Origin of the sequence: Niallia circulans, assembly GCF_007273535.1 — a bacterium.
Lineage (GTDB): Bacteria > Bacillota > Bacilli > Bacillales > Cytobacillaceae > Niallia > Niallia circulans_B.
On sequence record NZ_RIBP01000004.1, the window covers coordinates 575904 to 633574 of the forward strand.

The following is a 57671-nucleotide window of genomic DNA, read 5'->3' on the forward strand; positions in this document are numbered from 1 at the left end:
ACACCCAATAGGAGCAGCATCGTGCCAAGCCCGTTAAATTCTTTATTAACAATATAATTATCAATGGATACTCCTATTAAATATGGGCCAAGCAGTCCTAAAAAGCAGCTGGCAGCGACAAGGAAAAGCACAAGAATAAGCAGACCTTTCTGAACAGCTATGTATTGCCATAATCGGTACAATGTCTTGCCCATATTACGCGGTTTTGCTTTAACCTTTTTCTTTACTGTCTTTGTGTCTAAATCTGGCTTCGGATAATGAAAGGCTTCTGTTAATGTCTTAAACATGGCTTGCCTCCTCTTTACCTAGCTGTGATTCTACTATTTTCTGGTACAAGTTATTTTCCTTGAGCAGCTGGTCATGATGAGCATATGCAAGGATTTTCCCCTCCTCCATTAGCAGAATTCTATTTGCCTTTCGGGCAGTTGCGATTTTTTGCGTTATTAACAGTGCCGTCGTATTGTATGTGGATATTGCTTGAAGCAGCTCTTTTTCTGTTTGTAAATCTAAAGCACTAGTACTATCATCTAAAAGGAGGATTTTCGGTTTTCTTACAAGTGCCCTCGCAATGGATAGCCTTTGTCTTTGACCACCAGATAAATTAATTCCCTTTTGCCCGATTCTAGTATCATACTTCATTGGAAGCTTCATAATCGTTTCGTGTATTTGCGCGTCCTTAGCTGCCTTAACAATTTCATCATCTGTGGCAAAAGGATTTCCCCAGCGAATATTTTCTTTAATTGTTCCAGTAAACAACAAGGAAACCTGTGGAACATAACCAATTTGCTTTCTTATTGAATCAAGATTGTAATCCCTTATGTCTGTGCCATCAATATAAACTGCTCCCTTTGTCGGTTCATATAGTCTTGGAATAAGCTGAAATAAAGTTGTTTTCCCTGCTCCAGTTATTCCCATAACAGCAATCACTTCATTTGGCTCGACAGTAAAGCTGATACCAGCAAGCACACTTTGTTTTGTATTTGGATAAGAAAAAGCAACATCTTTGAATGCTAATTCCCCGTTTATTTCAAGCTGTTTTGAGGCATTTCCATGTCCGCTGCTATCCTTTCCTTCTATGTCGAATACTTCCTGCAGCCTGTCAGCAGATGCCTTGCAACGGGATACGACCATAATAAGCATGGTAATGACAGATAAAGAAGAGGTTATTCTTAACGAATAGTTTATGATTGCCACAACATCCCCAACCTGTGTTTGCCCTGCTGCAATTTGACCTGATCCTAACCAGAGAATGGCAATAATGCATAAGTTCATAATGAACAACAGGAGTGGAACGGTAATTTCCATTAACCTTAGTGCTTTCTCCGTATTTCTTCTTAAGTCATCGCTGGCAAAAATAAATCGGTCTGTTTCAAATCGTTTTCGAACATATGCCTTAATCAGCTTAACGGCTGTTAAGTTTTCAAGCATAACATTGTTCACAAAGTCTAATTTCCCTTGAACTTTTTTGAACAACCTTGCGCCTTTGCGAATAACCCAAACAAACATTAGGATAATAACTGGAATTGTCACTGCAAGCAAAAGAGCTAGTCTTGCATTAACAACGAAGGACATGATAATTCCTCCAATTATTAACAATGGTGACCTTAACAGAAAACGCAGACCCATAAATATCATATTTTGCAGCTGTGTAATATCATTTGTCAGCCTTGTTATTAAGGAAGAGCTGGCAAACTTGCTGCTGTTGGCAAATGTGAAGTATTGAATGATTGAGTATAGATCTTTTCGAAGGCTGTAGCCGAAATTTTGGCTGACATGAGCGGAATAAAAAGTATTAATAATTCCTGCTGCAAAAGCAAGCAGTGAAATGCCGACAAGGATACTTCCCCATAGGATAACTGTTTCTGTGTTTTCCTGTGCAAGTCCATCATCAATAATTTTTGCCATGATAAGTGGCTGGAACAGCTCTACTGCAAGTTCTGTCAGCATAAGAATTAGTGCAATGGCGATGCTGACTTGATATGTCCAAAGCCTTTTGAATATTTTTGTCATTATTCTCCTCCCGCCTTTTGCACATATAAATTAGCGTTTACGATTTCTTTAGGAAAACTAAATATTGATAATATCATACCTCTTTTTCCATAAATAGAAAACACGGTTTCATCCATTGTCACAGTATTTTTTCAAGAGGAGAAAACTATTCATACTAAAAAAGACTGTAGAAAGCATTCTACAGTCTTTTCCTTAACTCTTAATTAAATTTACAATCATTCTGCTCCTGTCATTGCCCAATTATACAGCTCGTTATGGAAGCCGAATACTTTTGGACCACCGACTGCAACGTCTTTAGAAATTGCTCCGAAATCAAAATCTGAATACAGGGTAAATACAGGCAATTCCTTGCTCCAAATTGCTTGAAGCTCGTTATATATCTCTTTACGCTTCTCTGTATCTGGCTCTTGTTTACCAGCTAGCAGAAGCTTATCAACCTCAGGATTGCTGTAGTTTGTATAGTTACTAGTAGCATTGCTACCATAAACCGTTGTTACGTCAGGATCGATTGTGTTTGTGAAGCCCATCAACAGCAAATCGAATTCGCCTGCTTTAGCTTTTGACATAATAGTTGGGAAATCATATGTTGTTGTATTCAGTTTCAAGCCAATTGCCTCTAGATTTTGAGCAATGATGTCTGCTGATTGCTCACGGACTTTATTTCCGATAGGTACAACAAAGTCGATTGTTTTGTCAAAGTCCCATCCAGCTTCCTCAAGCATTTGTTTTGCCTTTTCAGGATCATAAGTATATGTTGCTAAATCCTTATCCAAGTATGGACTGATGGATGTATATGGTCCGTCGACAATCTCGCCCTCGCCTTTCAATAGCTGATCAACAATTTTTTCACGGTCGATCGCATAAGCAATTGCCTGGCGGACTTTTTCATCCGTGATTTTTTCTGTGTTGAACATCATGTTTTGATAACCATATGTTTTTTCAGTTTTTGTCGTTACATTTTCAAAGCCTTTCACTGTATCAAAATCCTGTACAGCAATCTTACCGATACCACCGGCAGCATTCATTTGAATTTCGCCTGTTTGAAGCTGTGCAACAAGATTTGCTGCAGGCATGATTTTTACGAACATTTTATCAAGTTGTACTTCACCTAAATAGTAATTATCATTCTTTGCATACTCTACATATTGGTCTTTAGCATATTGTACGAACTTGAATGGTCCATTTGTGACAGTTGGCTTTTGCATGAATGGATCCTTTTGTAAGTCTTCTGGAGCTACATCCTTTAATACATGCTCTGGAAGAATCATAAACTTAGAGCCAAGCTGCTCTTTTACCATGTTTGGATCAACTGGCGTTTTTGTTTTAAATTGGATTGTTTTGTCGTCAACAATTGTCAAAGATGGTATTTCCGTAACGCCGTCTGGGAACTTACCACTTTCGTTCAAACCATCAATAATCGTTAAATATGTTCCTATTGCTGTTTCTGTTTTAGGGTTTGCAACAAGATTCATTGTAAATGCAACGTCATTTGCAGTTACTGGTGTGCCGTCAGACCATTCTGCTTTATCATTCAACTTAATTGTGAATGTTTGATTGTCTTCTGTTTCAAATGAATCTGCAAGCTTTGGAGTGAACTCCAGTGGTCCTGTCATCTCCAAAAACGTATCGAACATAAATTTTTCCAGCCATGAAGCCGCAATATCTGATGAGTTAATAGGGTTGAAGCTGACTGGAGCATTTACTAGTCCAATATACATTGTGTTGTCTTTAGAGCCCCCTGAGTTCGTTCCAGTGTTTGCCACACCAGAACAAGCTGTCAATAAAAGCAGGAGCGCAATTGTGAATAAGCCTAATCCTTTTCTGAATACATTCTTCATCTGTTTTCCCCCATTTATCTATAGAATGTGAATCATATATTCTCATCACTTACTTCAAGCTTTTTGGATCCATTGCATCACGCAGTCCGTCACCCATGAAGTTAATCGATAGAACGGAAAGTAAAATCATGATACCAGGAGGAATCCACAGCCATGGCTGTGATGCCAATACCGTAATTGATTGTGCTTCAGTCAACATATTGCCCCAACTTGCTGTTGGCGGCTGAACCCCCATGCCGAGAAAACTTAAGGAAGCCTCCATAATAATCGCAGAAGCAATACCGAATGTTGCATTTACTAGAATTGGAGCAATACAGTTTGGCAGTATGTGCTGGAACACGATTTTCGGTGTTGAGAATCCTAACGCGACTCCTGCCTTAACATAGTCCATTTCCTTAATGGAAAGAACACTCCCTCTCACAAGCCTTGCAATGGACGGCCAACCGAGCAGGCCTAAAACAAGGATAACGTTAATTAGCTTCGGTCCCATGATGCTAACCAAAACAAGGATAACCATCAAATATGGGAAAGACATGAATACATCTGTTAAGCGCATGATAACCATATCTACCCATTTCCCAAAGTATCCGGCAATTGCTCCTAACACTGTGCCAATGGCAACATAAATGGCAACAGCGCCAACACCTACGGATAAAGAGACTCTAGCAGCATATATAAGTCTGCTGAATAAATCTCTGCCTACCTCGTCTGTTCCAAGTAAATGCTCTGAAGAAGGTGCTGCAGCAAATTCCCCTTCGACAGCATATGGATTATGGGGAGCGATAAGCGGAGCAAATAGTGCCATCAGCACAATTAAACTGAAAATGATCATCCCGACAACTGCCAGCTTATGTTTAAAAAAACGTTTCGTTATTAGCTTTAAATAGCTTTCCTCATTGCCAAGCTCTTCTTTAACAGCAACAGGCATCTGATTAATCGGCAATTCTGTACCAAGTTTTGCGTTTGGTATACTCATTCTACTTCCTCCCCCCTAGCTATATTTGATGCGTGGATCGACAACAGAATAAAGAATATCTGTCAGCAAATTAGAGAACAGCACCGCGAATGCTGCCAAGAAGTTAATCGCCATCAATGTTGGATAGTCCCTTGAACTAATGGATTGTATGGTTAATTGACCTAAACCAGGCCATTGAAAAATCTGTTCTGTTACAACAGCACCGCCGATTAACACTGGTATTTCCATACCTATAATCGTAATAATGGGAATAAGAGCATTTTTCAAAGCATGCTTATTTGTGACAACAAACTCTTTTAACCCTTTCGCTCTTGCTGTCCGCAAATAATCCTGCCCAAGCACTTCTAGCATGCTGCTTCTTACATAACGGACCGTGCTTCCTGCTATCCCTGTTCCTAATATGGCTGCCGGGAGCAGCAAATGTATAAATGTATCCATAAATCCGCCCGTACTTCCTAATGTGAACATTCCACCAGTTGGGAGAATGCCCAGCACTAATGAAAATAAGTAGATTGCACCAAGACCAAGGAAAAAGCTTGGTATGGAAACACCTAAAAAGGAAAATGTTGTTGTCAGATAATCAATCCAAGAATACTGTTTTGAGGCACTGAGAATTCCAATCGGAATCGCAATAATATAAGCAATGACAAGCGCAGCCCCCATCAGGAGTAGTGTTGGCCCGACTCTGTTCATGATTAAGTCAAGAACAGGTTCATATGTTGTATAGGAAAAGCCAAAATCACCATGTAGCAGGTTGCCAAGCCAACGGATATATTGGACATAGATAGGATCGTTCAACCCGAGCGCTTCCTTTTTTGCTTCTGCATCCGCTTCTGTTGCATCCGGGTTTAGGTACATGTCAACAGGGTTACCGGGTGCCATATTAATGATGAAAAAATTAAAAATTGTAACCCCAAACAATACTGGAATGGCAATTAATACTCTTCGGATAATGTACTGTAGCATTTATGAGCTCCCTCCCTTAGTTATGATAGTGGAAAATGACAGGCTACCGTATGGCTGTTCCCGCTCAAAACCGGCTCCTTCTCTTTGCAAATACTTGCCGCAAATGGACATCTCGTATGGAATCTGCAGCCTTTAGGAGGATTTGCCGGACTTGGTACATCACCTTCAACTACAATGCGCTCTCTATTTCGTAAATGCGGGTTTGGAATTGGATAAGCGCTTAATAATGCTTGTGTATATGGATGCTTTGGTTTTGAGAATATATCTGCTGTTTTGCCAAGCTCGACGATCTTACCTAGATACATGACAGCGATTCTGTCACTGATATATTTGACTGCACCAAGACCGTGGGCAATGAACAGATACGTTAGATTGAATTCCTTTTGCAAATCCTTGAGAAGATTCAGCACTTGTGCTTGGATAGAAACGTCCAGTGCAGACACAGGCTCATCACAAACAATCAATTTCGGATTCAGCATAAGCGCTCGGGCAATTCCAATTCTTTGTCGCTGTCCACCTGAAAACTCATGCGGGTATCTGCCTTTATGGAATTTTGTTAATCCAACTGTCTCAAGCATTTGATCAACCTTTTTGTTCACCTCTTCTTTAGAGGCCAGCTTATGTGCCAAAAGCGGCTCTGCCAAAAGGTCCCCAATTCTTTTACGCGGATTGAGCGAGGAATAAGGATCTTGGAAAATGATTTGCATTTGTGTCCTGATTTTCCGCAATTCTCCTTTACTTAAGTCCGCCATATCTTTTCCTTCAAACAACACACTCCCATCAGTTGGAGGGTCCAGCTTAACAATTGCTCTGCCTGTCGTAGATTTGCCGCAGCCCGATTCCCCAACAAGTGAAATTGTTTCACCAGGATAGATAGAAAAATCTAGTCCGTCTACTGCTTTTACATGACCAACCGTTTTAGATAAAACTCCTTTTTTGATTGGATAATATTTTTTGAGATTTTTTATTTCCAAAAGCGGCTCGTTTAATTGTCCTAATATTCCGTCTTTTTCAGGTAAAGTTATCATGCTCATACGTTTACCTCGCTTCCACTAGTATGTGTACTTGTCTTGCTGCCTATTTCCTCATAAAGCCAGCATCTCACTTTATGATTACTGTTGTCATCAACAGCTAAATGGGGAGGTCTTTCAGTTACGCACTTTTCTGTTGCATACGGACATCTTGTATGAAAGCGACAGCCCTTTGGCATTTGCTGCAATGTCGGTACAGACCCTGGAATCGAATAAAGCTTTTGGTCTGAATCGGATTCCAAATGCGGGATAGAGTCAATCAAGCCCTTCGTATAAGGATGCTTCGGTTCATCAAATAATGTAAACACATCAGCCTCTTCTACAACCTGCCCTGCATACATGACGATTACCTTATCAGCCATTTCAGCGATAACGCCTAAGTCATGGGTGATCATCATAATAGATGTATTTGATTCCTTTTTTAAGCTTTTCATCAATTCAAGGATTTGAGCTTGGATTGTTACATCAAGGGCTGTTGTCGGCTCATCTGCAATCAGCAGCTTCGGCTTGCAAGACAACGCCATTGCAATCATAACCCTCTGTCTCATTCCCCCCGAAAGAGAATGGGGATATTCATCAATGATTACTTCTGCTCTTGGTATTCCCACCTTCTGAAGCATTTCAACCGCATACATCTTTGCTTCTTTTGCACTGTAATCCATATGCAGACGAATCAATTCAACCATTTGGTTTCCTATTGTGAAGACAGGATTTAAGGATGTCATCGGCTCCTGAAAGATCATGGAAATTTCATTGCCGCGGACCTTTCGCATTTCTGCCTCCGAGACCTGTGCCAAGTCCTTGCCATTTAGCTTAATAGAGCCTTTTTTTATAAAGCCATGTGTTCCTAGAAGTCTCATGATAGATAAAGAAGTGACACTTTTTCCACAGCCTGATTCACCGACAATACCGATTGTCTCACCAGGCTCCAGCTGGAAAGTCACTTCTTCGACAGAAATGACTTCCCCCTTATCTGTTTTAAAAGCCGTTTGCAGTTTATCTACTTCTAAGATATTGTTCCCCATTCTTCCCCCTCCAGTTTTAGTTCATTTAAATAGTAGTAGATTCTACTAATGCACCAGCCTTTTCTGGATTGATATAATAATCGACAAGACTCAAGAAAATCTTAGCAGTATCGAGCATCGCTCTCTCATCAAATGTAAACATTGGATGATGATGCGGATAAATAGCACCGATTTCTTCATTTCTTGCACCAACTGAAAAGAAGGTTCCTGGTCTATGCTGAAGATAATAGGCAAAATCCTCGCCGCCCATCCCTGGCTTAATTATTTCCACAAGTTTTTGTTCTGGTAAATTTGCTTTAACACATTCTACTAGAATATCAGTCTCTTCCTTCGTATTCACAGTCGAAGGGTAGCCCCTTGTATAGTTAAATTCATAGGTAGCATGAAATGCCTTGCAAACTCCACTAATTAGCTCATCCATTTCTTTTTCAATAAGATCACGAACATCCTCGTCAAAAGTTCGGACTGTACCTGTCAATTCTGCAGTGTCAGCAATAACATTTCCGGCATTTCCGGCATGGAAGGATCCGATTGAAATGACAGCTGGTTTTTGCGGATTAACACGGCGGCTGACAATATGCTTCAATTGGTTAGCAATTTGCGCCCCAATTGCAATCGAATCAATGGTTTGGTGTGGTGATGCCCCGTGACCACCCTTGCCTTGAATCTTCAATTCAAACGTATCACTTGCAGCAGATGTTGGACCAAATCCGTAAAGAACCTCTCCTAGAGCATTTCCTGAAGCAAGATGTGCTCCAAACACAACGTCTACTCCTTCCAAGCATCCGTCTTCAATCATTGCGATTGCGCCTCCTGGCGGAAGTTCCTCTGCATGCTGGTGGAGAAGGACAATATTGCCTGCAAGATGCTCCTTATTGTCATTTAGCACCTTAGCTACAGCTAGCAATGTTGCTGTATGGCCATCATGTCCACAAGCATGCATAACGCCATCGATTTTGGATTTGAAAGGCACTTCCTTCTCATCCTGGATTGGTAATGCATCAAAGTCTGCTCTTAATGCAATAGTTTTCCCCGGCTTTGACCCGTAGATTTTTCCAACAACTCCATTTCCTCCAACATTCCTTATTGCTTCAATTCCGAAGCTCTCCAGCAGATCACCAATCATCTTGCTCGTATTCACTTCTTGAAAGGAAAGCTCAGGATTTTCGTGCAAATGCCGTCTCCATTCCACCATAGAATCATACATTGCTTCTATTTCCTCGTACCATTTGCTTAACATTGCAGATCTCTCCCATCCATTATTTTTTAATCATTGCTTGATATTGATTATTTTATTGAACGGCTTCGGCCACCTCTTCTTCTGATTTAACAGCAATATAGTGATCAACAATACTTAAGAATGCTTTACCTGCATAAATCATTGCTTTTTCATCAAAATCAAACATTGGATGGTGGTGCGGATAGCTTTGTGCCCCTTCGACTCTTGCACCAGTGTGAAAGAACATGCCTGGCTTCTCTAAAAGATAGTAGGAGAAATCCTCTGCTCCCATAATTGGTGAAGACCTGACAACCATTTCTTTATCTAAGCTGTCTGCAATTGCCTTTTCGAAAACAGCCACTTCCTCTTCATGATTAAATACAGCAGGATACCCCTTTATGTAATTCACTTCACAAGTTGCCTGCATACTTTCGCAAATACTCTCTGCCATTAAGCGTATTTCTTCTTCCATAAATACACGCAGATCCTTATCAAGTGTTCTTACCGTTCCAGTTAGAGTTGCCTTTGATGCAATAACATTTTTGGCATTACCGCTGTGGAAGGAACCAACTGACAACACAACTGGATTTAATGGGTCGACTCTGCGGCTTGCAATAAATTGCAGCTGTGTGACAAGGGCAGTGCCAACAGCAATGGCATCGACTGTTTCATGTGGTGAAGAGCCATGTCCTCCTTTACCTGTTACCGTTATTTCAAATGCATCAGCCGCCGCTTGTGAATAGCCTGGTTTGCAATAATACTTGCCTAATTCACTCAAGCTGGAAAGATGTGTCCCGAATACTACATCGACTCCTTCAAGGCAGTCATCCTCAATCATTGCTTTTGCTCCTCCTGGCGAAAGCTCCTCTGCATGCTGGTGCAGCAGCACAATATTGCCTGCGATACTTTCCTTGTTATCCTGAAGGACCTTAGCTACAGCAAGCAATGTGGCAGTATGTCCATCATGTCCACAAGCATGCATGACTCCGTCTACTTTTGATTTATAGGAAACCTCCTTACCATCCTGAATTGGCAGTGCATCGAAATCTGCACGCAATGCGATTGTTTTGCCTGGTTTAGCACCATAAATCTTGCCTACTACACCTCTTCCACCAACATTGCGTCTCACTTCAATTCCAAATCCCTCCAAGATATCCGCAATCATCTTTGGGGTTTCTACCTCTTGAAACGAAAGTTCTGGATATTGGTGCATATGTCTTCTCCACTCCACCATCTGATCAAACATACCTTCTAGCTCTTCATGCCAACTTTGCAACATACGTTCCCTCCTAATTATAATGAAGAATTTTTACATCTTTTCCTAAAGGTTGTTATAACTTTTAACATTATTATATTTAATCGTAAAAAAAGTATAATTATGCCATTTTCACAGATGGAATGACTTATCAATTTCCCTTTAAATATTGATTTTCTCCTTTCTTACTTCCTATTAATTTTTCTATTTCTTATAAATTAACTTCAAAATTAGGATTAGTATACTAAGTTTTTTTAATTATCATAATTAACAGAATTAATAGTTAATTATGCTTTTTAGACATATTTTTTGCTTTTTCTTCTTTTATCAATGTTGTGTCCGCTTTCATTTTTAGGTGGTTAATCCGATTGTGTAAGATAATCTGACATTCAGAGGCTTTTAAATTTTTTTCCTGACAATTCTCTTGTCCGCCTGTAACCTGCTTCTATTTAAGAAAAAACAAAAAACTGCCGCTTTTAATAGCGGCAGCAATTTTTCACTGGAAAAATTCTTCATATAATGCTTTAACAGCTTTTTTCGCAAATTGTTCCTTTACACCAAACATCATGCTGACTTCTGATGAGCCTTGGTTAATCATCTCGATATTGACTCCAGCCTCTGCCAAAGCTTTGGCTGCGCGAGATGTTGTGCCAACATTATGGCGCATTCCTTCCCCAACAACCATAATTAATGAAAGGTCATGCTCTATGACAGCTTCTTCAGCATTAAGTTCTTCCTTTATCCTTGCAAGCAGTTCGCCTTCATCAATATGTTTTAATTGATCTTGGCGCAAGATGATTGTCAGGTCATCAATACCTGAAGGCATATGTTCATAAGAGATTCCATATTCCTCTAAAATAGAAAGAATTCTTCTTGCAAAACCAATTTCTTTATTCATTAAGTATTTACTTATATAAATGGAACAAAAACCTTTATCGTTTGCAATCCCAACAACTGGTCCATTATCATTAGTGCGTTGTGCTGCTATTTTTGTACCTGGTACAAAAGGATTATTAGTATTTTTCACATGGACTGGAATGCCAGCACGATACGCAGGAATCAATGCTTCTGCATGGAAAACGGAAAACCCTGCATAGGATAACTCGCGCATTTCCCGGTATGTGAGCATGCTAATCGCTTTTGGCTTGGAGACAATCGCTGGATTAACAGTATAGACTGCATCAACATCCGTGAAATTCTCATAAACAGACGCCTTTACACCGTTTGCCAATATCGCACCAGTAATATCAGAACCGCTTCTGGAAAAAGTGACAACATCACCTGATTTGCTATAACCAAAAAAGCCTGGAAACACAACGATGTCCTCATATTCTCTTAAAAGCTGCAAACGGTCATAAGACTCAGGAAGCACCTGAGCATTACCAGGTTCATCTGTCACAATCAACCCGGCCTCCCGCGGATTAACATACACTGCTTTTAAGCCTCTGTCAGTTAAAAATGCTGCGACCAATTTAGCATTATTGTCTTCCCCGCTCGCCTTGACTGCCTCCATAAAGGAATGAATATTGTCTTTCTTTCCATCCAACAGTTCAAGAAAATCCTGTTTAATTTTCGTAATAATATCACTGGAAAGGTCAAGTTCTCTGGCAATATCCGCATATCTTTCAATCACTTGCGCCACTTCTTCTCCAGGGTCCTTGCCTGCTAATACCTTTTCCCCGCAGCTAATAAGCAGGTCTGTCACTTTTGTATCGTGCTCATTCCTTTTTCCTGGAGCAGAAACTACTACCACTCTCCGCTCCCTGTCATCCTTTAAGATTTGCAATACCTTTTCTAATTGCTGTCCTGATGCTAAAGAACTTCCACCAAACTTTACTACCTTCATGCCGCCATCTCCCATTACGTCAATTAATATTAATGCTTGTATTATTTCCATTGCTAACATTCCCATAAACTGCAGAACATTTCCGATAATATGTTTTTTAAATTTTCCATTATTTTATGCTAAACATATTATTACTTTTTTGCATGTAAGATGCAAGATATTTCTTCATTGGAAATACATTTGTACATTAAGAGAGGACAAAAAGTACTTTTTTTTAAAAAGGTACTGATGGACTAGCACATTTCCATTATTTTTGTAAAGCAAAAGGCTTTCCACTTTGGAAGAATTGCGTTAAGATAATATTTAGAAAAACGAAATGTTTTCGGAAAGAAGTGTTATTTTTGGACGATTATCAACAGTATTCAAAACGCAACTTGTCAATCATGTGGTTCGCAAATTTTTTTATAAGCGGAAGCATGACAATGGTTTTACCCTTCCTATCCCTTTATATTGAGTCAATGGGAAACTTTTCAGAGAAGTATGTTCAGCATTGGTCTGGCCTCTGTTTTTCTGTCACATTCATTGCAGCCTTTTTGTTTTCTCCGATTTGGGGAAAGATTGGGGATAAGTTTGGAAGAAAAAAAATCTTAATCGCATTAGGCTTCGGTCTCGGTCTCTCTATCTTCTTAATGAGCTTTGTCACTTCTGTATGGCAACTGTTTGCACTCCGCTTTTTTACAGGCTTCTTTACAGGCTTTATTCCTATGTCACAGGCATTTATCGCTACACAAACTCCTAAAAAAACGGCTGGAAAAGTACTCGGTACCCTGCAGACTGGCAGCATTACAGGTTCCCTTATCGGTCCTTTACTTGGAGGAGCAATAGCTGACAGCATTGGTTACTCTGATACATTCCGCTATACTTCATTTGCGATACTTCTGTCAGTAATATTGGTGTTCACAACGAAGGAATTTATGCTCCCTGTCGCCAAAGGCATTAAAAACCACTATTCTACAAAAGAGGTACTTGCGTACATCTTAAAAAACCCTATATTTATTACGGTATTACTTATTTCGGCAGTTATCCAAATTGCCCATTTCAGCATCCAGCCAATTCTGTCTTTATATGTAAGTGAACTGCATGGGACAGAAAGCATTGCTTTATTTTCTGGCATTGCCTTTTCAGCAGCAGGATTAGGCAACTTACTGATGGCACGGAAGTGGGGAGAGCTTGGCGATCGAAAAGGCTATCTTAAGCTATTGGTGATCTTGCTATTTATTGCAGGCATTGTCTATTTCCCCGGCGGGTTCGTTACGGACTATTGGCAGCTGTTAATTATCCGTTTTCTGCTCGGTGTGTCCATTGGCGGACTTATTCCAGTTAGAATTGCCTATATAAGACAGGAAGTTCCGATTACTATGCAAGGCGAAGTAATGGGATACGAAACAAGTCTCCGCTTTCTCGGAAATATAATTGGTCCAACCTTTGGCGGATTAATTGCAGGTCATTATGGCTTTTCAGCTGTGTTCTTCACGACAAGCAGCCTTTTACTTATATGCGGTATATTTTTAGTAACGATGATGCATCGACACCCGAAATATGTAAAACATTCCATGTCTTAATAAACTGAAAGGCTCTTCTTTCATTAAGTTATGTTATATAATAAAGGTATACTTTAGTGCATTTAGTGAATGCTGCTTTTAGTATACCTTTATTATATTTCTTAGGAGGAATCAGACGATGGCAAAATCTACAGCAAAGAAAAAACGCGAAAAACAGCTGCGGGAAACTGGATTTAATGTTGCTATTAAAAGAGGCAACTGGGGAACGATTAACCCGATGACAAAAACGACAAAAACGAAGCTTGAGCTGCTTAACAGCAGAGCCAAGAAGCATAAAAAGAACCATTCATCCGGCGATTTGGAGAATGGTTCTTTTTTATTCTGGATAATAAATCAGGACAAAAATTGTTGCTAGTTCATCTCCTGTATTAATGTACATATGATCCCGATTGGATGTGAAGGATAATGCGTCTCCTTTTTCCAAATGATACTTATCTTCACCGATAACGATTGCAACATTTCCCTCTCCGACAAAAACATACTCCTCCCCAGCATGCTTTTCAGAGAAATGCTCTGTTTTTGCATCCAGTTCTACCGTATACACCTCAAATTTCTTTTCAGGATGATAAGGAAAAAGAGAAAACAGCCGATAATGATTGGAATCATCCTTAAATGGCTCTATGTCTTTGAAACGAACTTTTTTAACTGTTGTAGCATTTTCTGTCATGAAATAGGAAAAGGAAACCTGCAGTCCCATTGCTATTTTCCATAATGTTGAAACGGTCGGATTTGATTTTCCCTTTTCTATTTGAGCAAGCATTGCTTTACTAACCCCTGTCAGCTCAGCAGCTTTATCAAGACTATATCCTCTACTTTTACGAAGACTTTCAAGATTTTTTCCTATTACATTTGAAATTGAATCCATTTTCCACTCCTTAAAATTATCATTGATTAATTATACAGGCTTTTATATACTGTACATTATAACATACATATATATAATATATTAAACATTTAGGAGGTTATCATCCTGGAAACTTCAAAGGTTTATGTACGGAAAGAAGATGATTCCTTCACCTTTTTGGACGGAGTCAAAGATTGCATCCCAACATTGTTAGGCTATATCAGCATTGGTTTGGCAATGGGAGTTGTTGGTGTATCTTCTGGCCTAGACATTTTTGCCGTGTTTTTAATGTCGCTCCTTGTTTATGCTGGATCTGCACAATTTATCATTTGTGCAATGATAGCTGCTGGGAGTCCTATTGGAGCAATTGTGCTGACAACCTTTATCGTTAACTTAAGACATTTACTTCTCAGCTCCGCTTTAGCACCGAGGTTTACGCAATATTCTTTATTAAAAAACATCGGTATCGGCAGCTTAGTAACAGATGAATCTTTTGGAGTTGCCATAACAAAAATCTCCAAAAATATTCCTGTAACAGATCGCTGGATGAATGGTCTCAATATTACAGCCTATACTGTCTGGATTATCTCCTGCACGGTCGGAGCATATGCAGGAAAATGGTTTCCAGATCCAAAAACATTCGGCCTTGATTATGCATTAACAGCCATGTTCGTCGCACTATTAATTCTCCAGCTCCAGACTATCAAGCGAACGAAATTAAGGCATTACTTATTTTTAATGGCTGTTATGGTCGTATTAATGGTGCTGCTTTCAGCTGTCATGTCAAGCAGCCTTGCCGTCATTGTGGCAACAATTATTACAGCAACGATTGGAGTGGTAACTGATAATGAGCACAACAACTGAATACCTCCTGCTGCTTGTTGGCTGTATGCTTGTAACGCTTATACCGCGAGTGCTGCCATTTATCGTTGTCAGAAGCTTCACTGTTCCAAAGCCTGTGGAAAGGTGGTTGTCTTATTTACCAGTTTGTATATTTACCGGGCTTATTGTTGAGAATTTAATAACTGCATCCAATACAGGCATGCAAATAAACTGGAATGTTTTATTAGCAACAATCCCAACACTTCTAATTGCGATCTGGACGAAAAGTTTACTGACAACCGTCCTTGCCGGAGTAGTCTTAATGGCATTAATCCGCTTCTTTTTTTAACTAAAAAGACTATTCTAGTACTTTCGTTTCTTTTCTAGGAAGTTTATAATAAAATATTGGATATATTATTGATATAATCAAAAGAAGAATTTTTTTTGCTTTATCATTTATGCAAAAATGTGCTAATGTCTTAAATTTTGGCACATTTATCTTTATACATAGGAGAAAGGTGGTCATATAGTGGAGAACAATTCAAATTTTATTAAGAATATCATGAAAGAAGATTTGGAAACAGGGAAGCATAACACGGTTATTACCCGATTCCCTCCAGAACCGAATGGCTATTTGCATATCGGCCATGCTAAATCAATCTTCATTAATTTTGGACTAGCAGACGAATTTAACGGGAAAACGAATTTGCGTTTCGATGACACGAATCCTCTTAAGGAAGACATTGAATATGTTAATGCCATTAAAGAAGATGTAGAATGGCTTGGTTACAAATGGGAGAACCTGTTTTTTGCATCTGATTACTTTGAGGAAATGTACAATCGTGCTGTATTGCTTATTAACAAAGGGGTTGCATATGTTGACGACTTGAATGCAGAGCAAATTCGTGAATATCGTGGAACATTGACAGAACCAGGTAAAAACAGCCCACACAGAGAGCGTACAATCGAAGAAAACTTAGAGCTATTCCAGGCTATGCGTGCAGGCAAATTCGGTAATGGTGAAAAAGTACTGCGAGCAAAAATCGATATGGCATCACCAAATATCAATTTACGTGACCCAGTTATTTACCGCATTTCTCATGCGTCACACCATAATACTGGGGACAAATGGTGCATTTACCCAATGTACAGCTTTGCACACCCATTAGAGGATGCTATTGAAGGTGTAACACACTCGCTGTGTACAACTGAATTCGAAGACCAACGCCCGCTTTATGACTGGGTTATTAGAGAATGTGAAATGGAAAGCACACCTCAGCAAATTGAGTTTGGCCGCCTAAATATCACAAATACGGTTATGAGTAAGCGTAAACTGAAGCTTTTAGTTGATGAGAAATTTGTGGATGGCTGGGACGATCCTCGCATGCCGACAATTTCCGGCTTAAGAAGACGAGGTGTAACACCTGAAGCAATTCATGAATTCAGTAAAGAGCTTGGTATTTCCAAAGGATCAGGGGCAGTTGATTCTGCCATGCTGGATCATTTTGTCAGAGAAGACTTGAAACTGAAGGCTCCTCGGACAATGGGTGTTCTTAATCCATTAAAAGTGGTTATTACAAACTATCCTGAAGGCCAAGTTGAAATGCTGGATGCAGAAATTAACCCAGAAAATCCGGAGATGGGCACACGCCAAATTCCATTCTCTCGTGAGATTTACATCGAGCAGGAAGATTTCATGGAAGATCCTCCAAAAAAATACTTCCGCTTGTTCCCTGGCAATGAAGTCCGCCTTAAACATGCTTACTTCATTAAATGCGAGGAAGTTATTAAGGATGAGCAAGGCAATGTCATTGAATTACGCTGTACCTATGACCAAGAAACAAAAAGCGGATCTGGCTTTACAGGCAGAAAAGTAAAAGGCACATTACACTGGGTCGAAGCTACAAATGCAATTCCTGCTGAATTCCGTCTATATGAACCACTTATTTTAGACGATGAAGCAGAAGAAATGGCAGAAGGCGAAACCTTCCTTGACTATGTTAATGAAAAGTCTCTTGAAATCGTCCAAGGCTTCATCGAACCGAATATGAAGGATGTACAAGCATATGATAAGTTCCAATTCTTCAGACATGGCTATTTCAGTGTTGATCCTAAGTACACAACACCAGAAAAGTCAGTGTTTAACCGAATTGTTTCATTGAAGAGTTCCTTTAAACTTTAAGATAGACTTAAACAGCATATCTCATTAGATAGCTTCTAGGGCAGGAGTTCGGCATTATATACCGGACTCCTGCCCTTTTCATGTTGTTATCACTTTTAGTCATTATTAAAAGCTTTAATGTTAGGATTTTTGTATGAACCTAAAAAGGCACCTCCACTGATTAGACTTAAGTCTAATCAATTGGAGGTGCCTTTCAACTTTAAGCAACTGTTATAACTGTATTTTAATGCTTGCTATAAGACAGCTTTCCTGGACTCGTAAGCCAGTCATATTGAAGCAGACGCAACTCAAATAATCTAAGCGGATCATGGAACATTTCCGGGTTATTCTTCAACCGTTCCAGTAGTTCCTGATATTCGTGGATCTCGACATTCTTATCCTCTACCGTCTTTTGAAGAACATCATATGGATTGCTAAAGAAGATATGGATATCTCCTGCCAGCCCATTCTCATAGAAGTCAAACTGTAATAGAAAAGCATCAACAATATTTTGAGCAACCTCTGTAAAATCCTCTGTCTCCAGATATTTGTGATATCTTGTATGAAGCATCTTTTTATTTTGTGGAATACTGCCAAACAGCTTGCCAGCACTCTTCAGCAATACTTGTGATGGCTTCAAGCGAAGTAAAATATTCGCTTTGTCGATTCTGATACTGTTTGTGAACCTGCGTGCATCTCTTTTCCAATCATCCAAAATAGAAAAGTCACATTGAAGTGCCAGTTGTTCCTCTTCATATAACCCATTAAAGCCCTCGCAAAGTTCATTCAAGAAATACTGACTTTCGTTCAACTGCTCTTGGGACAGCCTAATCCAATCATTTATCCTGTCGTAAACCTTTGGCAGCAATGTTTTGTGGACATATTGGTCGATTTCCTTATTCATTTTATCATTAAGCTCAATATGAATTTTCCCGAAATCGCTGTCCTCCTTCACGAAGTCCTTGCAATCTCTTAATATTTTCGGAATTTCCGCCATAATTTCCCTTGTTGTAGTGTCTTTAATATCTTCAAAGGCGTTTACGATAGTACGTGTTTTTTCCGCTTCCATATCTGACAGCTGGTTATTTGCACCTGAAAGCTTGCTGACAATCTCTTCATACATCCGCAATGTTGTATAAAGACTTTCCTCCATTTCCAATCTTTTTTCAAAAAGGCTGGTCAGCAAATCTTGAACAATCGCAATGCTTTTGACTGTACGCTCTTCCGCAAGATTTCTTTCTGCGAAGTGCCTTCTGTAAAAGCTGCTAATATCATTAAGCTGAATACTGCGATCATTTTCTTTTGAATAAAGGAAAACAGCACTGTTTGGAAAATATTGATCAATTGCTGCTGTTGCCTTTTGCAGTCTTTTGGCTGCTACTTTTTCATTTTCCGCTTCATCTGCATAAATTAAGAATTGAATGGTCAGATGTGGAGCCTTTTCCTTCCAATCTAGCAATCTTTCATAATCACTCGATTGGAAAAGCGACCTTTCATTTATTACAAAAAGGAGACTGTCTGCCAACAAGGCGTAGTCCGCATACTTTTCTTGATGCGGGAATGGCAGTGTTGTTATAGCCCAATTATTTTCATGTAAAAAAGCTGACGGTGCATATAAATGGAAGATTCTCGTATCTTCGCCATACCTTGCATACGAAAGCTGTTCCTCATAAAAATCAGACAATGTGTCAATAGGACGAACACCTTCTTCTGTTACTTCCGCCATTTCTAAATAATCTTGATCTTGGATAGATATCAAACTGTTTGTGTCCTCAGACAGCAATGTTTCCCCAACAAGCTCATTGATGCAAGAATTTACACCACTGCCAGGTGAGCCGATAATGAGAAGCTGATGGCTTTCAGAAGGAATTTGCTCCACGACTTTTTGCGAGAACTTTTTGTCAATAATAATGTCATTGTTTTGCGCCCAGATTGTAATGGATTGCAGTAATTGCATAATTTCTTTCAAGTCAACAGCAGCATCTGCATGATTAATTAAATGCTCGGAAGTGCTGATGATATCCATTTCAATCGTTCCAGGGAACATTTCATTCCAAGCCAGAACAGCAGATGCAGCAGTGATTAAACGACTGTTAGTTGCTGTTACTAATAAATTGCTTAAAATAGCAGGTACAAGCCCTCTAATTTCCTTTATCGGATAAGCAGAGCTAATTAAATGTAAATAGGCGTTCTCTAACACCTTAGGAAGCTCTTTCCACTCTTCTGCTTCCTCCCAATGAAGATTGTGAAACAGCTGATTGAAGTCTCTCAGCCATGCTAAGTAAAAAGGGCTGCTTTCATAGTTTGCCCAAATTGCTGTACACAGTTTTTCGAATAGCCTTTGATCTAGCTCTGAAACACTTCTGATGCTCTCCATAAAATAACCGGGCTCATGCTCTGCGATAACACCGATTTTCGCATATTGAATTAATGCTTCATACCATTTTAAGGAATTGGTTCTGTCGCCTTCCTTAACAGCCAGTTCAATCGCATCTTCCCAGTTTTCATTTTCCTCGAAATAAGCCTTTGCAAGCATCGTCATATTGGCATAATCAGGATTTGTTGCAAGCAAGCTTTTGATTGTATGCTGTGCCATATCGTGATTGCCTTTTTCAATATATAAGGCAAACAGCTGCATGGATATTTCTGTATTTAATAATTCTGAATCAGACAATACAGCCTTATAGATGCTTTCCGCTGTCGATAACTCACCAAGCTCCATATAAGCATCAGCCAAGTTTTTCTTCGCCCAAGGCTCAAGCTCGTTTGCAATATTCTCCCACTTGAATATTGCTGATTCATAGTCATGAACTAGAAAATATAATTCACCCTGTGCAAAACGGATAGAGGTAAGGTCAGGCACATTTTTTCGTTGCTCAGCAATATACAATTGACCGAGCACCTCAATTGGCGGCTCTTCTCTATCCATCGTCAATCCTTCATAATATGATTTATTAATTAATTTCTTTTCTAATGTCATAACTTCCCCCTGTTATTCATTAAGAATGTTGATAGTTAGTTTTTCTTCATCCTCATAATCACGTTTTTTAGCTCTTTATCTATCCAACTGTAATATTATGCAAATAAAACAGCAATCATAACTAATGGCTTTGTCCATACTTCCTTTTATTGTAGCAAAGACATCTGTTTCGTACATTTCGGCAATTGTTCATTTATGTTACAAAACATTTACTTATATTTATAACACTAGATTACTAAAATTCTCGCACGTCTCTCTAGTGCCTATATACCCTTTCTCTTCTTAAGCTAACAGGACAAAAAAAAGAATCAGCATTATGCCGATTCTTTACTTATTCCTGTCATTATCATCTTTTTCAATCTTTTCAACAGGAGATTGGCCATGCCAGTCTTCCCTTCTACGGCGTCGGCGCTTTCTAATCTGTATCACGGCAGCGACGACTATAATAATAAAGATGATTGCTATTGGGAAACCAAATACCCCATAAAATATACTAAATACTCCATTTAAAAAATCATTCATTGTACTACCTCCTTCGCCCATTCTTCAATGATGAAGAAATACGTTCCGTTCTATGTATCCATGTAGATAATATTCCCTAATCCTCTCATTTTAAACTCCGTTCTTTTTAATCCAATAAAAAAACACAAAAAAAGCGTGGTGAGATTCACCCGCTTTTTTCTGTCTATTATTTTGCTGGAAGCTTCTCCAAGTAGTCTATTGCATCTTGTAATGTACTGACAGGCACGATTTTGATGTCATCATAGCCTTCCTTTTTTACTTGTGCTTTAATTTCCTGCTCATTTGTATCAACGCTAGTTATGTCCTCTGGATAGAAGAATATATCTACATCAGCTTTATGTGCGGCAACGATTTTATGCTTTATGCCACCAATTTGGCCAACATTCCCTTTAGCATCCATTGTTCCTGTACCAGCTACTTTATAGCCTTTCGTCAAATCTTCCTTGACTAATTGATTATATATTTCTAATGAGAACATGAGCCCTGCTGACGGACCGCCAATATTATCACTGTTTATTTTTACATTAACAGAAGGATCAATCGACATATTGTTTTCTGGATTTATTCCTATACCGACTTGGCCTGTCTTCTTATCAAGCACAATCATTTCTACCGTCGCCTTTTCCTCCTTGTTGTTATGTGTATATTCTAATACTACCTTGTCACCAGCTTTTTTATCCTTTAAGTATGCAATCAAATCCGTTGCTTCTGTAAATGCCTTCCCATCCGCCTGATGGATGATATCCCCAACATGAATAACTGATTTTGCTTTCGATGTTTCCAAAACTCCTGCTACAAAGATACCGTTATAATCATATTCAACTTTTTCATCAGCAGCAGCTAGACTGGAAATAATAGCATTTTGTTTTGAACTGTCCATCATATGGAGCAGCAAAGAATTATATTCCTCATCTGAAAGGTCGCCCTTTACTTCTTCTTCTTTTTTGATTTCTGTATGAGGAGCCAATAATCCATAAAGCAGTATGTAAGGATTACTTGCTTTAATAGAATAAACCGTTGTTAAGTTTAAACTGCCTGCTTCTGTCTTATCCCCATCCTCTACAGTAACTTTTTCCGCAAGTGGTTCAATAGAACCTGGCTGATTTAAATAATAAGGAGTTGGAATGAAGAATAATACTAGCAAAATCCCCATTAGTATAAATAAACTTATTTTTAATTTTGTGCTCTGCCCTTTTTGTTTCATCACGAAATATAACTCCTTACTGTCTTTTCTGGTATTCTTTTTTATAACATAAAATAAATATTGGTACATTAAAAAATGATGTAAAACACTTAGATACCCGTATCAAGCACCCTTTTTAAAATGCTAATACCCATGGTTATTTCCTCCGGGGAAACACCGCCATAGCCTAAAACAGCAAGATGCATATGCTTGCCCTTTTGCATGCTGTATTGTTCAACAGGATATATACAAACACCGTCCTGCTTCATTCTTTTCATGATATCCTCTGTAAAATGAACACCTGGAAATTCGACAACAAGATGCATTCCAGCTGCTTTTCCAATGATTTTTGCATCAGGAAAATAGCGTTTGATACCATCAACAAGCACTTGCCTTCGCTCTTGATAAATTTTCTTCATTTTACGAATATGCCTATCAAAATGCCCTTCCTTCATAAAACGAGCGAGCACATATTGTTCAATGGTAGACGTGTGTCTGTCATTAAACCATTTAAGCTGTTGAAATTCATGCAATAAATTACGCGGTAAAACAACGTATCCAATTCTTAAAGCTGGGGATAATATTTTGCTGAACGTACCGACATACAGGACATGCTGCTGGTCAATTCCCTGCATCGAGGGCACAGGAGCCCCTTCATATGTAAATTCACTGTCATAATCATCCTCCACAATATAACAGCCACTTCGTCTTGCATACTCAATCAGCATTAATCTTCGCTGGATGGATAAAATACCACCTAAAGGAAACTGGTGAGAAGGAATGACAAAAAGGAAGTTAGGGGCATCTTCAGGCAACTGCTCGGGTATTATTCCATTTTCATCAACAGGCACTGGATACACCTTTGCATTTGCCATCGCAAAAATGTTTCTCATTTCATCTGCAACAGGATCCTCTGATGCAATGAAGCCATCAGGACTCAAGAGCATCTCTGTAATGATCCGCAAAGCCTGCGTTGCCCCTGAGGTAATTATGATTTGATCTGAATCACATTTAACTCCTCTTGCCTTGCGTAAATACTGGGCAAGTACATTTCTTAGTTCCTGGACTCCTCTGGGATCACTATAGCCGAATATATGCTGAGGCGAGTCCATGCATACTTCTTTTGTAAGCTGGCCCCATTTTTTTCTTGGAAAATAATCAGTTGCCGGATTACCACCGCGAAAATCAATATATGGCTTTTCCGTCGAAAAAAAATCTTTATGCAAATTTTCATGCTCCATATGCTTAATGGTAGTAAGTGTCGTTCCCTTTGAAACATATGTGCCTGCCTTTGGCTTGACCTCTAAAAAGCCTTCGGCTATTAATCGGTCATAAGCTTCCATAGCAATATTGCGTGAGACACCGATAGTTGCAGAAAGCTCTCTTGTTGACAGCAATTTCTGTCCTTCTTTTAAGCTATTGCCAAGGATACTTGTTCTTATTTGTTCATAAATTTGCTGTGTTAAGGATATTGAACTTGACCTATCTACTGTAATAAATATCATACTAAGCCACCTTCATATGAACTGGCACTATTAAAGTTTATAAAATGTGGTCCTACTTTATACCAGAATAGCATGTTATGCTTTTGAAAACTATAAACAAAGGAGAAAACATGAAAACAATTGGACTAATCGGCGGACTTAGCTGGGAATCAACAGCAGACTATTATCAAATCATTAATACTTTAGTGAAAGAAGAGCTTGGAGGATTAAATTCTGCAAAATGTTTAATCTATTCCTTTAATATGGAGGAAATGGCTGTTCTTCAGCGTGAAGGAAAATGGGAACAAGCAGCTCAATTAATGGAAGATGCAGCCAAAACATTGGAAACGGGCGGTGCAGAGGTTATCCTTATTTGCACGAACACGATGCATAAGGTGGCACAAGAGGTGCAAGAAGCGATTTCCGTTCCCCTTATTCACATTGCGCAATCAACTGCACGAAGCATTACAACAAAAGGTCTTAAAAAAGTTGGTTTGCTTGGAACGAAATTTACGATGGAGCAAGATTTCTATAAAGAAGTTCTTGATCAATACGGCATCGAAACAATCATTCCAGAAGCTGTTGAGAGAGAGGATATTCACTCAATCATTTTCGATGAGCTTTGCCAAGGAAAATTCTTCCCAGACTCGAAGGAACGTTATTTAGAAATCATCCGTAAGCTTTGTGCTGATGGTGCAGAAGGAATTATTCTTGGATGTACAGAAATTCCCCTATTGATTAAGGATGAGGATATTGACATTCCTTTATTTAACACAACTTACCTTCATTCCAAAGAGGCTGTTGACTTCTCCTTTGGCAAGGAATAATCAATAAAAAACTGCACCGTAAAAACTTACGGTGCAGTTAATTTTGTTAGGAAAGGAAAATAAATGATTGCTAATTACTCACTAAAAAATTCACTGTCTTGGGCAATCGCTTTGCTTAGTGTGGATGCAATGGAAATATCATTAAAGGATAATCCTAACTGAATCGCAGTTGTGGCAATCTCCGGCCTGATACCAGAAAGTGTGGAATGAACTCCAATTAAACTCAATCCATGAATCAGCTGAAAAATTTGGTGTGCTACCATCGTGTCAATAATGATGACTCCAGACAAATCGATAAACAGCTGTGTAACCTTCTTGTCAGCACATTGTTTAATAGTATTTTCCAAAATAGCAGCAGCACGCGCTGTATCAATGTCGCCAACAAGCGGCAGCAATGCACGGTTTTTGCTGAGCAAAATAACAGGCGAGCTGAGTTCATTAATCATTTCCTGTTGTGCCTGAAGCTGTTTAATGGAGTTTTCATGGAATTGTTCTGTAAATTGGACGATGACAATATCAAATATCCTCACTATGCTCCGATTCCAAGCTGTAATGCGTTCCTCTGGAACATCGTTCTGTTTCTGAAACTCCCTCACTACCTGAAAATATTGCTCTCTCGTTCGGATGAATTCTCTAATGATAAAATGAATAGGAGTTTCTAAGTGCTCCTTATCGGAAGCAATGGCTACCACCCATTCCTGAAATTCCTTCAGAAAACTTTCCTCTTCCTCGATAAATACCTTTGCTAAGTAATAATGAAAATCGTTATTTTGCTTTTTTAATGTTCGGATAACCTCCAGATTATCGGAAGCGTATACACCGTTAGGATCTGTTCTATCCAAATTTGCATACCATTCATCAGTTAATCTGTCCGCATTTTCAATGAAATAGTTATATAACTGTTCATTCTTCTGCAAAATGTTCCCACCTATCTAAAATTTATGCTTGGAAATTTCAAAGGAAAAAACCGACTAATTATCTTCCTCTTCTTTAAACATCACTATTTAAAATTTTAATAATAAAGTGGGAATTTCGCAATTTTTTTTATCATGAAACTTGAAATATTATTTAAAGAACTAAACGAATAGTATTTCCAGACGGATCTTTAACATAGTAAGCATTATTATCCTGCTTCACCTCTGCATTCATATCTGTCAGTCTTGCAGCTATTTCCTCTCTTGCAGCATGACTTGGGACCTTCAAGTCAAAATATTTCATGCCAGGATTTGTTTCCTTCGGTGCAGGAGCACCAACTCCATTCCATGTATTAAGGCCGATATGGTGATGGTACTTGCCAGTAGATATAAAGAAGGCTTGTGTTCCATATTTCTGAACTATATCAAAGCCTAAGCCTTTCACATAGAAATCTGCCGTTTCCGCTAATTCGGCAACATGAAGATGAATATGTCCCATTTTTGTCTCTTTTGGCAAGCCATTCCACTGTAGTTGACTGCCTGAATCCAACACACCTTGAGCATCCATTTGTAACGTGTCCATTTTTACAAATTCTCCATCCCAAGCCCATTCATCCGCAGCACGGTCACGATAAATTTCGATGCCATTTCCCTCTGGGTCTCCAAGATATAGTGCCTCACTTACATTATGGTCAGAAGCCCCTTGCAGCGGGTAGCCGCTTTCCAGTAAATGCTGCAATTGCGCGCCAAGATCCTCTCTTGTCGGTACAAGAAGGGCAAAATGATATAATCCTGTTGTCCGTCTTCTTTTGTCTTCTGCTTCCTCAAGCTTTTCTAAATGTAACAACGCTGTTTTCCCGTCTGCACTTAAAGCTGCCTTGCTGTCAGTCTGCTCTAATATTTGAAAGCCGATAATCTCTTTATAAAAGGAAATCATTTTTTCTAAATCTTTTACTTTTAACGTTATATGCTCTACATATAAATTTGGGTACTCATGAAAACTCAAGTGAACCCCTCCTATCGTTAATATCATTTCACTTACTTTATGTAAGTAATTATATTTTAATAAATAACAATTGTAAAGTAACTAATTTATAAATGATAATACTTTTACTTAAGGTAATAACTATTGTATAATAGAAAAAAGGAGTGAATTTATCATGAATCCATCTGTCATTTGTCCAAGGTTTGAAAAAGCCATGGGACTGCTAAGTCAGCGTTGGACTGGTTTGATTATTTATCAGCTCCTAAATGGATCTCAGCGCTTCTGCACCATTGAATCATCTATTGGCATCAGCGGGCGTCTTCTTTCAGAAAGGCTTAAGGAATTAGAAAAACAAGGAATTGTCTTACGGGAAGTCTTCCCTGAAATTCCTGTGCGTATAGAATATTCTCTGACTGAAAAAGGCCGTTCATTACAGCCACTAATGAACGAAATTGAAAAATGGTCGCAAACCTGGCTGGAGCCGTAAGCTGACAAAGCACACTGTTTGTGTCCAGTTTAGTATTTCCGCCTTGACACAAACACATGAACAAAAGGCGAATGAGCTTTATCCCCATTCGCCTCTTTTCTATAGAAAGAGATTCTTGTTTAATCTTCATCCTTAATATCTTTATCTTCTGGTATTGGTTCGTTTTCCAGTTCTTGTATAAGAAGCTGATATTTTTCCAGCTGCTTAAAATGAGTCTTAAACTGATCTTTATAAATCAGCACATTCCCTTCCTCATCATGCAATACTCTAACTTTTCCCTGCAACACTAAATTTTCCACATATGAAACAGATACAGACAAATATTCAGCTGTTTCTTCTATTGTTAAATACATTATTTTTTCACTCCTCGTCTGTCTACTATATCATAAATTCCAGTCTCTACCGTCCGCTATACATCTAAATTAAAGCTTCATAAATATCATACATTCATTACTTTAACTTAATAATACATTAATAGTAGCTAAATGGTTATTGGATATATTATAGAAGTAAGAAGCAATCATATCGGAGGGATGCAAAATGTTAAGCACAATCCTTAATGGTTTATTTCTAGTAGAAGTAATCGGCATTTTCTCACTGATTTTTTATTGTTCTTTTATTCAAAAACCGAAAAAAAGGAGAAACCTGTAAGCAATAGAATACTCCTGGATGCATCTCTTTTTTAAACAAAAAAGAGCTTCTTTTTTGTTTAAAAACAAATAAAGAAACTCGTTGCTTTCTTAGTTAACAAATAGTTAATTCACTTATAAATTTCTCCCGCCAGTCCTCCAGCTCTGATAGAACCATCGGCTTGGCATAGAAATAGCCTTGAAGCACTTTACATCCATCTACATGATATAAATAGTCCACTTGCTGAGCTGTTTCAACACCTTCAATAACAATATTCAAGTGCAAGGAATTCCCTAAAGCAATAATTGCTTTCATAATTTCCGAATCCTTCCGGGAACCTGGTACGCCGTCAACAAAGGACTTATCGATTTTTAAAGTAGAAACTGGCAGCCTCTTAAGGTACGATAGCGAAGACACTCCTGTACCAAAATCATCAAGAGCAACTGAAAAGCCACTGTTTCTGAATGCATGTACTGCTTGGATTGCTCCTTCAATATTTTCAACAGCGCTTGTTTCCGTCATTTCAAGCTCTAATAGCTCTGGTTCAAATCCATATTTGTCAATTGACTCTCTCAAATAAGACATAAGCCTTGGGGAAGTCACATAAGGACCAGGAATATTAACAGACACCTGTATTTTTTCTCCGTTTTTCTCCCAGCTTGCAATCTGCTGACATACTCTGTCAATAACCCAATCAGTCACATCAAACATTTTGTCCGCTGATTCCAGAATTGGAATAAAAACTGCTGGCGATAAAAATCCATACGTGGGATGATTCCATCTCAACAAAGCTTCTAAGCCTGCTAATCTCTCAGACACCATTTCCACTTTTGGCTGATATACAAGGTAAAAGTGATTTTCCCTCATAGCCTGTTCGACATCGGCAACAAGTGTGTTCTGGAAGGACTGAATATGAACCTCCGGATTGTAATGAATCACTTCATGATCATAGCGCACAGAGTGATGATTTAAAACAGCTATGGCATTGTCATAAAGCAGCTTTTCATCCCGTTTCTTATCAAGCAACGAAAGGGCAAAGACAGTATTAACAATAATCATTCTGTCCTTAATATTTATGGCTGATGAAAGAATCGCTGAGATCTGAAAAGCCATTTCCTCCAGTTTTTTATTATCCTCCTTGCTATTACTTATAAACCCGAGCCTATTCCCTTCAATTCGATAGACCGCGACGGTTTTCGGTTTAAGCTTAACTATTAGCTGTTCAATGTATCGGATAATTTCATCACCGAAGTCAAATCCATACGTACTATTCCATTTTTCCAACTCATGAATATGGAGAATGGCTAATCCATTAACATTTCCGGGAGTATGAATAATATTTTCAAATTGCCTTCTATTCGGCAATCTTGTTAACGGGTCAAAATAATTAATTCTATAATCAACATAGCGGTCAAGCAATGCCGATAAGCCGGATATAAGCAGAATCACAAATGTCCCCGCTGCAACGGCTAGAATTAATATTCCTACATTCATTTCATGCATTATGCTGTAATCTAAATACTTATCTGCAGCCACATAGTACTTCACCGCATACATTCCGGTATAGTGCATACTAGCGACAGCAAGTCCCATTATAATCGAAGTTAACAGCTTTAAAAGCAGATTACTCATATATCTGTTCAAGCGTGAAAAAATAAATAGTGACACAAATGATACTGTTATCGCAATGATTACTGATAGGATAAAATATTTAAGCTGATAAACATACTTTACATCCTTCATAACCATCGCCATCATACCTACATAGTGCATGGCAGAAATACCTACTCCCATGACAATACCTGAGATTACTATCGTTTTAGTCGAACGATTTCCAGAGCTTGTCATATAAAACGCGAGGAAGGACGCAAGCATCGCAGGTAATACAGATATAACGGTCAAACCTATATTGTAACTCATCGAAGTCGGAAGCATTAGTGCACTCATCCCGATAAAATGCATGGACCATATCCCAAATCCCATTGTTAGCGATGCAAGGGTCAGCCATACATAGTGATGAAAGAAGCTATTGTATCTTATTCTCTCATTCATGGATAGAGCAGTATAAGATGAAATACACGCAATAATAATGGATAATGCGACAACAGGCATAGAATAATGGCCTTCTAAATAAACTACCTTACTGCTATCTGGCAACGAAAACATATATTTTTCTCCCTTTTACTCAATTTATAGCAGATTAATGATTAATAGCATTGTAGTTTATCAATTGCCATCACAAACTTTAATCCTATGTCCTTTTTACTATATACATATGACTATATAGGATAATCATTGGTTCGACAAGATATGCAGATACAGTACTTTTTTCCAATTCGCACAGAGTACCTTTCTTTCTTAGTAAAGCCTGTAAACAACAAACTTTTCCCTCGATTCTTTATGAAAAGCAGGGATGGAAAATACAGTTTCTCTTACAAAGGAGGGATGTTCATCCAACAGGAAAATATACTCATCTGATGGATAATATAAGATGATTTTAATGCTTCGCTCAAACTGCTCTGTTGAAAATAAAATATTATTTATTACTTTTGTAAATATCTTGATTGAAAAAGGATTAAAAAAATAAAAAATTGTATCAGCAGGATCAATTGCATATTCTTCCGCTTTGCATAACAAAAATTGTATGTCCTCCTGCTTCTTAGTGCTTCTAAAATAGCTCTGTTTATTTCTCTGGGCATCCTCATAAAATACTTCATTCATTTCAATCCCAACACTTGTGAGCTGGAATAAATGATGAAGTAAAAATAGCAGCCTCCCTTTTCCACAGCCAAAATCAATGAGCCGGTCGTCTGGTTGAAGCTGATACTCCTCAAAAAATACTTTTAAATATTCATATGGAGTCGGTTCATAGCGATGATAGTGGAGTGAGTTATTAAAGCCAGCCTGCTCTCCTTCTGTTTTTATGCGCAGGATTTTATCATAATCTTTTCCTTTCATAGATAGAGCTCCTTTTTTGTCTTGCTTTTTCTTACACCCACTATACACTTATTCCAATAAATTGATAAGCAAAAAAAGCTTAACCATATTGGCTAAGCTTTCTCTTAGGAACTAACTGATAAAATATACTCTTGTTTCGTATGGCTTAAGAGCTGTTTGCTTGCGAAGCTTCTTATCCCTAACCTCATAATTATGAAGGGCAAGCTCTGAATATTTGTAGGTGAGTTCGGAAGGAACCTTAAATATCGTCGGCTTATCACTGAAATTGTTAATGATGATTGCCTGTCTTTTCCCTAAGGTTCTTGTATAGACAAACAATCTTGGATGGTTTGCCAATAATAGCTGATAGCTTCCATAAGTAAATAATGGGCTGCCTTTTCTCAAACGTATTAGCTCTTTATAAAAGGCAAGGATAGAATCAGAGTCCTGCTTTTGATCCTCGACATTTATCTCCAGATAATTAGGGTTCACACCAATCCATGTATGATTCGAAGTTGTAAAGCCAGCCATATTTTCTTTATTCCATTGCATTGGGGTTCTTGCATTGTCACGGCCCTGCTTCCAGACAACGTTCATGATGTCCTCATGAGGCACACCCTTCTCTGATTCGACTTTATAGAAATTAATCATGCCAACATCATCATAATCATCAATAGAAGGGAATTGAACATTTGTCATGCCGATTTCCTGACCTTGATAAATAAATGGCGTTCCCTTCATAAGGAAATACATGGCAGCAAGCATTTTAGAGCTTTCCTTCCAGTAGCGCTTATCATTTCCCCAAGAAGACACCCTGCGGGGCTGATCATGGTTTTCAATAAACAAAGCATTCCAGCCTCTGCCCTCTAATCCGTTTTGCCATTTGGAGAGCACTTTTTTCAAGGCAATAATATCTACCTTATCTTCCTCGTCTTTATTCCATAAACTTAGGAACTCAAACTGAAAAATCATATTGAAATAACCTTGCTCCTCACCAACCCACTTATCTGCATCATCTAAACCGACACCGTTTGCCTCGCCGACCGTCATAATATCATAATTCTTAATTGTTTTATTAGCGAACTCGCTCAAAAAATCATCAATTCCATGGACGTTCATCATGTAAGGGAAGCTTGGTACATAATCCAAATGATTCGGATTGTATAAGTCCGGCAAGCCTGGGGCCTTTTTTATATGGGAGATGGCATCTACTCTGTAGCCATCAATTCCCTTATCAAGCCACCAGTTAACCATGTTATAAAGGGCTTCTCGCACTTCTGCATTCTCCCAGTTAAGATCAGGCTGTCTTGCTGAAAATATATGCATGAAGTATTGCTCTGTTTCTTCATCGAATTTCCATGCAGAACCGCTGAAAATAGACTCCCAGTTGTTCGGCTCTTTTCCTTCCTTACCGTCTCTCCATATATACCAATCTCGTTTTGGATTGTCTTTCGATGAGCGTGACTCAATAAACCATGGATGTTCATCACTCGTATGATTTATGACCAAATCCAGAATCAGCTTCATGCCTCGTGCGTGCACCTCATGAAGAAGCTCATCAAAATCCTCCATCGAACCAAAGTCTTCCATAATATCCTGATAATCCGAAATATCATAGCCATTATCATCATTCGGTGATTTGAACATAGGAGAAAGCCAAATGACATCAATGCCAAGGTCTTTCAGATAATCAAGCTTTGAAGTGACACCCTTTAAGTCACCCACTCCATCACCATTGCTGTCCATAAAGCTTCTCGGATAAACTTGATATGCTACACTTTCTTTCCACCATTTTTTGTTCATCTATACGCACCTCATCTATTCAAAAGTCCAAAGAGCTAGTTTGCGCCCCTTTGCCTTGCTGGTTCACTATTTTGATATGTTTCCTATATATTCTAAAGCATCCCCACCAGATTGAAACTGCTTATATTGAGCAAATAGGGTGGAATATATTGAACATCCTTTTACCCTTATATTAGTAAATAAAACAATTTAGACCTATTTTTCATGTTTTCAACTATCCGTTAATCTTCGAATCTCTGTATTCATTTGGGGTAACTCCAACTGTTTTCTTAAACAGCTTACGGAAATACTTATCATCCTGATATCCTATCAGATTAGCAATCTCATATACTTTTAGCGAGCTGTTCACAAGCAGAGATTTAGCCTTTTCCACTCTTATTTTAGTTAAATAGTCAGTAATCGTAACATGAAATTCTTTTTTGAACTTACGCGAAATATATTCTCTGCTTATATAAAACTGTTCTGAAAGCTCCTGCAATTTAACATCTCTGTTGAAATTCGCAATAACATATTTTTCAATTTCATAAATAATGCTTCTTTCTTTACTTGAAGCAGCTCTTTTCACTTTTTTCAAGAACACAGCTATTTCTCTTGTAATATAAGCCTTATATTCCTCAAGAAGAAAGCTGCCCTCTGGTTCAAAAAAGGCATCCGTTCTATTGGTGGCACTATCCCATGCACTTGGAAGAGGAATTTGGAAGTGCTTATACCACCGTTCTCCAACAATCCGATATTCCTTTTCAAAATGCAATAGCTGCTTCCATGATAAAAAGCCGTTCTCTGTAAATTCATTTTCTATTTGCTGAATAATGTCTGTAAATGCGCCAATTTCTCCTGTTTGCATTGCCATCTTAATCGCTGTGTTGTGTTTCATTAAGCTTTTCCACTCTAGCTTAGGCAAAACCGGTTTAATATAAACTCTTGTTTCCCGTTTTTCAAGAACATTCCTAGATAACAGCTGCTCTTTTCCCAATTCATAAGAATCCATCAGCTTTGCAAGCTCACTTACAGGTCCGCCAACCGCTATCGGACAGGAAATATTAAAGGCTGCACGGATTTTTTGATAGATTTCAGTCAGTTGCCTGTCCACATCCTCAGCCTTATTCCAAAGAATAATAGCGATTTCTCCTTTATTCGCTAAATAGCGAAACGCAATGCCGGTTCTTTTTTCATTTAAGGCTTCACTTATAATATTCAGGATCGAAAAATAAGCTAATTCCCTGTCCTTGTTGAATTGCTCGATTGTTTTTTCCGTTAAGGACATTACAGCAACCCGGTATTCACTTGCCAAATAGAATTGGAATTCGCGAAAAACCTCTTCGTTGACAGATCTGCTTGTTAAAAAATGAGTTAGTTTTCTGTCCCGGTATGCAGGCTTCATCTTGTTAACAAGCTGGTCAAAGTTCAGCTTCTTTTTTCTGTCTAACTCCTCTTCATTCCATTTTTCCACTGCGTTTTTCAGGGTATTATTCAAGATTTCAGGATCAACTGGTTTTAATAGATAATCAAAGCTGTTGAAATGAATTGCTTTACGCATATAATCATAGTCATCATAACCTGTGATAACAACCGTTTTGCTTGTCGGTCTATTTTCCTTAATCCATTCAAGCAATTTTGTTCCGTCCATTTTCGGCATCTTCATATCTGAGAAAATTAATTCTGGCTTAAAGCGCTCAATGATCTGAATTGCATCTTCCCCATTGCTTGCCTCATAAATCTCTTCTATATTATTCTCTTCCCAATTCGCAAGCAGCCGAATGCCTTCCCTTACATGCTTTTCATCATCAACGATTAAAACCTTCATTTTTCCTGCACCCCATTAAGTTTCTTCGGAATATATATTTCTACCATAAACCCATGTTCTTCCTTGCCGCTTATGATCATTTCAGCCTGATTGTTATAATAAATTTGCAGCCGTTCATAAATATTTTTCAGGCCGATCGATTCCCTTTGACCAGGTTCAGTGACAGCATCCTTCCTATACAGCTTTTGCCTGATATCCTGAAGCTGCTTTTGGCTGACCCCCTTGCCATTATCACTAACAGACAGAACAATATAGTCATTTAATAATGTGGCCTGAATTGAAATTTCCTCCTGCTTGTCCTGGTCACCAAAACCATGTTTGAAGCAATTTTCAACAATTGGCTGGAGAATCATTTTCGGGACATGCAGAGTCCCAATTCCTGGTGCAATTTCAATCGTGTACTCAAAGCGCTCATCAAACCGCTGCTTTTGCAAGGCTAGGTAGCTTTTTGCATGCTTAACTTCCATCGTAAACGGAACAATGTCCTCCTGCATATTCATGCTATACCTCATAATGTTTGATAAAGACGTAAGCAGCGAGTAAACATTTGCAGCTTTTGCCTTCAATGCCAATGTTCCGATTGATTGAAGACTGTTATATAAGAAGTGCGGATTAATTTGGGACCGTAACACTCTTAGCTGTGAAGCCTTATTCTCTATCTCCAGCTTATATTCTTTATCAATCAGCAAATTAATCTTTTCTATCATTGATTTAAAGTGTTTGCCGAGCATGCCAATTTCATCATTTCCTAACGAGTCAAAATCCGCTTCCAGCTGGCCTTTTTCTACCTTTTTCATATTGGCAATCAGTACTTTAATCGGCGCTGTTACCTTAACAGAAACAAGTGATGTAATTAATAACACAATCGCTAACGCTATAACACCAATTAAGCTATTCATCACAACAGTTTCTCTTGCTGTCTGGTACAAAACGGCATAAGGAATCCGCTTTGCTATATACCAGTCTTTTTCTTGGACAGAGAACTTCTGAAATACAATCACACCTGAAAAGTCCTTATCCTCCCATTCCAGACTGTGCTTGTCTCTCTCTTTCGTCATTTTATTAAACCAATTATCTGCCATCCCTTTACCTATTTCCTCTTTAGATGAGGAATAAATGATTTTTCTTTGATCATCCACAATATACAAATCTTCATCCCCTGCTGTATAAAGCCGTTCTGCTATGCTCGCAATTCTTGACAGGTTGATATCAATGGACAGAAAACCAAGAAAATCCTCTGATGGGATGTTTCGAATGATATTATGAAAACTTAACACATTCACTTTCTCTGAATTGGGTATTTCAGAAATATTGTTGTAACTGTATATTTCATGTGGCGCCTCAATAAGAGAATAGTCTGTCGTATTCGTTTTAAATTGAGCATAATAAGGGTGATCAAAGACATTTTTGTACTTAACTCTGGCACTGATTTTGCTGTGATAATTTGTATAAGAGTCAGAACCATTGTTAATGTACAGGTGCATTTGCTCTATTTCCGTCCTTGTATTAAACAAATACGCAAGCAGCCTTCTGACCTCTTCCTCATTAACCTTGCTGTCATCAGATATGCCATTTCCAAGTACATTCATGAAAGGAGTATAGCGATACAGGACAGACGACATCTGGGCAATATCCTCGAGATAGACGGACAGCTCTTCCTCACCTTTTTTGATAAAGTCATAGTTGGTTGTGACAGATCTTTCTTTAATAGAGTCAATCGTATAGTAATAAGTAATGATAATGCCCGTTCCGAAAGGGAGAATTGTTGCAATCATCAGCAGCAGTATCAGTTTCTTCCGAATTCCCCATCTCATCTGTTTGGTCAGCAGCTCTTAGGTGTTCTCTCCTGACCTCCCCTCCCTTCTATATGTACGAATCATGTTGCACAAGTATGAGCAACTTTTTTTCTTTTATCACATTACTTCTATTAATATATTCACTTTCAATAAATTACTATTTTAAAAAAACACTTCTATTTGCGAAAGTGGCAGTTTAATATTTTCCACCCTTCTCGTCAATGTAAGCAGTTTCATAAAATTCGTTTATAACTTACATTATACATACAGGAGGTGCGGAAAGTGAACAACGAAAATAATTTGCAGGAACAGAATAGTTCCAATATCATTACACCTAATAAAAGAAATACAAAAAAATCTGTCACTACAGCCAAGAAAAAGAGGCTTAAAAATGCAGGGCTGTTCACACTGTTTGTAGGTCCTGTCTTCCTCGCCTTTACTATTATTGTTTTAGTCCCATTCTTTACAGGAATCTATTATTCTTTTACTGATTGGAACGGTATAACAGGACAAATAAAATGGGTTGGACTGGATAACTTCAAATATTTGTTTACAGAGGATAAGCAATTCCAAGAGTCATTTTTACTGACGACGAAGTATACAATTGTCGCCATTGTATTGACGAATCTTATCGGCTTTGGTCTGGCGCTTCTTGTCACTCAAATGCTGAAAACTAGAAATATACTGCGGACTGTCTTCTTTATGCCTAACCTTCTCGGCGGCTTGTTGCTTGGATTCATCTGGCAGTTCATCTTCGTTAGAGGATTTGCTTCCCTTGGAGAATTAACAGGCATTCCACTCTTTGAGTTGGCTTGGCTTGGAGATGCTAATACAGCGTTTTGGGGAATTGTTATTGTCAGCGTCTGGCAAGGTGCCGGTTATATTATGATTATTTATATTGCTGCATTGCAAAATGTACCACAGGAGCTTATTGAAGCAGCTAAAATTGACGGAGCAAACAAATGGCAAATATTACGCCATATAACAATGCCTCTTGTTGCGCCTGCTGTAACAATTTGCTTGTTCTTAACAACAGCATCTTCCTTTAAGATCTTTGATGCTAACCTTTCCCTAACAAACGGTGGACCATTTAAGTCAACTGAAATGTTAGCGCTTAACATTTACACTGAAGCATTTGTCAATAACCGCTATGGTATCGGCGAAGCAAAAGCTTTAATATTCTTCCTTGTTGTGGCAACAATCTCTGTCCTTCAAGTTACACTGTCTAAGAAGAAGGAGGTTGAATCTTAATGGGCAACAAATATAATGGAAGAACCTTTATTCTAGAAATATTTGCGATCTTAATCGGGCTTGTCTTTTTAGTGCCATTTTATTACGTAATTTCTAACTCCTTAAAGCCATTTGCGGAAATTTTGACGAATACATCTGCATTGCCTAAGGCACTTCAATTTCAAAACTATGTTAGTGCATTTGAAAAACTTGATTACTTAAAGGTTTTGAGTAATTCATTAATCATCACAATAGCAAGTAATATCGTTCTTGTTGTTTTCTGTTCAATGGCTGCGTACATGCTTGTCAGAACAAAAAAGAAAATTTCTAATATCATCTTTATGTCCTTTGTGGCAGCAATGATTATTCCATTCCAATCAATCATGATTCCTTTAATCAAAACAGCGGGAAGTCTTAATCTGCTTAACAGCATCTGGGGACTTGTTATCATGTATTTAGGTTTTGGATCTGGTATGACTATCTTCTTGTATCACGGATTTATAAAAGGAATACCGGTAGAATTGGAAGAGGCAGCCATCATTGATGGATGTTCACGATTCGGCTTATTCTGGCGCATAGTCTTCCCGCTCCTTAAGCCAATAACTGTGACAATTGTAATCTTAAACAGCCTTTGGATCTGGAATGACTATCTGCTTCCATCCCTAGTCTTACAAAATCCAGATTTAAGGACGATTCCTTTGGCAACCTTCTTCTTCTTCGGCCAATATACGAAGCAATGGGATTTAGCACTTGCAGCATTAATGCTCGGTATCATCCCATTATTAATTTTCTTCTTTGCGATGCAAAAACACATCATCAAGGGGATTACAAGCGGCTCTATCAAGTAATGTACTTAACGGGATCTACCTCCATCCTTTCTTAAAAAGGATGGAGATCCATATAAAAATTTTTTCCTAATTCAGGAGGGGAAACCAATGGGTTTTAAATTCAAAAAATTTTCATTAGCAGCAGGTGTATTGTCTGCAACACTTCTGCTTGCAACTGCATGTTCCAACGAAACGGCTTCTGATAATTCCGGCAGCAAGGACGGCAAGGTTGTTGTTGACATTTTCAACGGCAAAGTGGAAATTGCTGACCAATTAAAAGCACTAACAGATGCATATACAAAAGAGCATCCTGACGTTTCTTTCAACATTGAATCTGTCGGAGGCGGCGCTGACGGCTCAGCTGCACTGAAAGCAAAATTCGCTTCCAATAAAGCTCCAGATATCTTCGGCAATGGCGGCTACCAAGAAGCCCTTACTTGGAAGGATAAATTCGAGGACCTATCCGATCAGCCTTGGGTTAAGGATGCTTATGAAAGCGCTCTAGTACCAATGACTATTGATGGTAAAGTATACGGACAGCCAGTAAACTTAGAAGGCTATGGCTTTGCCTATAATAAAGAATTATTCACAAAAGCAGGAATTACAGAGCTTCCAACTACTTTCACTGAATTAGAAGCAGCAGCTGAAAAACTAAAAGCTTCAGGAATCACTCCATTCTCAATCGGATATGGCGAGTGGTGGGTACTAGCAAATCACGGCTTGAACGTGCCATTTGCTTATCAGGATGACGCAGATGCCTTCATTAAAGGCTTAAATGATGGTACATCTAAAATTGAAGGAAATGAGTATTTTAACAAGTACTTTGATCTGTTGGACGTAACTCTGAAATACGGCAACAAAAATCCTTTAACAACAGACTACAATACACAAGTAACTCTATTTGCTACAGGTGAAGCAGCAATGATTCAACAAGGTAACTGGATTCAGCCGATGATAGACAAATTAAATCCAAATTTGGAAGTTGGCTTTATTCCAATGCCGCTTAGCGATGATAAAGAGCAATCAGATAAATTAATGGTCGACGTTCCAACAAACTGGGTTGTTCACAATGGAGCTCCAGATGCTGATAAAAAAGCAGCTCTTGACTTCCTAAACTGGATGGTTACTTCTGACGCAGCGAAAACAATGTTAGTAAAAGACTTCAAATATGTACCTGCTTTCAAAACAATTGAAGCAAGTGCAGATGATATCGGCCCACTAGGTGCGGAAATTCAAAAATACTCTCAAGAAGGCAAAACATATACTTGGCAGTTTATGAAATACCCAGATGGCGCTGGACAAGAATTTGGTGCTAGCTTGCAGGCATATGTTGGTAAAGAAAGCACAAGAGAAGAAACAATGAAAGCTCTTGATGAAACTTGGAATAAGCTGAAAAAATAACTCTATCAAAAAAGCAGTGTTCTCTTCTATAGAGATACACTGCTTTTTAATTCATTAATAGTCTTTAAAGCTTCACAAACTTGTTAAGAAAAGTTGATAGTTTTGTCATAATTTCTTCATAATTGCGGGGTACAATAAGTATATGTTAAGACAATTACTCTTTTTCAAGTTCCCCCTTGAAATAGATATACTTTGGAAATCCAGCTAGTGATAGCTGGATCTTTTTTTGTTAAAATGCTGGCAATGCAGAATCTTTATAGTCTTCCTCAAGGAATTTCTTCACTTCTGGTCCTGTCATTTTTTCAGCTAGCAGTTTGATTGCTTCTGAATCAGCATTATCCTTGCGAGCTACAAGGGTAATTGCAAATGCAGACTCAATTCCTTCTGTTAACAGAGCATCCTTGTTTGGCTTCAACCCTAACGGCTCAGCATAAGCAGGAGTCATGATTGTTAAATCTGTATCTTCATATACACGGGCAAGCATAAGTAAATCTACTTTTTTGATTTTAAAGTTACGTTTGTTTTCAACAATATCTGCCTCTGTAGCATCCGTGCTAGTTGCATCATCTTTCAGCTTAATCAAGCCATACTTATCCATAAGCGCAAGAGATCTGCTTATATTAGTCGGATCATTCGCAATTGCCACAGTTGCTCCATCTGGAAGGTCATCCAATGATTTAAATTTAGGAGAATAACCGCCATATACAGCATGGTAAATCGGCTGAACTGCCACTAAATCAGCATTGGAATTGTTGTTGAACTGCTCCATATACGGTACGTGCTGGAAGAAGTTAGCATCCACTTCTTTGTTTGCCAAAGCATTATTCGGCTGAACATTATCGTTAAGAACAACAATCTCTAAATTAACGCCTTCCTCCTTCATCAACGGCTTCACTATTTCTAAAATATCCGTCATTGGAGGAATTAAGGAAGCTACTTTAAGCGTTTGCTCCTTTTTCTCTTTCGGTTCTTCTTTATCTGCATTGCTGGCGCATCCTGCAAGGCACAGGACACTGAACAAAATGAATAACATTAATTTTTTCATATGTAGACCCCTTCAATTTTTTCTGGCACATTTGCCAGAAGTAATTATAGCATGATTCTTTCCATTATGAGAATTATTCTCAAATATTCTGATATTTCATACAAAAAACAAAAAAGGTGCAAAGCTCAGTCGCTTTGCACCATATCATTATTAATCAAGTATTTTCACTTTAACTGTCTTTCGTCCCCAAGCTTTTGCTTTGCCGTTATTAGGCATCAGAACGTCGATTTTATGGCCTTTAATAGCACCGCCTGTATCGCCAGCGATTGCCTCACCATAGCCTTCTACCCAAACTTTGCTGCCTAATGGGATAACTGCAGGGTCAACTGCTATCAGCTTCATGTTCGCATTCTTCTTGATATTATAACCAAGGGCTGTATAATCAGACTTTGTGCTTTCATGGCTGTATGCTGTTGCAGATACATACATTGTCTCTGAACTGCTGCTTTCCTTTTTAGGGCTTGAATTCTTATTTGAATTTGAGCTTGAATTACTCTTACCTTTAGAGGATGAAGAAGATTTGGGTGCCTCAGTCGTTTCAGCAGATACTGCAGTTTGTTGCTGCACAATTACCTTTTTACGTGCTGCTGCCTCTTCTTTCTGTTTCTTGATGCTTTCCTCTGCATTCTTTAATTCTGCTTGGATAGCTGCCTTTTCTGACTCTGCTATCTTAATTTCCTTTGAGATGCTTTTGTACTTTTTATTTGCTTCAGTTACAGCTACCTGTCTTTTTTCCAGGTTCGCTTCAAGAACAGATTGATTTTCAGCTAATGATTCATAGCTTTGCTGAAGCTCTGCCTCTTTTTCATCCACATCCTTCTTTTCTGCCTCAATAGTCTCGAGATCCTGCTGCTGCTGTTCCAGAAGGTCTTTATCGCCATTATAGAAAGCTGATACAGCTGCTGCACGATCTAAGAAATCAGATAAATCTTGAGCACTAAGTATAACTTCCATAATTATGTTTGTTTTATCTGTATTTTGTAAGGCTACCAATCTATCCTTCATGACATCCTTACGTTCTAGCACTTTATCTTCTAACTCAACAATCTGATCTTTTTTCTCTTCTATCAGAAGTTTCGTCTCTTCTATTTTACCTTCAATGGATGAGATTTCTTTTTTACTAGCCTCTAATTGGCCTTCTGTAGATTCAAGCTCATCCTGCACAGCTTTAAGCTCCTTCGATGCTTGCTGCTGTTCTTGCTCTTTTTCATCGAGCAATCTATCGTTTTCTTCTAGTTTGCTTTTACCATTTGTAAGTGTTTCTTGACTCGTTTCTGCATGTGCCATCAATGAAGTAGAAAAAAAAGAAGCACAAATTAATGATAAAACCATCATTTTTTTAATCAGACTCATCTTAAAACCCCTTTCCATTAAGTTATAACACATGAAAGGGGCTGTTAAATTACAATTCTATTAAATTAACGAGTCAATTCCTTTAAAATACGCTTACATACTAGAATGTTTTACTAAGAATGTATTTTATTTCTATTAAAAATTCTATCATTTACCAAACAGCTTTTTTAATTACATCTTAAAATTCTTCACAAGCACCGATAAATTATTGGCTTCTGAAAGCATTTCCTTGGTTCTAGCAAAGATGTGTTCTAGCTCTGCATCCTGTTCCTGCAAGGATCCGGACGATGAAACAGCACCTGCGGCAAAGGTTTGTGAAGCATCTGCTGCCACTTCCACCCCTGCTTTAATCTCCATACTGCCAGTCATAAGGTGAGCAAGTGTATCTGATATTACAGCAATGTTACAAACCATGTCTTCCACTTCCGTTTTTATCGTTTCAAAGCCTTCTCCAGTTTTCTTAATTTTAACAGAGCCATTTTCTAACTCTTGAAAACCGTTCTTAAGTGAGCGGGAGACTGCTTCTGAAACATTTTGCACCGCTGTTACTGTACTGTTGATTTCCACCAATGAAGTTTCCACTTGGTTTGCAAGCTTCCTCACTTCATTTGCCACCACTGCAAAGCCCTTGCCTGCATCACCTGCTCTTGCTGCTTCTATTGCAGCATTTAGTGCCAGCAGGTTTGTTTGTGCGGCAATCCCTTTGATCGACTCAACTAGTGTATGAATATTTCTTGTCTTCTCTTCCATACCTAACACTTCTTCATATGTGTCTCGAATCATTTCATAAACAATATTAGTTTGGGTAATTGATTCTTTCATCGAATTATGGCCTTTTAATGTAACAGAGAGAACCTTTTCAGAGCTATCCTTTACCATTGCTCCATTATCTGCGGCAACTCCAAGCTGTCTGTTAAAGGACTCGTATGCAGAAATCAGCTGGCTTGTACCTTCTCCCTGCTGTTCTGCACTTGCAGATAAAGCTGCCATCGTTTCAGATATCTGCTGACTTGAATGCTTAACATTTGATGAGCTGTGAGCGAGCTCCTCGCTGTTGTTAGTAACAGAAACTGCAGCGTTCCCAATGCTGTTCACCATGCTTCTCAGACTGTAAATCATGCTATTAATCGCTTTTTCCAGCTGGCCGATCTCATCCTTGCCATCATAAAGAGATTCTTCCTCCAACAAATCTCCTTGTGCCACCCTGCTAGCTCTTTGTACAACCCTTTCCAGGTTGTTTTTTAAGGAACGGGAGACAAAGTAAACAAATACTCCGCTAAAGATAGCAGACATCGCTGCTGCCGCTATTATGAGCCAAACAAAGGACGTCATGCTCTGTTCCATGTTCTGCATCGTATTATTACGGTCCGACTCTACAAAGCTAACTAAATCTGCAAGTGTCGCTGCATTATCCTCTCTAAGCTGTGCGATTTCCATCCTTGCATCCGTGTAAATCTTTTCATCAAGTCTCACAACCGCCGGAGCGACAACCCGAATAAACAAATCATCTATCTTTTCATTATTCTCTTCAATTGTATGGATAAGCTGTTTTTGCTCTTTATCTGCAATTGTCCCATTTAAGCCTTCTAGCGACACGTTCAGTTCGTTTCGCAGCTCTCGATAGCTTTTAATGTCCTCATCTTTTAAAAAGGTTATATAGTCTGCAATACGAATATCCTTGGCCCGTATAAGCGAGCCTATTTCCTCAATTGCTGCAGCCTTTTCTCCTTGAGTTTTTATATCAATTGTTTTTGTCCAGAACATATTGAGCAGTATAATGACAACTATTGTTGTAGCGAAAAACAGAACAGCGTTAAAGCCAAACAGTAAATAGAGCTTTGACCTAATTTGCATATCCCTCCACCTGAAAAAGGTTTTCTCTCGATCCTTACTTCCTGATTTCTTTTTAACAATATTCAATGTCCTTGGCTTCAGCTTTAATTTCCATTTCCCAGACATGACTTTCCTCCTGCAAAAAAAGATAAATAAGACAATATACCTAATTACCAATATGCAGGATTTAAGAGGTTTTATCTACAAATTTACAGAAATTTTACAAAAATATAACAATAAAAAAATCAGCAGAGATTCTGCTGATTATGTGTTCAAATCGTATCGTTTCCCTGTTACTAAATAAATAACGTTTTCGGCAATATTCGTAACATGGTCGCCGATTCTCTCAATGTATCTGCAAACGAAGGCAAGCTGTGTTACCTGCTTTGTTTCACTTGGGTGCTCACGGATATACCCCATAAGTTCTTGAATAAGACGGCCATACATTGCATCAATCTCGTCATCCTTCTCAGCACTTGCTTTTGCAATCACCGTATCCTCCGTATAGAAGGCTGTTAAGGATTCCCTTAGCATATTAAGTGCCTTCTCCATCATTAGCGGTATTTCCACTATATCCTTAATATGTGGTTCACTGCCAATATGAATGGTGGATTTAGCAATATTAACAGCCATATCAGCGATTCGTTCCACTTCAGACGAAATTTTGAGTGCCACGATTATCTTTCTTAAATCAGTTGCTACTGGGGATTCCTTTGCGATTAACAAAATTGCCTGATCGTTAATCTTATTTTCCATTTCATCAATTTTGTTGTCCCCTTCAATTACTTCCTCAGCCTTTTGTAAATCTTGACTAATTAAGGAAACCATCGATTTTTTAATGGCATATTCTGCTTCTTCCGCCATATCTAACAGACTTTGTTTTAATTCTTTAAGATTACTGTCAAAATTCGTCCTAGTATTCATCCTTGCACCCCAATCATCCAAATCGCCCGGAAATATAATCTTCTGTTCTTTGGTCAGCCGGTCTTGAGAATATTTTTGATGTTTCGTCAATTTCAACTAGCTCTCCCATTAAGAAAAAGGCTGTTTTATCTGAAACACGTGCTGCCTGCTGCATATTATGTGTCACAACCACAATTGTATATTTCTCCTTCAACTCAAGCATTAGCTCTTCAATTTTCAATGTTGAAATCGGGTCAAGAGCAGACGTAGGTTCATCCATAAGAAGCACATCAGGCTTTGTCGCAAGTGCTCTTGCGATGCAAAGACGCTGCTGCTGTCCACCTGAAAGTCCCATTGCCGGAGTATGCAGACGATCCTTTACCTCATCCCAAAGTGCAACGTCACGAAGTGATTTTTCTACAATCTCTTCAAGCACCTTTTTTCGCTTTTCGCCGTGAATTCTTGGTCCGTAAGCAATATTTTCAAAGATTGTTTGCGGAAATGGATTTCCCTTTTGGAAAACCATACCGACATTTTTGCGCAAATCAACTAGATCGATTTTTTTGTTAATAATATTTTTGTTTTTATAGTTAATCTCACCAGACATCTTAACGTTTGGCACCATATTAATCATCAAGTTTAATGTTTTAATAAAAGTCGATTTCCCACAGCCGGATGGCCCGATAATAGCCGTAACTTCATTGCGGTTAATCGGGAAATTGATGTTTTTTAAGGCATGGTGATCTCCATACCAAAGGTTTAAATCATTTATTTCAAATACAGGCGCGTGCGTAACTGCTGTTGACATGATAGTCCCCCTTATCCAAATCTGCCGGAAATATATTCTTCTGTCTTTTTAACAGACGGGTTTGTAAAGATTTTCTCTGTCGCATCAAACTCAATTAAATCTCCGCTCAAGAAGAAGGCAGTCTTATCTGAAATCCTTGAAGCCTGACCCATGTTATGTGTAACAATTAAAATAGAATATTCCTTTTTCAACTCCACAATTAACTCTTCGACCTTGGCATTTGAAATCGGGTCAAGAGCTGATGAAGGCTCATCAAGAAGCATAAGTGAAGGCTTCATTGCAATTGTACGGGCAATGCAAAGTCTTTGTTGCTGTCCGCCAGATAGTGATAAAGCAGATTTATGAAGTCTGTCTTTTACTTCATCCCAAAGTGCTGCTTTCGTCAAGCTCTCTTCCACAAGGACTTCCAACTCACTTTTTTTCTTAATTCCCGCAAACTTCAATGCATGAGCAATATTTTCATAGATTGATTTTGGGAAAGGATTTGGCTTTTGGAATACCATGCCGATCTCTTTTCTTAATGCAACAACATCAATATTATCACCAAGGATATTCAAGCCTTCATATAGAATTTCTCCCTTTGCTTTAGCTCCAGGAATAAGGTCGTTCATGCGATTAATACTGCGAAGGAAAGTTGACTTACCACAGCCAGACGGTCCAATTAATGCAGTGATTGAATTTTTTTCGATATCCATTGAAATCGTATTAACTGCTCGTTTTTCTCCGTAATATATGTCCAAGTCCTTTACTTGAAGGATTAGATCTTTATTTGTAACTGACGCTTCAGAAATCTGTTCTCTGTTAAGGACGGCAGTTCTTGGCAATGTACTTGTATTCATTTTCATCATCCTTATTCGTTATTTAGATGCTGTAAGTTTACGATGGATAAAGCCTCCAATTAAACGCGCACCTAGGTTGAAAATCAGCACAGACAAAATCAATACTGCGGACGCACCGTTTGCGATATCCTCCACATCCGGAATAAGTCCCTGTGTGTTAACAGACCAAATATGAACAGCTAAAGTTTCTGCAGGTCTAAATATATTTAATGGAGAGTTTTCAACGAATGGATTCCAGTTTGCATAATCCAGTCTTGGTGTTGACAATCCAGATGTAAATAATAGCGCAGCCGCTTCCCCGAACACCCTTCCAGAAGCAAGGATTGCACCTGTTAGAATCGATGGAAATGCTGTTGGTAAAAGAATCGTTTTAATTGTATGCCAATGTGTAATTCCTAATGCAAGACTAGCTTCTTTCTGATCACGCGGCACTGAACGAAGTGCATCTTCACTGACACGCACCATAACTGGTAAGTTGAACACTGTTAATGCCAACGCACCACCAAGGATTGAATAGCCCCATCCTGTTAAGTTAACGAACATTAATAGACCGAACATACCAATAACAATAGAAGGAAGTGATGCAAGGACCTCGATACAAGTACGGATAGTGTTTGTAATTTTCCCAGGCTTTGCATACTCAGCCATATAAATTCCACCGCCCACTCCAAGTGGAACAGTAATAATCATTGTGATAAACAAAATGTAAAATGAGTTAAATAATTGATCTCTAATTCCACCGCCTGCACGGACATTACTTGATGGATTCGTTAAGAAATCAAGCGATATGTGGCTGACGCCATTAAACAAAATGTAAGAAAATAATCCGACAAGAACGGATACAATAACGATTGCTATCGCAACAAACACACTGGTTGCGATACGATCTGCTACTCTGCTGTTCATTATACTTTCCTCCTAGATGACAGATAACGGATTAGCAAGATAAATGCGAATGACATAACTAACAAGATAAGCCCCATTGACCAAAGTGTATTGTTTTCAACACTTCCATATGTTGTATGACCCATATTCAATGTGATGATAGTAGTCAATGTTCCGGCTGGATCTAAAATGCTTCCAGGGATAATTCTCGTGTTACCGATAACCATTTGAACTGCTAATGCTTCCCCGAACGCTCTTGCCATACCTAAAACAATTGCAGTTAACAAAGAAGGTAGTGCAGCAGGAACAAGTACTTTCCTGATTGTTTGCCATCTCGTAGCACCAAGTGCATAAGAGCCTTCACGCAATGATTTAGGCAATGTTGCCATTGCATCTGTTGCAATTGTCGTAACTGTCGGCAGGATCATGATTGCTAAGACGATTGTTCCAGATAATAAACTGAAACCAAGCCCGCCTACATGCTCCCTGATAAAAGGCACTAATACTGTAAGCCCTATGAATCCATAAACAACGGAAGGAATACCAACAAGCAACTCAATTACTGGTTGAAGTATCTTCTTCCCCCATGACGGAGCAATTTCTGTCATGAAAATAGCTCCACCAATTCCAAGTGGTGCTGCAACTAGTGCGGCAAGCATTGTTACCGCAAAAGAACCAAAGATAAAAGGCAGTGCCCCATACATCGGGCTTTCTGGATCAGTAGGATTCCAATTCGTACTGGTTAAGAACTCAATCGGACTTACACCGTTTTTAATGAAAGACTGTAAACCTTTTGTACTTAGGAAAATTGTGATTGCAATAGTAGCAGAAATCATGATAATTGCACATAATGTTACTAAAACTTTACCCCGTACCTCACCATTAAGCCTTGTTTTATTAGATTTTATTAATCTCTCTCTAACAGGAAGTGATGATTTTTCCATAATTTTTGAAGCACCCCTAATTTACGTCATTAATTGGTAATGAGGCAACGCCAGGTCGGCATTGCCCCTTACCTATTTCGTTTATTTTTGATTTCCTTCAGCGTCACGCTCTACTTCCATTTCGCTTCCAGGAATATATCCTTGGTCTTCGATCAATTGTTTTTGCTCATCAGCAGCCATGTAATCAAGGAATGCTTTAGCAAGTTCATTTGGCTCACCTTTAGTGTAAGCATGTTGGTAAGCCCAAACTGGGAATTCACCAGTTTTTACTTTTTCATCTGTAGCTTCTACGCCGTCAATTGCAAGTGCTGTTACAGTGTCATCAGTGAAGTATGAAAGTGCAAGGTAACCAACAGCTCCTTCAGTTTCAGAGATAATTTTCTTAACTGTGTTTGAAGAATCTTCCGTAACGCCTTCAGCAGGTGTAGCGCCATCTAATGCATATTTATTGAAAGTTGCACGTGTACCAGAAGAATCTGGACGGTTAACTAATGTAATCTTTTGGTCAGCACCACCAAGGTCTTTCCAGTTAGTGATTTTGCCTGTAAATACTTTAATCAAATCTTCTTTAGATATATCTGTAACTCCAGCAGATGGGTTAACAGCAGCTGTCATACCAACTACAGCAACTTTGTGGTCAACTAGCTCATCAGCAGGAATCCCTTCTTTTTCTTCAGCAAAAACATCAGAGTTTCCAATATCTACGGAACCTTCAGAAACTTGTGATAAGCCTGTACCAGAACCACCAGCGTTAACTTGGATATCAACTTCTGGATTTTCAGCCATAAACTCTTCAGCAGCAGCTGCTACTAATGGTTGCATTGCAGATGAACCAGAAACTGTCAAAGTGCCTGATAGTTTTTCTTCTGAACCACTATCTTCATTGTTATCTCCACTTGTGTTGTCATTTCCTCCGCATGCAGCGATGAATGCCATAAGTGCTGCAACTAGCAGAAGCAGGCTTAGCTTTTTCAAACTTTTCATTTCTTTAATTCCCCCTAAGGATATGTTGGTGTTTTGTCCTACAAGAATTAGAATAAGGGAAAACTATTAATGTTGTTTGAATCAATTGTAAAGGTTTTGTAAATGCTAGGTTTTTGTGAATAATTGTCGAAAAAGTGGTTACTTCCTCGTATTTATAGTTATCAAGTCCCGTTTTATTCGAAGAAATCCCTTCTGTTAACCATAAATCCGTTAATTTACAAAAGATTGCTTGTGACGTAATATAGAAGAAAAAGGTCCTATTCTCATTTAGCTGAAGAGGTATAATACTATGTCAAACGTTCAATCACTTGAAAGAGCATTAACGATATTAAACAAGCTGTCTGAATATCCAGATGGCCTGCAAATCGCCCGCCTGACCGAACAGGTTGGCCTCTCCAAAAGCACCGTGCACCGGCTTTTGGCAACACTGACTAACATGAACTATGTCGAAAAGGACATGGATACAGACAAATATAAGCTTGGATTGCAGACACTTTTCCTCGCAAGGAATTTCCTAAACAGCAATACACTTGTTCAGACAGCAAAGCCGTTTCTGACGAAATTATGTAAGGAAGTCAACGAAACAATTCATTTATGCACGAAAGACCGGGAAGAAGTCCTTTATGTGGACAAGATAGAAAGCACACAAACCATTCGCATGTTCTCCCGTGTCGGCAGCAGAGCACCAATGTACTGCACAGCTGTTGGAAAAATTCTATTATCAGGGCTCGACTCTCAAGCTTTCGAAGAATCGCTTTCCAAAATGGAGTTTGTAAGCAAAACAGCTGCCACCATCACGTCAACAGAAGAATTACGCGCAGAAATAGACAAGGTGAAGCAGCAAGGCTATGCATTAGATAATAACGAGAATGAACAGGACTTGCGCTGCATCGCTGCCCCTATTTACAACCATGAAGGCAGGATTATCGCAAGCTTCAGCATTTCAGGTCCAAGTACAAGAGTGACAATGGATTTAATAAATGAAGCCTTGATTGAAAAAATGAGGCATTATAGTGCGGACATATCCCGCCACTTTGGCTTTATCAGCTAATAATAGAAAAAGAGCAAAGCTGCCTCATTGGCAAACTTTGCTCTTTTTCTATTTATCTATTTAATTTAGGTTCCATAAAGACGTTCAGCTCGTTTCTGTCAGGAAGCCCATCATTGTCACCTGGAGCCATGACTGCAAGTGCGCCGATTGCAGTTCCTCTTCTAACCGCTTCCTCTAGCGGTAAATCCTCCAACAATGCACTCGTTACACCAACAGCAAACCCATCTCCAGCACCAACTGTGTCAATGACTTTGTGAACCTTAAAACCTTCTGTATAGAATTTTTTATCTTTAGTACTAGTATAAGCCCCATTTGGTCCAAGCTTTATGATTACGTTTTTCACACCAGCATCATGATAAAATTGTGCTATTCCTTCAGGAGTTTCTCTGCCCGTAAGCAGCCTTCCCTCTTCCATTCCAGGAAAGACAATATCAGCTAAATAGGCCATGTTATTGATAACTTCCGCCATCTCTTTTTTATCTGGCCAAAGAGCAGGTCTAATATTAGGATCGAATGAAATCGATACTCCTTTCGCTTTTGCCTTACGCGCCAATTCATAAACCATTTCCCTGCAGCTCATTGATAATGCTGGAGGAATGCCTGTCAAATGGAGATGCTGAAAGTCTGTAATAGGCAATGAACTTATTGATTGACTATCCATTGTCGAAGCAGCCGAATTTTTTCTTAAGGAAAACACTTCTGGATCTCCTGCGGAAACCTTTTGCTTCCATTGCATTCCTGTAGCATGCTTGTCGTCGTAGGTAACGAAGCTAGTATCAATACCATTATGCTTCAAGAAGCTTTCAATATTTTTGCCGAATGGATCATTCCCGAGCTTCGTAATATATGTGACATCATGGCCTAAACGAGCCATCCCGATTGAAAAGTTCACTTCTGCGCCTGCCACAAACCGATCAAACCTGTTTACCTCTTCCAAAAGCCCTTCAGACTCTGCCGCAAATAGGGCCATCGGTTCTCCGACAGTGACTATTCTGCTCATACTTTAATCAACTCCTTCTATAATATAGGAAGAATTCTGCTCTTTATAGTGCACGAGTATTTAAGCCGCTTCCACTATTTGTGTTGTTCTTTTTTTGCATATATTTATACCAAAAGGCAGTTAGTATCGGAACTAAAATGGAGGTTACAATGACAGATGCTGCTACCAATGCTGTTGCAGACTGGGCAATTGGCATAAATTCCGGTTTCATACTTGCAATAATCATTGGGTTGGCAACAGCAGCACCAGCAGTACTTGAAGCCGCAATCCCAGCTGTTCCGTTTCCTCCACCGATAAACTTGTCTGCGAGTATTAATGGAATGCCTGTAACAATAATAACGAGAATACCAAGCAAGATTCCGGCAAAGCCTGTTTTCACAATTACGCCAAGATCAATCGTATTTCCTAAAGCAAACCCGAAGAATGGAATCATTGTATGTGTAGCCTTGCTGAAAAAACTTCTAAAATCAGAATCAAGATTTCCTAAAATAAAACCGACTAAAAATGGAAGCACTGCTCCGACAAATGCTTGCGGCTCAAAGGCAATTCCAGTTGAGCCAAGAATAAGCATCGTCACAAGTGGACCTGACTCAAGCGACATCAATACAAATGCACCGGCTTCCTCCTTTGTTCCGTATTGCTGCATCATGGACGCATACAAACCACCGTTCGTCATATCCATCGCTGCAACAAGTGTCAGAACCGAAAATCCGGCGAAAAAGCCAGTTTGTACTCCACCCTCTGGCAGAAATGCTCCTGCGACAAGGGCCACAATCCACGCAACCCCAATCTTTGTCACCAGCAGCGTTCCAGATTTTCGCAAAACAACTCCTGTCGATTTCAAATTAATTCCCGCACCCATGCAGAAAAACCAGACAGCAAGAATCGGAATTGTACCTGTCATCAGCCCATTTGTAAACGAGCCGAAATACTCCCCGGATTTTGGTGCGAACGTATGAATAATTGCTCCTAAAAACAGCGGAACCAGCATAAGGCCCCCTGGTATTCTCTCAATCGACTTCATGATTTTCATTCGGCATCCTTACCTTCCCATTTAGGTAATTTAAGCAATTGAAAAAGATGCTGCATCTGATATGTAGTAGTTGAATTATGTAACCTGCTTTGGACTTGCCCTCCAACGCATCATCTAGTTCTTCATGCTCTAGAAAACAACTTAAACGATAAATCATAACAAACATTTCATAGCCATGCTGGTGTTCACTTACTAAACAAAGAATACGCTTACATTATTTCGTAAAACAAAAAGCAAAAATCCTCCTTTCAACAACCAATCAGCGTTCCACATCGTGGTACACTGTTCCATAAATTAATTATACCGCTTACATTTTTATAATTCAATAATCTGGCAAAAGAAAAGGATATTTCGACAGAAAAAAACAATATCTGTTTTGATATTGCTATCTGTTATCATATTATTTTATTAACTAAGAGGTTAAACATCGGGCATTTAAACACTGATGCCTAATTTGAAAGCTTGCGTTTTGCGTTGATTTTTGTTTTGCTACTTATAACAAATAGTCTCTTTACATAGACACCATCTAAAAATTCAGCATATGATGCAGCAATGTATGATAAATAATATTACGCTTTGAATGAAACTTATCTAGAACATTTTCGATATTCATGTTGTTGTAACTGATAATGTGGATATTCACTGAATAACTAAGAGTTTAATCAATAGTTATCAACAATATGAGCTTTTTTAATAACAAATGTTAATATTTTCAGATATTATCCACAAGTCCTTGCAATGTATAAAAAAATATTCACAGTTTACAAAAGACGATCTATTGTCTTCCTAGTTATCAATAAAACAAAAAATTCTGGATTCCTTTAGGGAAATCCAGAATTTTTCCAAGAGTCGATATTACACTGATAATACCAACTGAGCCACAGCCTCAACATGCATTGTCTGCGGGAACATATCCACAGGCTGTACTTCAAGTGTTTTGTAGCCGCCGTCTTCAAGGACGCGCAGGTCTCTTGCTAATGTTGCTGGGTTGCAGGAAACGTATACGACTTTTTTTGGCTTCATGTCAATGATTGTTTGTAATAGGGCTTCATCACAGCCTTTTCTTGGCGGATCAACGACTAGAACGTCTGCTGTGTTTCCTTCCTTATACCAGTTGGGGATAACTTCTTCTGCTTTGCCGACAGCAAAATCCACATTGTGGATATCGTTTAGGAGTGCGTTTTTGCCAGCGTCTTCGATTGCTTGTGGAACAATTTCTACACCAAACACCTTTTTCGCTTTCTTCGCTAGGAACAGTGAAATCGTGCCGATACCGCAATAAGCATCAATAACATTTTCTTCGCCTTGCAAATTAGCATATTCAAGTGCTTTATCATATAAAACCTTTGTCTGCTCAGGATTTACTTGATAGAAGGAGCGGGCAGAAATTGCGAACTTAACATCTCCAATATAATCGGTAATTGTTTCTTGTCCCCACAACACATTTGTTGTATCGCCCATAATGACATTTGTTTTTTTGTTATTCACATTGTGGATAATTGATTTTAAACCTGAAATCTCTGCGGCAATTTCATCCACAACTTTATTTTTGTTTGTAATCTCGTTTGTTCTCGTAATAAGCACAATCATCATTTCACATGTAACTAAACCACGGCGAACCATGATATGACGAAGCTCTCCTTTATGTCGCTCCTCATTGTATGCCTTAACTCCGTACTTTTGACATATCTCTTTTACTTTTTTTACGACATCATCATTTTCTTCCTGTTGTATAAGGCAAGCTTCCATATTGATAATTTGGTGGCTGCGCTGTTGATAGAAACCGCCTATCAGACCGCCTTCCTGCTCTCCAATTGGAACCTGTGCCTTGTTGCGGTAGCGCCATGGCTCGTTCATACCGATTGTCGGGTGAACGATAGCGTCTATTTTGCCGATTCTTTCAAGGACATCCTGAACATGCTTATGCTTCACTAGAAGCTGTCCTTCATAATTAAGATGCTGAAGCTGACAGCCTCCGCATTCTTTATAAATTGGACATGGTGCTTCCACTCGATATGGGCTTTTTTCCTGCAATTCAAGCAAACGACCAAATCCAAAATTTTTATTAGTTTTCACCACTTTAACCTTCGCTTTTTCCCCTGGAAGTCCATTGGGGATAAACAGTGGATAACCTTCAACCTTCGCTACGCCAGAACCTTCATGTGTCAAATCTTCAAATACTATATCTAATATATCGTTCTTTTGAACGGGCAATGTTCTGCTCATCGTCTACTTCCTTTGCTACATGTTATCTATTTTTAAAAAAGTATACCGAACAAAATTGTATCATACTTTTCCTGTTATCTATATTCCTTGTTGGTTTTTTAATTGTTGAAAACAATGGAAATAAGGGGCTTTTTTGGGGATTTGGAGTGGTGGATAGAGTGAGTCGGCACTCACTCTATATCTTTACTCTGCTGTTAGTGTCTCTTCTTTAGGGCGATCCTCGTCACGGATTTGGTCAATTGGAACAAACACCTCAAAATGTCTGTATAAATTAACAAATTCTGCTGGAAGCACACCACCGAATTCACCATCAAGGTTCAGCTGTACCTTTTCCTCTGATGTTATCTTAATACGGTTGGCACTTACATAAATTACACTAGGATCATTAATATGCTCTCCGCGGAGCGCCAATGTAGCGATACGGATAAAGTCTGCTAAGTTGGCTTTTTTTAGGATAAGCAAGGAAAATAGACCGTCATTGATTGAAGCACCTGGTGCAAGCTTTTCAAATCCGCCGACAGAGTTTGTCAGACCAATTAAAAACAGCATGACTTCCCCTTCGAATAACTTTCCGTCATATTCTATCTTTACTTTAGTAGCCTTAATAAAAGGCAGCTTTTCCATACCCTTCAAATAATACGCAAGCTGTCCAAGCATTGTTTTCAACTTGCTCGGCACTTCATACGAAAGCTCAGTTAAATTGCCTCCGCCGCCAATATTAATAAAGTATTTGTCATTATTTATCCGTCCAATATCGACAGGGATTGTGTCGCCTTTAGCAATTATATCTGCGGCAGCTTCAATGTCTCGCGGAATATGCAAGGCTCTTGCGAAGTCATTAGTTGTACCCACTGGGATAATTCCAAGCTTCGGCCGGTAGTCCTGTTCTGCTAGTCCATTAACTACTTCATTAATTGTGCCGTCTCCGCCAGCTGCAATAACAAGATCATATCTTCTTTCAATTGCAACTCTCGCAGCCTTAGTGGCATCCTCTGGACCCGTCGTAGCGTGACAGGATGTTTCATACCCTGCATTCTCAAGTTTTTTCAGCACCTCCGGCAAATGCTTTTTAAAAGCTTCCCGGCCTGATGTTGGATTGTATATAATTCTTGCCCTTTTCATACCCATCATCCTATTTCATAATTTCATGGCTTGTTTTCTATCATCTAACATCATATACGAAAACCACTTCTTTAGGCAATATTTAGTATACTACCAACTGCTTTGTAAAAAATTTTAGAATACTGCTATCAATTATACCCAAATAACTAATTTTCCAACCACATTAAACAGCCTTTGGAAATTAAACAAACGTTTGATTTAATTGTTACTTTTTATCGTTCAGCTGTAACAGCGCACTACTAAAAACATAGATATGATGCTCGGCTTTTCCCTTTTTATAATTACCATTATAAGTAGTATAGTCTTCTGCTGCATCATACTCATCAGTATCTGCCGTTTCCTTGGCAAAGCTCCAATTCTGATTCTCTCCATTTTCCACCTGAGTATTCTCCACAGAAACCATTACATTATTCGTCTCTTGAATATCTATATCAAGCTCTCCGGCACCAGATACTTTCCAATCGCTTTTCAATTCGCGTGGATTAATGGATAGGTTGCTTTTGAGATTAGTAATTTCTAATTGAACATCTGTCGGGACAAGCAAGGTAGCATCAATATTGGAATAATCTGAGTAGAACGTTGATGTTTGATAAGGACGCTCTTTCACCCTTATATACAGTGTATCTCCTTTATGTGAAGTGGTGACATAATCCTCTACTTTCCCTATTTCATCTAATGAACTATCCTGTCTGTATGTACCAAACAAGGAGACGTTTCTTTCCGTTGTACCATCGACTTTAAGCTGCCCTATGCCGTCTCCTTCCACAACAACTCTATTGATATCATTGCTGATATTCTGTTCATATGCAGGAAGGTCCAATGTCCTTTCTTCCTTCTTAATTTCATCCTGAATCAAATCAATGAAGCCTGCAGTTTGAAGAAACACCATTATAATTCCGGCTGTACCCAATATGCCGACGATAAGAATACTGAATATGTCAAAATTCAAATATGGCTTCTCCTGCTTGCTTAGAAATAGGTATAGTAGTATTTCTAAACCAAGCACTACAAGAATAACTGGCCACCATAGCTTTAGAGCAGTCGTAATATCCCACTCTAAGAATTGAGATAGTAACAGGAATACCCCAAGAAACAATAGTGATAATCCCATTGAAAATGTTCCTACTCTCCAAGTCCTCATTTCGTATTTCTCCTCCCTTAATTAAAGCAGGTTCACTTCCTGCCTATTTATCTGTCTTTGCCTTATTGCCAGCAAGCACTCGTAAACCGCCGAAAATAAGAACGATGCAGACAACACCCGTTTGGAAGTAATGATAGAACAAAAATTGCAAGTCAATGCCAAGTAAAAGTTGCAGTCTTGTTGAAAAGACTGGCAGCAAGATATTTACTGTCATATAGTAGAAGCCCACAAGTAGAAGGCCAATTCCGACCCATTTTTGATAGTTTGTTAAATAAGCTATCACTGGTGTGTCCTCCAGCTCCGCTTCACCAATTCTTGACGCTTTTTGAAGGCCATCGAAAAAGCTGTAGAACCAAATAATCGGTATTAAAAACAAGAAAATACCTAAGTAAAGCTCATTAATTAAGAAGATTGCAAACAGGAAGGCAGCCATTAATTGCAGACCTCTTTGCTGCAAGCCTAAGTATAAATGACCTGCACCTGGGAAAATGGACAGGAAGGTGGCAATGATTTTGCTCTTTTTCCCGTCTTCTCGATTTTTTTCAAAATCTTGAAATATGGTTTGGTCAACAAGCTCCTCGCCATTTTGCTTTTTAACAAACTGCTGCATAACATCAAAAAATCCATATACCCAAATAACCGGAAGAATAGCTAGAAACAGCAGAAATTCTCCTGCTCCGGTTAGGATTGACACAAATAAAACCATAATAATTACCCCTAAAAAAGTGGATAACAGTGTTATACCGCGGTACATCAAGCCTAATTGTATATGGCCTAAACCAGGGATAAAGGATAGGACTATTGTATAGAAGCGCTGTGATTCAATCGTATTTACAAGCACTGTTTTATTTTCCTGACCACCTGGAAGTACTTGCCTTTTAAAATACCTGCTTGTGGTTATAAAAGTGTCCAGAATACTGATGCAATAAATAAGAAGCCCTATAAAAACAAGCACGATAACAATTTCATCCATATATCCTGCCATGCTTAGCAGTAATATGGAAAATACAGCAAGTCCGAACACGGCAGCACCGTATAAAGAGCCTCTTATCCGCTTACCGATATAAAATAATCCACCTCCTGGAAAGAAAGCTAAAATAAATGCGACGATCGGGTTTTTCATTTTTTCTTTTCCTCCT

General features: G+C 38.7%; 50 protein-coding genes (2 of these 50 cut by a window edge). 11 read left to right on the forward strand and 39 right to left on the reverse strand.

Going from position 1 to position 57671, the window contains the following annotated elements; genetic code table 11:
* The 10 genes from CEQ21_RS10805 to CEQ21_RS10850 all read right to left on the reverse strand — a co-directional run.
* Positions 1–287: the 5' portion of an ABC transporter ATP-binding protein gene (locus CEQ21_RS10805; RefSeq protein ID WP_185764607.1), read on the reverse strand. Its footprint begins 1564 nt before the window's first position; the window shows 287 of its 1851 coding nt (coding positions 1–287); the start codon lies at positions 285–287; its stop codon lies beyond the left edge, outside the window.
* Positions 280–2010 carry an ABC transporter ATP-binding protein gene (locus tag CEQ21_RS10810; RefSeq protein WP_185764608.1) on the reverse strand — a complete coding sequence of 577 codons (1731 nt, stop codon included), beginning with the start codon at positions 2008–2010 and terminating at the stop codon, positions 280–282. Before CEQ21_RS10810 ends, CEQ21_RS10805 begins: the two co-directional genes overlap by 8 nt.
* A gap of 215 nt (positions 2011–2225) precedes the next feature.
* Complete coding sequence (locus CEQ21_RS10815; protein WP_185764609.1) at positions 2226–3848, reverse strand: ABC transporter substrate-binding protein; 1623 nt, start codon at positions 3846–3848, stop codon at positions 2226–2228.
* 49 nt (positions 3849–3897) lie between these two features.
* Entirely contained in the window at positions 3898–4824 is a 927-nt protein-coding gene (gene opp4C, locus CEQ21_RS10820; protein WP_127740155.1) for an oligopeptide ABC transporter permease, read from the reverse strand.
* 15 nt (positions 4825–4839) lie between these two features.
* Positions 4840–5790, reverse strand: a complete 951-nt coding sequence (locus CEQ21_RS10825) for an ABC transporter permease (RefSeq protein WP_127740157.1) — start codon at positions 5788–5790, stop codon at positions 4840–4842.
* Between the two features lie 20 nt (positions 5791–5810).
* Complete coding sequence (locus tag CEQ21_RS10830) at positions 5811–6824, reverse strand: ABC transporter ATP-binding protein (protein ID WP_328593475.1); 1014 nt, start codon at positions 6822–6824, stop codon at positions 5811–5813.
* Positions 6821–7846, reverse strand: a complete 1026-nt coding sequence (locus CEQ21_RS10835; protein WP_185764610.1) for an ABC transporter ATP-binding protein — start codon at positions 7844–7846, stop codon at positions 6821–6823. Before CEQ21_RS10835 ends, CEQ21_RS10830 begins: the two co-directional genes overlap by 4 nt.
* A 25-nt stretch (positions 7847–7871) precedes the next feature.
* Positions 7872–9086 carry a M20 family metallopeptidase gene (locus CEQ21_RS10840; protein ID WP_185764611.1) on the reverse strand — a complete coding sequence of 405 codons (1215 nt, stop codon included), beginning with the start codon at positions 9084–9086 and terminating at the stop codon, positions 7872–7874.
* A 52-nt stretch (positions 9087–9138) separates the two neighbouring features.
* On the reverse strand, positions 9139–10344 hold the full coding sequence (locus CEQ21_RS10845; protein WP_185764612.1) for an amidohydrolase: 1206 nt from the start codon (positions 10342–10344) through the stop codon (positions 9139–9141).
* Positions 10345–10816: 472 nt separating this feature from the next.
* Positions 10817–12166 carry an aspartate kinase gene (locus tag CEQ21_RS10850; protein WP_185767229.1) on the reverse strand — a complete coding sequence of 450 codons (1350 nt, stop codon included), beginning with the start codon at positions 12164–12166 and terminating at the stop codon, positions 10817–10819.
* Between the two features lie 383 nt (positions 12167–12549).
* Between CEQ21_RS10850 and CEQ21_RS10855 the strand changes: the two genes are divergently transcribed.
* Together CEQ21_RS10855 and CEQ21_RS10860 are read left to right on the forward strand one after the other, a co-directional pair.
* Positions 12550–13728 carry an MFS transporter gene (locus CEQ21_RS10855; protein ID WP_185767230.1) on the forward strand — a complete coding sequence of 393 codons (1179 nt, stop codon included), beginning with the start codon at positions 12550–12552 and terminating at the stop codon, positions 13726–13728.
* 118 nt (positions 13729–13846) lie between these two features.
* Positions 13847–14083, forward strand: a complete 237-nt coding sequence (locus CEQ21_RS10860; RefSeq protein WP_185764613.1) for a hypothetical protein — start codon at positions 13847–13849, stop codon at positions 14081–14083.
* On the opposite strand, the gene CEQ21_RS10865 is transcribed toward CEQ21_RS10860, so the two are convergent.
* Entirely contained in the window at positions 14045–14593 is a 549-nt protein-coding gene (locus CEQ21_RS10865; protein ID WP_185764614.1) for a helix-turn-helix domain-containing protein, read from the reverse strand. The two genes, CEQ21_RS10860 and CEQ21_RS10865, sit on opposite strands and share 39 nt — an antisense overlap.
* 105 nt (positions 14594–14698) lie before the next feature.
* Here CEQ21_RS10865 and CEQ21_RS10870 point away from each other — a divergent pair, with 105 nt between their 5' ends.
* The 3 genes from CEQ21_RS10870 (at position 14699) to CEQ21_RS10880 (ending at position 17576) form a co-directional block, all read left to right on the forward strand.
* Positions 14699–15436 (forward strand): AzlC family ABC transporter permease, encoded by a 738-nt coding sequence (locus CEQ21_RS10870; protein WP_185767231.1) that lies wholly within the window; start codon positions 14699–14701, stop codon positions 15434–15436.
* The gene (locus CEQ21_RS10875) at positions 15420–15743 is read left to right on the forward strand and encodes an AzlD domain-containing protein (RefSeq protein WP_185764615.1); all 324 of its coding nucleotides are present in this window, start codon (positions 15420–15422) and stop codon (positions 15741–15743) included. Before CEQ21_RS10870 ends, CEQ21_RS10875 begins: the two co-directional genes overlap by 17 nt.
* Before the next feature lie 180 nt (positions 15744–15923).
* Positions 15924–17576 carry a glutamine--tRNA ligase/YqeY domain fusion protein gene (locus CEQ21_RS10880; protein ID WP_185764616.1) on the forward strand — a complete coding sequence of 551 codons (1653 nt, stop codon included), beginning with the start codon at positions 15924–15926 and terminating at the stop codon, positions 17574–17576.
* Between the two features lie 223 nt (positions 17577–17799).
* Here CEQ21_RS10880 and CEQ21_RS10885 read toward each other — a convergent pair whose 3' ends face one another.
* The 4 genes from CEQ21_RS10885 to CEQ21_RS10900 form a co-directional block, all read right to left on the reverse strand.
* The gene (locus CEQ21_RS10885; RefSeq protein WP_185764617.1) at positions 17800–20535 is read right to left on the reverse strand and encodes a tetratricopeptide repeat protein; all 2736 of its coding nucleotides are present in this window, start codon (positions 20533–20535) and stop codon (positions 17800–17802) included.
* A 327-nt stretch (positions 20536–20862) separates the two neighbouring features.
* Complete coding sequence (locus CEQ21_RS10890; protein ID WP_185764618.1) at positions 20863–21057, reverse strand: Loki-CTERM sorting domain-containing protein; 195 nt, start codon at positions 21055–21057, stop codon at positions 20863–20865.
* Positions 21058–21223: 166 nt separating this feature from the next.
* The gene (locus CEQ21_RS10895) at positions 21224–22261 is read right to left on the reverse strand and encodes a SepM family pheromone-processing serine protease (RefSeq protein ID WP_185767232.1); all 1038 of its coding nucleotides are present in this window, start codon (positions 22259–22261) and stop codon (positions 21224–21226) included.
* A gap of 89 nt (positions 22262–22350) precedes the next feature.
* Positions 22351–23745 carry a MocR-like pyridoxine biosynthesis transcription factor PdxR gene (locus CEQ21_RS10900; RefSeq protein ID WP_185764619.1) on the reverse strand — a complete coding sequence of 465 codons (1395 nt, stop codon included), beginning with the start codon at positions 23743–23745 and terminating at the stop codon, positions 22351–22353.
* A 110-nt stretch (positions 23746–23855) separates the two neighbouring features.
* Between CEQ21_RS10900 and CEQ21_RS10905 the strand changes: the two genes are divergently transcribed.
* Complete coding sequence (locus CEQ21_RS10905) at positions 23856–24551, forward strand: aspartate/glutamate racemase family protein (protein ID WP_185764620.1); 696 nt, start codon at positions 23856–23858, stop codon at positions 24549–24551.
* A gap of 74 nt (positions 24552–24625) precedes the next feature.
* On the opposite strand, the gene CEQ21_RS10910 is transcribed toward CEQ21_RS10905, so the two are convergent.
* Positions 24626–25468, reverse strand: coding sequence for an STAS domain-containing protein (locus tag CEQ21_RS10910; RefSeq protein ID WP_185764621.1), 843 nt, complete (start codon positions 25466–25468; stop codon positions 24626–24628).
* Between the two features lie 151 nt (positions 25469–25619).
* Complete coding sequence (locus CEQ21_RS10915) at positions 25620–26471, reverse strand: VOC family protein (RefSeq protein ID WP_185764622.1); 852 nt, start codon at positions 26469–26471, stop codon at positions 25620–25622.
* A 154-nt stretch (positions 26472–26625) separates the two neighbouring features.
* Here CEQ21_RS10915 and CEQ21_RS10920 point away from each other — a divergent pair, with 154 nt between their 5' ends.
* Positions 26626–26937, forward strand: coding sequence for a winged helix-turn-helix transcriptional regulator (locus tag CEQ21_RS10920; RefSeq protein WP_185764623.1), 312 nt, complete (start codon positions 26626–26628; stop codon positions 26935–26937).
* A gap of 119 nt (positions 26938–27056) precedes the next feature.
* Here CEQ21_RS10920 and CEQ21_RS10925 read toward each other — a convergent pair whose 3' ends face one another.
* The 6 genes from CEQ21_RS10925 to CEQ21_RS10950 form a co-directional block, all read right to left on the reverse strand.
* Positions 27057–27290, reverse strand: a complete 234-nt coding sequence (locus CEQ21_RS10925; RefSeq protein WP_127740191.1) for an excisionase family DNA-binding protein — start codon at positions 27288–27290, stop codon at positions 27057–27059.
* Between the two features lie 391 nt (positions 27291–27681).
* Entirely contained in the window at positions 27682–29733 is a 2052-nt protein-coding gene (locus CEQ21_RS10930) for a bifunctional diguanylate cyclase/phosphodiesterase (RefSeq protein ID WP_185764624.1), read from the reverse strand.
* Positions 29734–29925: 192 nt separating this feature from the next.
* Positions 29926–30525, reverse strand: coding sequence for a class I SAM-dependent methyltransferase (locus tag CEQ21_RS10935; protein WP_185764625.1), 600 nt, complete (start codon positions 30523–30525; stop codon positions 29926–29928).
* Between the two features lie 111 nt (positions 30526–30636).
* The gene (locus tag CEQ21_RS10940; RefSeq protein ID WP_185764626.1) at positions 30637–32307 is read right to left on the reverse strand and encodes a glycoside hydrolase family 13 protein; all 1671 of its coding nucleotides are present in this window, start codon (positions 32305–32307) and stop codon (positions 30637–30639) included.
* 214 nt (positions 32308–32521) lie between these two features.
* Positions 32522–34111, reverse strand: a complete 1590-nt coding sequence (locus CEQ21_RS10945) for a response regulator (RefSeq protein ID WP_185764627.1) — start codon at positions 34109–34111, stop codon at positions 32522–32524.
* A complete protein-coding gene (locus CEQ21_RS10950) occupies positions 34108–35925 on the reverse strand; it encodes a cache domain-containing sensor histidine kinase (RefSeq protein WP_185764628.1) in 1818 nt (605 codons plus the stop codon). The genes CEQ21_RS10945 and CEQ21_RS10950 overlap by 4 nt, the downstream gene beginning before the upstream one ends.
* Positions 35926–36306: 381 nt before the next feature.
* Between CEQ21_RS10950 and CEQ21_RS10955 the strand changes: the two genes are divergently transcribed.
* The 3 genes from CEQ21_RS10955 (at position 36307) to CEQ21_RS10965 (ending at position 39365) form a co-directional block, all read left to right on the forward strand.
* On the forward strand, positions 36307–37158 hold the full coding sequence (locus CEQ21_RS10955) for a carbohydrate ABC transporter permease (RefSeq protein ID WP_419181613.1): 852 nt from the start codon (positions 36307–36309) through the stop codon (positions 37156–37158).
* On the forward strand, positions 37158–37985 hold the full coding sequence (locus CEQ21_RS10960) for a carbohydrate ABC transporter permease (protein WP_185764629.1): 828 nt from the start codon (positions 37158–37160) through the stop codon (positions 37983–37985). Before CEQ21_RS10955 ends, CEQ21_RS10960 begins: the two co-directional genes overlap by 1 nt.
* Before the next feature lie 87 nt (positions 37986–38072).
* Positions 38073–39365, forward strand: coding sequence for an ABC transporter substrate-binding protein (locus CEQ21_RS10965; RefSeq protein WP_185764630.1), 1293 nt, complete (start codon positions 38073–38075; stop codon positions 39363–39365).
* A gap of 229 nt (positions 39366–39594) precedes the next feature.
* On the opposite strand, the gene CEQ21_RS10970 is transcribed toward CEQ21_RS10965, so the two are convergent.
* The 9 genes from CEQ21_RS10970 to CEQ21_RS11010 all read right to left on the reverse strand — a co-directional run bounded on the left by CEQ21_RS10970 (position 39595) and on the right by CEQ21_RS11010 (position 48959).
* Positions 39595–40410, reverse strand: a complete 816-nt coding sequence (locus CEQ21_RS10970; protein WP_185764631.1) for a MetQ/NlpA family ABC transporter substrate-binding protein — start codon at positions 40408–40410, stop codon at positions 39595–39597.
* Positions 40411–40560: 150 nt separating this feature from the next.
* Entirely contained in the window at positions 40561–41763 is a 1203-nt protein-coding gene (locus CEQ21_RS10975; RefSeq protein WP_185764632.1) for a 3D domain-containing protein, read from the reverse strand.
* Between the two features lie 171 nt (positions 41764–41934).
* Positions 41935–43722, reverse strand: coding sequence for a methyl-accepting chemotaxis protein (locus CEQ21_RS10980; RefSeq protein WP_185764633.1), 1788 nt, complete (start codon positions 43720–43722; stop codon positions 41935–41937).
* 138 nt (positions 43723–43860) lie between these two features.
* Positions 43861–44616, reverse strand: a complete 756-nt coding sequence (gene phoU, locus CEQ21_RS10985; RefSeq protein ID WP_419181588.1) for a phosphate signaling complex protein PhoU — start codon at positions 44614–44616, stop codon at positions 43861–43863.
* On the reverse strand, positions 44534–45307 hold the full coding sequence (gene pstB, locus CEQ21_RS10990; protein ID WP_185764635.1) for a phosphate ABC transporter ATP-binding protein PstB: 774 nt from the start codon (positions 45305–45307) through the stop codon (positions 44534–44536). The genes phoU and pstB (CEQ21_RS10990) overlap by 83 nt, the downstream gene beginning before the upstream one ends.
* An 11-nt stretch (positions 45308–45318) precedes the next feature.
* Positions 45319–46146 carry a phosphate ABC transporter ATP-binding protein PstB gene (gene pstB, locus CEQ21_RS10995; protein WP_185764636.1) on the reverse strand — a complete coding sequence of 276 codons (828 nt, stop codon included), beginning with the start codon at positions 46144–46146 and terminating at the stop codon, positions 45319–45321.
* An 18-nt stretch (positions 46147–46164) separates the two neighbouring features.
* Entirely contained in the window at positions 46165–47052 is an 888-nt protein-coding gene (gene pstA, locus CEQ21_RS11000; RefSeq protein WP_127740222.1) for a phosphate ABC transporter permease PstA, read from the reverse strand.
* Positions 47052–47975, reverse strand: coding sequence for a phosphate ABC transporter permease subunit PstC (gene pstC / locus CEQ21_RS11005; protein WP_127740224.1), 924 nt, complete (start codon positions 47973–47975; stop codon positions 47052–47054). Before pstC ends, pstA begins: the two co-directional genes overlap by 1 nt.
* 81 nt (positions 47976–48056) lie before the next feature.
* Positions 48057–48959, reverse strand: coding sequence for a phosphate ABC transporter substrate-binding protein (locus tag CEQ21_RS11010; protein ID WP_185764637.1), 903 nt, complete (start codon positions 48957–48959; stop codon positions 48057–48059).
* Between the two features lie 289 nt (positions 48960–49248).
* Between CEQ21_RS11010 and CEQ21_RS11015 the strand changes: the two genes are divergently transcribed.
* Entirely contained in the window at positions 49249–50010 is a 762-nt protein-coding gene (locus CEQ21_RS11015; RefSeq protein WP_185764638.1) for an IclR family transcriptional regulator, read from the forward strand.
* Between the two features lie 52 nt (positions 50011–50062).
* Here the strand turns inward: CEQ21_RS11015 and CEQ21_RS11020 are convergent, their stop codons facing one another.
* From CEQ21_RS11020 to CEQ21_RS11050, 7 genes are all read right to left on the reverse strand, one after another.
* Positions 50063–51010 (reverse strand): sugar kinase, encoded by a 948-nt coding sequence (locus CEQ21_RS11020; protein WP_185764639.1) that lies wholly within the window; start codon positions 51008–51010, stop codon positions 50063–50065.
* Positions 51011–51053: 43 nt separating this feature from the next.
* A complete protein-coding gene (kdgT, locus tag CEQ21_RS11025; protein WP_185764640.1) occupies positions 51054–52043 on the reverse strand; it encodes a 2-keto-3-deoxygluconate transporter in 990 nt (329 codons plus the stop codon).
* Positions 52044–52898: 855 nt separating this feature from the next.
* On the reverse strand, positions 52899–54269 hold the full coding sequence (rlmD, locus tag CEQ21_RS11030; RefSeq protein WP_185764641.1) for a 23S rRNA (uracil(1939)-C(5))-methyltransferase RlmD: 1371 nt from the start codon (positions 54267–54269) through the stop codon (positions 52899–52901).
* A 183-nt stretch (positions 54270–54452) separates the two neighbouring features.
* Positions 54453–55391, reverse strand: coding sequence for a diacylglycerol kinase (locus tag CEQ21_RS11035; RefSeq protein ID WP_185764642.1), 939 nt, complete (start codon positions 55389–55391; stop codon positions 54453–54455).
* Positions 55392–55596: 205 nt separating this feature from the next.
* Complete coding sequence (locus CEQ21_RS11040; protein WP_185764643.1) at positions 55597–56532, reverse strand: LiaI-LiaF-like domain-containing protein; 936 nt, start codon at positions 56530–56532, stop codon at positions 55597–55599.
* A gap of 43 nt (positions 56533–56575) precedes the next feature.
* Positions 56576–57655 carry a hypothetical protein gene (locus CEQ21_RS11045; RefSeq protein ID WP_185764644.1) on the reverse strand — a complete coding sequence of 360 codons (1080 nt, stop codon included), beginning with the start codon at positions 57653–57655 and terminating at the stop codon, positions 56576–56578.
* Positions 57652–57671 carry the final stretch of an anti-sigma factor gene (locus CEQ21_RS11050; protein ID WP_185764645.1) on the reverse strand. The gene runs 460 nt beyond the window's last position, so 20 of the gene's 480 nt are visible here — the last part of the coding sequence; the start codon falls outside the window, past its right edge; it ends in the stop codon at positions 57652–57654. The genes CEQ21_RS11045 and CEQ21_RS11050 overlap by 4 nt, the downstream gene beginning before the upstream one ends.

Excerpts from the sequence above, each read along its gene's own strand:
- CEQ21_RS11040 (WP_185764643.1), bottom strand. The coding sequence starts at position 56,532 with ATGAGGACTTGGAGAGTAGGAACATTTTCAATGGGATTATCACTATTG.
- CEQ21_RS10845 (WP_185764612.1), bottom strand. The coding sequence starts at position 10,344 with ATGTTGCAAAGTTGGCATGAAGAGCTAGAAGGTATGTTTGATCAGATG.
- pstC (WP_127740224.1), bottom strand. The coding sequence starts at position 47,975 with ATGGAAAAATCATCACTTCCTGTTAGAGAGAGATTAATAAAATCTAAT.
- CEQ21_RS10875 (WP_185764615.1), top strand. The coding sequence starts at position 15,420 with ATGAGCACAACAACTGAATACCTCCTGCTGCTTGTTGGCTGTATGCTT.
- CEQ21_RS11045 (WP_185764644.1), bottom strand. The coding sequence starts at position 57,655 with ATGAAAAACCCGATCGTCGCATTTATTTTAGCTTTCTTTCCAGGAGGT.
- CEQ21_RS10825 (WP_127740157.1), bottom strand. The coding sequence starts at position 5,790 with ATGCTACAGTACATTATCCGAAGAGTATTAATTGCCATTCCAGTATTG.
- CEQ21_RS10860 (WP_185764613.1), top strand. The coding sequence starts at position 13,847 with ATGGCAAAATCTACAGCAAAGAAAAAACGCGAAAAACAGCTGCGGGAA.
- CEQ21_RS10970 (WP_185764631.1), bottom strand. The coding sequence starts at position 40,410 with ATGAAAAAATTAATGTTATTCATTTTGTTCAGTGTCCTGTGCCTTGCA.
- CEQ21_RS10885 (WP_185764617.1), bottom strand. The coding sequence starts at position 20,535 with ATGACATTAGAAAAGAAATTAATTAATAAATCATATTATGAAGGATTG.
- rlmD (WP_185764641.1), bottom strand. The coding sequence starts at position 54,269 with ATGAGCAGAACATTGCCCGTTCAAAAGAACGATATATTAGATATAGTA.
- CEQ21_RS10900 (WP_185764619.1), bottom strand. The coding sequence starts at position 23,745 with ATGATATTTATTACAGTAGATAGGTCAAGTTCAATATCCTTAACACAG.
- CEQ21_RS10950 (WP_185764628.1), bottom strand. The coding sequence starts at position 35,925 with ATGAGATGGGGAATTCGGAAGAAACTGATACTGCTGCTGATGATTGCA.
- CEQ21_RS10815 (WP_185764609.1), bottom strand. The coding sequence starts at position 3,848 with ATGAAGAATGTATTCAGAAAAGGATTAGGCTTATTCACAATTGCGCTC.
- CEQ21_RS10935 (WP_185764625.1), bottom strand. The coding sequence starts at position 30,525 with ATGAAAGGAAAAGATTATGATAAAATCCTGCGCATAAAAACAGAAGGA.
- pstB (WP_185764636.1), bottom strand. The coding sequence starts at position 46,146 with ATGAATACAAGTACATTGCCAAGAACTGCCGTCCTTAACAGAGAACAG.
- CEQ21_RS10965 (WP_185764630.1), top strand. The coding sequence starts at position 38,073 with ATGGGTTTTAAATTCAAAAAATTTTCATTAGCAGCAGGTGTATTGTCT.
- CEQ21_RS10945 (WP_185764627.1), bottom strand. The coding sequence starts at position 34,111 with ATGAAGGTTTTAATCGTTGATGATGAAAAGCATGTAAGGGAAGGCATT.
- CEQ21_RS11015 (WP_185764638.1), top strand. The coding sequence starts at position 49,249 with ATGTCAAACGTTCAATCACTTGAAAGAGCATTAACGATATTAAACAAG.
- CEQ21_RS11020 (WP_185764639.1), bottom strand. The coding sequence starts at position 51,010 with ATGAGCAGAATAGTCACTGTCGGAGAACCGATGGCCCTATTTGCGGCA.
- CEQ21_RS10865 (WP_185764614.1), bottom strand. The coding sequence starts at position 14,593 with ATGGATTCAATTTCAAATGTAATAGGAAAAAATCTTGAAAGTCTTCGT.
- CEQ21_RS11010 (WP_185764637.1), bottom strand. The coding sequence starts at position 48,959 with ATGAAAAGTTTGAAAAAGCTAAGCCTGCTTCTGCTAGTTGCAGCACTT.
- CEQ21_RS10920 (WP_185764623.1), top strand. The coding sequence starts at position 26,626 with ATGAATCCATCTGTCATTTGTCCAAGGTTTGAAAAAGCCATGGGACTG.
- CEQ21_RS10940 (WP_185764626.1), bottom strand. The coding sequence starts at position 32,307 with ATGAACAAAAAATGGTGGAAAGAAAGTGTAGCATATCAAGTTTATCCG.
- CEQ21_RS10905 (WP_185764620.1), top strand. The coding sequence starts at position 23,856 with ATGAAAACAATTGGACTAATCGGCGGACTTAGCTGGGAATCAACAGCA.
- CEQ21_RS10835 (WP_185764610.1), bottom strand. The coding sequence starts at position 7,846 with ATGGGGAACAATATCTTAGAAGTAGATAAACTGCAAACGGCTTTTAAA.
- CEQ21_RS10840 (WP_185764611.1), bottom strand. The coding sequence starts at position 9,086 with ATGTTAAGCAAATGGTACGAGGAAATAGAAGCAATGTATGATTCTATG.
- CEQ21_RS10850 (WP_185767229.1), bottom strand. The coding sequence starts at position 12,166 with ATGAAGGTAGTAAAGTTTGGTGGAAGTTCTTTAGCATCAGGACAGCAA.
- CEQ21_RS10930 (WP_185764624.1), bottom strand. The coding sequence starts at position 29,733 with ATGTTTTCGTTGCCAGATAGCAGTAAGGTAGTTTATTTAGAAGGCCAT.
- CEQ21_RS10810 (WP_185764608.1), bottom strand. The coding sequence starts at position 2,010 with ATGACAAAAATATTCAAAAGGCTTTGGACATATCAAGTCAGCATCGCC.
- pstB (WP_185764635.1), bottom strand. The coding sequence starts at position 45,307 with ATGTCAACAGCAGTTACGCACGCGCCTGTATTTGAAATAAATGATTTA.
- CEQ21_RS10830 (WP_328593475.1), bottom strand. The coding sequence starts at position 6,824 with ATGAGCATGATAACTTTACCTGAAAAAGACGGAATATTAGGACAATTA.
- CEQ21_RS10980 (WP_185764633.1), bottom strand. The coding sequence starts at position 43,722 with ATGTCTGGGAAATGGAAATTAAAGCTGAAGCCAAGGACATTGAATATT.
- CEQ21_RS11035 (WP_185764642.1), bottom strand. The coding sequence starts at position 55,391 with ATGAAAAGGGCAAGAATTATATACAATCCAACATCAGGCCGGGAAGCT.
- CEQ21_RS10855 (WP_185767230.1), top strand. The coding sequence starts at position 12,550 with ATGTGGTTCGCAAATTTTTTTATAAGCGGAAGCATGACAATGGTTTTA.
- kdgT (WP_185764640.1), bottom strand. The coding sequence starts at position 52,043 with ATGAAAATCATGAAGTCGATTGAGAGAATACCAGGGGGCCTTATGCTG.
- CEQ21_RS10925 (WP_127740191.1), bottom strand. The coding sequence starts at position 27,290 with ATGTATTTAACAATAGAAGAAACAGCTGAATATTTGTCTGTATCTGTT.
- opp4C (WP_127740155.1), bottom strand. The coding sequence starts at position 4,824 with ATGAGTATACCAAACGCAAAACTTGGTACAGAATTGCCGATTAATCAG.
- CEQ21_RS10975 (WP_185764632.1), bottom strand. The coding sequence starts at position 41,763 with ATGAGTCTGATTAAAAAAATGATGGTTTTATCATTAATTTGTGCTTCT.
- CEQ21_RS10960 (WP_185764629.1), top strand. The coding sequence starts at position 37,158 with ATGGGCAACAAATATAATGGAAGAACCTTTATTCTAGAAATATTTGCG.
- CEQ21_RS10890 (WP_185764618.1), bottom strand. The coding sequence starts at position 21,057 with ATGAATGATTTTTTAAATGGAGTATTTAGTATATTTTATGGGGTATTT.
- pstA (WP_127740222.1), bottom strand. The coding sequence starts at position 47,052 with ATGAACAGCAGAGTAGCAGATCGTATCGCAACCAGTGTGTTTGTTGCG.
- CEQ21_RS10895 (WP_185767232.1), bottom strand. The coding sequence starts at position 22,261 with ATGAAACAAAAAGGGCAGAGCACAAAATTAAAAATAAGTTTATTTATA.